The following is a 57671-nucleotide window of genomic DNA, read 5'->3' on the forward strand; positions in this document are numbered from 1 at the left end:
CGCCGGAGGCGTCACATCAACGGTTACTGACCATGTCGCGGTGGGGTCAGAAACACCATCGCCATCGCATGCAGCCGCCAGGCTACCCAGGGCCTGGGCGTTCGTCGGCGCTCCCCCGCTACCCCACGGCCCGCTTCACCAGGTCTAACAGGCGCGTGGCGTCCGCGTCAGAGAGCTCCAGAATGCCGTATGCGCTCGGCCACATGCCACCATCGCGAATGAGCGTCGCATCTTCGAAGCCGAACGTCGACGTGGCCGTCTGGTACTTCGATGCGGCCATGAAGAAGCACAGCACCTTGCCGTCCAGGTAGTACGCCGGCTGACCGTAGCGCAGTTTCGGCTGCAGTCGAGGCACCTCCTCGAGAATCGCTTCGTGCAGGCGGAGCGCGATGTTCTGCTCGTCGGGCGTCATCGCCTCGATGATCTTGCGCACCTCGGCGTCGCCGTTCTCTCGCTTCTTGAGTTCTGCGGCGCGCGTTCTGATCGCTTTCCGCTCCTCGGCGGAAAGCGTCTCGGTTGTGTTCGGCATTCGGTCCCCCTTCGGTCAACGTTCGTGATGCCAGGCTAAACGGCCGCCCGGCGGGCAACTTCTCGAATCCTGACCGATGCACCTCCTCGTTCACCGCATGGCCGCCCAGCCCGCGTCTGAGGCAGAATCGAGTTATGACCGGTCACCGCCTCGCCCGCCTCAGCCTGCGTATCGACGCGATCTACTGCATCGCTTTGGGAGTACTCGTAGCTGCCACGGCGCCATTCACCGCCGGCAGCATCGCGGTCCCCCTCCCGGTGCTGGTTGTCATCGGCGCACTCACCGCCGCGTGGGGCGGATACGTCTGGTGGTCGCACGTGCATCGCCCAATTCGACAGGCCACCCGATTCGTCATGGTCGCCAACATCGCGGCGAGCCTGGCCCTCGCGGCGACGGGCCTCTTCGCGGGCGAGTGGGTGCTCGCCCTCGCCGCATCAGTGCTCGCCATCGACGTCGCCGCATTCGCGGTGAGCCAAGGAATCGCCCTGCGCCTTCCCGCGCGCGGGTAACCTGCTGTGCATGGGGAAAACGGTAGCTTTCGATGACGTCCTGACCGCATTGCCGGCACTTGCGGCGACGATTTGGCATGACGAGGTGTCGTCGCAGGAGGATCTGCGCGACCTGCTCGAGTCTTCGGGGCTTCCTCGCAAGATCGAGTACAACGATGGTCTCGACGACGACGATGCGGTAAGCCCACGCGTGAGCACCCGGTTCCAGGTGACCGGTCGTGATGACGATGCGGCGAGTGAACGACGTTTGCGTGCCGCAATCTCGCGATCGGCCGGCAAAGCCGTCGGCACCGATAAGCACTGGGATCTCGGCTCGTTCGAGTTCAGGATCAGATGCCGCGGCGATGAGTTCACTCTCGACTTCCAGCGCAAGTTCTCACTCGCGGCCGTGCGGGCGGCGGCTGCTGACTGGCTTGCCGGCGATCCGGGCGTCGCGTGGCTGCTCGCTCACGAACTCATCGATTCTGGCACCGAGCCTGAGAGCAACGAGTTCTGGCCCAAACCAGCCCGCTACTCGCAAAGCACCTTGGCACGATTTCTCCCCGACGGCACGGTGCGGGCGCACCTGTATCTCGATGCGAGTTCGGTACCGACGGGCGCAAAGCCGAAGTCAGACGACGCTGCCTACGAACTGACGCTCGCGTACCTCGAGGAATCGCTCGGAGCACGCACCGACCCCGGCCCCCACACCAGGCCGAGCTGGACGCGCGGCACCCGCACCTTTGAGTTTTATCGCATGCGCTCGCGGAGTCGCTCCGCGCAATTCACCGAAGCCGCGCGATCGGCAGCCGGGTGACCCGCCGATCCGATGACCCTCGCCCGCTGCAATCGGGGTTGCACTCGCGACTCGATGGCGTTGAGTATCAGGTGACCAGCACATTCGGCTGGTCGCTGTGGTCTCTCACGCCGGCCCCCGGCTTCACCCGACGACCCGGCAAGACTGGCTATTACCACCCCATCGAGCGCAATGGGCAGTTCACCTGTTTTCACGTCAGCACGCGTGGCTCCTACCGTGGCGTGCCCGTGGATGTCTCGGGCGGTGGCCCCGGCGGATACGTGCTTTCGACGAGCGACAATCGTGCCGGCGGCGCGGGTTTCTCCCAGCGCGGGCGCGCAGAGTGGCTCAAGAAGGTCGCGCTCGATGATCGCGAGCTGAGGTACAGCACGATTCGCACACCTGTGCCGCCACCGTGGGAGCGCGGGTAGACGCGCACCGAGGCGAAGCGCAAGAAAGGTGGTGGATCACGCAAAACGAGCCACTCAGAACTGCTCGGGTGGCTCGCCGCTCATGGTGGGACCAGGGCGTACTTCCGGCAGTTGAAACGCTGCGGCTGTGTCCGCACCGTCAGAGGGTAACTTGACCATAATTCACGCTATGCAATTTGTTCATACTTAATTTTCAAATCCAAAGAATGGCGAGTTTGAGAGACGCTCGAACCCGCCCGACGCAGGCCGCATCACACCTCCAACGACAGCGACCGCGCCCACCGCACCCGAGGGCACAGCGGACGCGGTCGTGCCGGTTGATTGGCAGGTTATGCGCGGCGTCGCGCTCGTGCAATAAGCACGCCGGCACCGAGCGTCAGCATCGCAGCACCTGCGAGCCACGCGATCGCCGAGTTCGACGAGCCGGTCTGTGCGAGGCGCCCCTGAGCCAGAGCCACCTGGGCGCTTGCAGCGGACGCCGCAGTGCCCGCATCGCTCGCCGCACCCGCACCTGCGCCACTCGACTGTGCGACGGCATCGGCACTTGCGGTCGCGCCCCCGTTTGCGGCAGCGCCAGCATCAGCGTCGGCGTCACTCTCCGCACCTGCGGCAACCGCAGCGTCGACGGTGACCGTCAGCGTCGCGTTGCCGGTAACCCCATCGGCGTTGGTCACTCGGTAGTCGATCGAGACCACTCCGGCGAACTCGGCATTGGGAACGAAGACGACCATGCCACTCACCACGGAGAACTGGCCTTCGGCGGTAGAGACTGCGGTCTGGGCGTTACCCTGCGCGTCGACCAGTGCGAGGCTCGCCGGGTCGAGGGCGGGCTCATCACCCACGCCGTCGTTCGACAGCACGTCGACGGTGACCGGCGTATTGGCAGCGGTGCTCACCGCATCATCGACGAGAGTGGTGGGTCGTGCCGCAACAACGTTCTGAGAGAACGTGCCGCTGAATACATGCGTCGAGCCACCCGAATAGTTGATACTCCAGCTGCCCCACGCAGACCCTGGAGCCGACGGGACCCAGCTGAGTCCGGTTGGATCGGCTACGACGTCGCCCGAAATTGCGACCGGCACGGGTTGTCCGTCAAGGCCGATGATCGGCGTATTCGACCCGACCCCAACGACACCATCCGACAGGGAGATGTTCTGTCCATCTGCCAAAATCATGTGCCGAGGATCGCTGGTGTCGGCGGCCACCGCGTTTGCGAGCGGTGAAATATCGCGAATTGAGTTCCCGCCGAGCAGCACTCCGCTCAAATTCGTGAGCTGCGCAAGCGGTGTGAGATCGGTCACACCTGCCTGCATCATGATCAGCGACGAGAGCTGGGTCAGGCCAGACAGCGGGGTCAGGTCGGCACCGTTGATGTTCGTCACCGAAAGCCAGGTGAGGTTGGTGAGCCCGGCAACCGCAGAGAGATCGACGTTCGGATTGTGCTGAAAATCGAGGTGCGTCAGGCCAGTGAGGTCGGAGATTGCGCTGATGTCGCTGAGCTGGTTGAAGCCCATCGTGAGCTCTGTCAGGTTCGTCAAGTTCGAGAGCGACGATACGTCGCTCACAGAGTTGTTCGAGAAATCGAGCCGCTCCAGTCCCGTCAGACTCGACACCGGCGAGATGTCACTGATGTCGTTGACACTGAGCAGCAGCTCGCGCGTGCCGGTGAGCGCTTCGGCACCGGTGATATCTGTGATGTCGGAGAAGTTGCAGTTCAGGTACGGCAGATTCGCGGCCTGCACGTCAGTGATCGCCGAACCTGCTGGCTGACCGAGCGCACTGTTGATGCAGTCGGCGAAATTCGCATCTGGGAAGTCCAGGTCAACGGCATTCGCGGGTACCGCGCCCACTCCGATCGCCACGGCGCTCACGCCCGCAACCACCAGTCCTCCCATTGCTCGACGCCAGATTCCTGCGCCCAGTCGACGTGATTTCATTGTATTCCTCCACACATTCATTATTTAATATCCCATATACTACACCTAAATTACTTGACATACGAGAGGTGTCCCATGAACAATTACGAAGCCATTGCCGCATCACTCATCTCGCGCGACGCATTTCTCGCACGATGCAACGAGCCCGGGGTCTTCGGGGCAAAGAAGCAGGCGGCGCGCGCCGAGCAGATGTGGCTCAGCGCAGAGCAGCGCGCCGTGCTGGCACACCAGGCAGTGCGCGCTCCCGGCGGCACGGGCACGGGGCTTCTCGTGCACCTCATCTGGGACGAGAACGCAGGTACCGCCGATGTCACCGCCGCCATCGCAGCCGTCGCCGACGACCTGCCCGCCGCCCTGACGCGCGCGGACGAGAAGGCCACCTACCGGCGTCGCGACAAGAAGCAGGGCGTGTTCTTCATGTGGCAGGACGTACGTTCGCAAGAACTGAGCCAGTGGTTCTTCACCCGCTTCGGCGTCCACGCGTTCGCGTCGCAACTGTTCAGTGCTGACGATCTCAACGAAGATCTCGCGATCGTCGCGATCATCGACGGGGTCGACCACATCTGGCTCGCGACCAGCAAATAGGCACCCTCGCGCGTGGACCACAAAGGTTCATTGACGGTGTTTTAGCCAACTGAAATTTCAAAACATCAACCAATCGGTCGATTCGATGGCCACACGCTGAACCATACCTTCGAGAGTGAGGAAGCGGCACCCCGCCCGCTTCCTCCTCACGTCACCATCGCCGCACTGGGTGCGGCACGACCGAAGGATCTCACGTGAACAAGATCACCCGTATCGGCGCCACCGGCGTCCTCGCAGCTGCGCTCGCCGGCGGCATCGCTCTCCCCGCGAACGCCGTCGCACCCGCGCCGAGCACCACGACCGCCGGTATCTCGGCGGTGGATTCGACCACCGGCGCCCCGACCATCCAGGTCGATGCCGTGCAGCCCGACACCCAGCGAGTGCAGCTCTCGGGCACGGCCGCGGCCCGCACGACGGTCTACGTCGAACGCGCGGCAGCCGGTCGCTACGTGCGCGTTGCGACCGTGCAGTCGAACGCGCAGGGCGCCTGGACCGCGACCGCGACGGGCACCTACGGCGACAACACGTTCCGGGCACGCACCGTCGGCGCTCCGACGAACGACGCACGCTCGTACACGGGCGTCACGATCGACCGCGCGCAGAGCACGGTGCAGTTCACGGCTCAGGCCACGTCGGTCGATCGCGCGGCAAAGCGTGCCGTCATCTCGGGCACCGCGACGCCGGGCACGCAGGTCAACCTCATCTACGGTCTGAGCGGTGTCACGGCGACCGCAGATATCTCGGGCGCCTGGACGGCGACCATCTCGGCGACGAACTGGCGCGACGACTGGGCGGGAGCTGCCGTGGGTTCGAAGTCGGTCGAGGTGAGCTCGTACGCAATGGGCCAGTACCTCACGGTCGCCTTCTAGGCACCACCCGAGTTACAGGCCTGCGGCCTCGTACAGGGCTTCGACCGCGTCGACGACCTCTTCCGAGTCGCGATCTGCATCAGATCTCAGGGCCTGTACACGCTCGGTGAATGCCGGCCCGAGCGCGTCGAGACGTGCACGCCACGCCTCGGCGCGCTCCTGCCAGTAGGCCACGCATTTGTAGTTCGCAGCGGGCAACTGCTGCTCGTGCCGCAGGTACTTGCGCACGGCACGGTTCAGGCGGCCTTCGGTCGACACCCAGACGTACGTCGATGCGTCGGGATTCAGCTCGCGCAGCGCGTCGAGCACGCGACTGTCGGCGTGCCCGTTGCCCGAGCCGTCGAGCCAGCGGTACTCGACACCCTCGGCGTCGGCGGCGGCCGCAACGAGACGCCGCTCAGCGTCTCCCACCTCGAGCAGCAGCACGGTCTCGACGTTGTCGGGGGCCTCCTCGGCGAGGCGCAATGCCGCCGGCAGGCCGGGCTCGTCGGCGACAAGGATCTGTCGCTTGAGTGCCTCCGGGCGCTCGTACAGCCCGCACGGCGGGTTGATGCCGACCGCCTGCCCGGGCCGGGCCTGCAGCGCCCACGCGGCGGCGATCCCGCCCTCGTGCACGACGAAGTCGACGTCGACCTGCCCCGCCCGATGCGCGCGGATCGTGTAGACGCGCATCTCCGAGGGCTCGATTCCCTCGGCGTAGTCCCAGCCGCGCAGCGACGTGATGAACGGCAGCCGCACCTCGTCGTCGGGGGTGTCGGGGAAGAACATGCGCACATACTCGTCACCGGTGCCAGTGGTCGGGTAATCGACGAGGTCGTCGCCGCCGAACACCACGCGCACCATTCCCGGCCCGAGACGCCGCACCTCGACCACCTCGGCGCGGTGAATGCGGGGCACGTACGATGCAGGGAATGGTGACGCGGTGTCGGTCATGGGGTCCTCTCAGTGCGGGGCCAGGGCGCTGCGGCGCTCCGCCGCGCAACCCAGATCAGAAGTTGTCGAATGCCTCGACGCTATCGGCAATATCGTTCACGAAGCTCGTGTAGGTAAGCGCGAAGCCGAAGCGCTGCGCGAGGTTGCCGTCGATCCAGTGGCCGGCCTCCACGGCGGGCACGCGGGCGAGCAGCGGATCAAGCTCCATGTCTTCCTCCGCCTTCAGCACGAGCACGATGTCGGCTCCACCGAGCGCGCTGACGGCGTTCTCGAAGCTCAGCATGTGCCCGTCGCCGTTCTGGTTCGCGGGCGCGGCGGTGATCTCGGCGTTCTCGTACTCCGTGAGTCCGAGGTCGGCGAGCACCACCTGGTAGATCGAGTCGCCGGTGACGACGGTGAAGTTGTCGGTCGGGGTGTGGATCGCGACGAAGCTCTTGCCCGCGACGCGATCGCCGATCCGCTCTTTCGCATCCGCCACTGCGTCTTCGTAGCCCGCGATCGCCTCGTCGGCCTCGTCGGTGCGGCCGAGCAGCGTGAGCTGATCCGTCATCGACACGAACGGGTCGTCGGCCGACGCACCCGCGACATCGAGGCCGTCGTTCACCGCAAGCACGGGGGCGATCTCGTCGAGCTTGAAGTCTTCGCCCTCGTAGTAGTTCGCCCAGCCCGAGCCCACGACGATGAGGTCGGGGTTGTACGAGGCGATCTCTTCGCGGTTCAGGTCGAACGCCGTGTTCTTGAGGTGTGCTGCATCGTCGCCGACGAGCGGCGACAGGGGGCTGTCGTCATCGAACGCGGTCGCCACGATCGGGTAGTCGGCGAGCAGCGACATCTCGAGCCCGCTGCGGCTGTCGAGCACGACCACGCGCTCGGGCTCTGCCGGGATCGTGGCCTCGTACCCCTCGTACGAGAAATCGATGGTCTCGGCGGATCCGCCCGACCCCGCGGCTTCCGCAGACGGTTCCGCGGAGCAGCCCGCGAGCAGCCCGACCGAGAGCAATCCGGCGAGCGAGGCGGTGATCGCACGGCGCACGGCGGGGCGCGCGGTGGTGCGGGTCGCGGAGGGTGAAGCGAGAGTCATGTCAGTCCTTGGTCGTTCGGAGACGGGGGTACCGGCGCGGAGCGCCACGATCCACGCTAGGGAGCCGCGGCGACGCTGGGCGGACGAGACGCGTCGCGTTCCGGACGCGCGGACGGGGTGCCGCTGCGATCGCGGCCGAGCGGCACGACCATCGGGGTGCCCGTCACCGGGTCGGGTACGACGCGGCACTCGAGCCCGAACACCTCGTGCACGAGGTCGGCCGTCACGATGTCGGCGGGGGCGCCCTCGGCGACGATCTCACCGTCTTTCATCGCGATGAGGTGCGTGGCGTAGCGGGCCGCGTGGTTGAGGTCGTGGAGCACCGCGACGAGCGTGTTGCCCGCGAGGTGCAGGTCGGTGAAGAGTTCGAGCAACTCGATCTGGTGGGAGATGTCGAGAAAGGTGGTCGGCTCGTCGAGCAGCAGCAGCGGAGTCTGCTGCGCCAGCACCATCGAGACCCAGACGCGCTGACGCTGCCCACCCGACAGCTCGTCGACCAGTCGGGGCGAGAGCTCGGTGACCCCGGTCGCCGCCATGGCTTCGACCACGGCGCGCTCATCGTCGTCGGTCCACTGACGAATGAGCCCCTGGTGTGGGTAGCGCCCGCGCGCGACGAGGTCGGCGACCGTGATGCCGTCAGGTGCGAGCGAGGTCTGCGGCAGCAGCCCCAGGCGCTTCGCGACTTCCTTCGCCTTGTAGGTCGAGATCGCTTTGCCGTCGAGCAGCACCTCGCCCTGCTGCGGTTTCAGTAGCCGTGAGAGTGCGCGCAGCAGCGTCGACTTGCCGCAGGCGTTCGGCCCGACGATCACCGTGAACGAGTGGTTCGGGATCGCGACCGTCAGGTCATCAGAGATGACCCGTCGGTCGTAGCCGATGCGCGCCGACTCGACGCGCAGGTGGGCAGGTGCAGAGTCTGGGGACGTCACAGTCGCCTCCGTGCTTCGTGGATGAGGAGCCAGATGAGATAGACGCCGCCGATCACGACCGTGACGATGCCGACCGGCAGCATCGCGGGGAGCGCGTGGAGCGCGACGAAGTCTGAGGCGGCGAGCAGCGCGGCGCCCATGAGTGCGGATGCCCCGATTGAGACGCCGGCGACGCGGGTCACCCGACGCGCGATCTGTGGCGCGGCGAGCGCCACGAAGGCGATCGGCCCGGCCGCCGCCGTGACCACGGCGATCAGAGCGACCGACACGAGCATCAGCGCGAGGCGCGCCGCCTCGACGTGGACCCCCAGCGCCTGCGCGGCGTCGTCGCCGAGCTCGAGCTGCCGCAGTGGACGCGAGAGCACGAGCGCCAGGGCGAGCAGCACGATCACGAGCGCGCTGCCGACGCCCGCCTGCGCCCACGTGATGCCATTGAGCGACCCGGCACCCCACACGGCCGCAATGAGCGCCTGGTCGAGGTCTGCGGTGAGCATCAGCCACGTGTTCACCGAGCCGAGCATCGCCGACACCGCGATGCCCACGATGATGAGCCGGAAGCCTTGCACGCCGCGGCTGAATGCGAGCACGTACACGAGCAGCGCCGTGGCGAGCCCACCGGCGAACGCCCCCGCCGCGACTTCGAGGTACGTGCCGCCGAGCACGATGATGACGATGAGCGCTCCCGTGTACGCGCCCGCCGAGAAGCCCACGATGTCGGGGCTCGCGAGCGGGTTGCGTGTCAGCGACTGGAAGATCGCGCCGCTCGCTCCGAGTGCCGCGCCGAACACGATCGAGGCGAGCACGCGCGGCATGCGCCACTCCACCACCACGGTGCGCGTGAAGTCGTCGACACCCGAGAACAGCGCGTGGCCCACCTGGCTCAGGCTGAGCGGGTACTCCCCGAACACCAGGCCCAGCACGCCGATCACCACGCACGCCACCAGCAGCACGACGCCGATGACGACCGAGCGCATGTCGATGCGCAGCCAGACGCCGCGGGCCTGCCACCGGTGCACGGTGCGCCCGAAGTCCACGCGATCCTGCACGTCGCTCACAGCCCACTCGCCTTTCGGCGCCGAATCAGCACGATCAAGAACGGAGCGCCGACGAACGCCGTCACGATGCCGACCGGAATCTCGGCCGGGCGCATCACGAGGCGCCCCACGATGTCGGAGACGAGCAGCAGGATCGGCGCGAGCACCACGGTGTACGCGAGAATCCAGCGCTGGTCGGGGCCGACGAACCAGCGCGCCACGTGCGGCACCATGAGCCCGACGAACCCGATCGGGCCGGCGATCGCGGTGGCGCCGCCGGCGAGCAGCGTGATCGCAATGATGCTGACGATGCGAGTGCGCAGCACATTGGCTCCGAGCGCGGCCGCCAGATCCTCACCGAGAGCGATCGCGTTCAGCGAGCGCGCCACGATCGCCGCGAGCACGAGCCCGACGGCAAGAAACGGCAGCACCGGAAGCACCACGTCGAGGCCGCGCCCCACCACGGTGCCGGCGCCCCAGTTGCGCATGGCGTCGAACGCCTTCGGGTCGAGCAGTGTGAGGCCGCTGGTGAGTCCCCCGAGCACTGCCCCGAGTGCGACGCCCGCGAGCACGAGTCGCAGCGGGTCCGCTCCCCCGCGGCCGGCCGCACCGATGGCGTACACCGCGATCGACACCGCGAGCGCCCCGGCGAACGCGAACCACAGGTAGCCCGAGATCGATGCCACGCCGAACCCGCCAATGCCCACGGCCACAGCGAACGCGGCGCCCGAGTTCACCCCGAGAATGCCCGGATCGGCCAGCGGATTGCGGGTCAGCGCCTGAATCAGCCCGCCCGACACCCCGAGCGCCGCCCCGACCACGATCGCGACGACCGTGCGCGGAATGCGCAGGTCGAGAATGACGAACTGCGCTTCATCGCCGCTCGGCGCGAAGACGGCGTCGCGCACCACGTCGAACCCCAGGTCGCGCGACCCGACCATCACGCTCAGGATCGCCACCGCGCCGAGCACGGCGAGTGCCACGCAGAGCACGAGCGCCCGCGACGCGTTGCCCGACGCGAGGCCCACGGTCGTCGCTCTCGGGCGGGTGAGGGTGTCGCTCAACGTGGATCGGGCTCCGTGCGGATCGGGGATGGACGGGGTGCTTGTCGCGTCGGCGCACTGAGGCGCGGCAACGCGGGCGCGCGTCAGCGCACGAGTTCGACGCTACGCGGCCCCGGAGGGTGCGGGGAGACAGGCGCTGTCGCGATCCGGACACCCATCGGGCACCTCACAACCGGCCCGCGATGTCGCCCGGGGTGAAACCCACGACCTTGCGGAAGGCCGCGACGAACGCGCTCGTCGTGCGATAGCCGACCTGACCGGCAACCGTCTTCACCGGAACACCGCCAGCGAGGGCGCCGAGCGCCGCCTGCATGCGCACGAGCCTGCGCCAAGCCGCGAAGCTCATTGCCACCTCGGCAGCGAAGATTCGACTCACGGTGCGCGCCGTGAGGTTGATGTCGCTCGCCCACTGTTCGAGCGATCGATCGTCGGCCGGGTCCGCGATGACGCGCGCAACCAGCGGGGCGAGCCGCGCGTCCCCCGGCAACGGCACGTCGAGCTGCACCGACTCCGTCGCCTCGAGCATGTCCATGCAGACCTGCTGAGCGCGCAGCCGCTGCACGTCGCTCATGGCCGCGTGCTTCAGATGCATCAGCAGCTGCCGCACGGCAGGATGGATGCGCACCGCAGTCGTCGTCGGCCACGTCTTCGTCCAACTGTCGAGCGCGAAGTACGTGGCGCGCACCGCCGTGCGATCACGAGTCGAGCCTTCGTGCTCCACACCCGCCGGAATCCAGACACCGACACCCGGCGTGACGGTCCACTGGCGCCCCTCGACCACCATGTGCGCGACGCCGCTGTCGGTCCAGAGCAGCTCATGCTCGACGTGGCGATGCGGCGGCCAGGCGAGGCCGTGGTCGGGCTGCAACACGGTCGTTGCGAGCAGAAAGTGCCTCGGGACCTCGCGCACCGCATCGCGGGTTGCCGCGCGATGTGCACGAGCCGGGGTTGCTGCCGGCGCCAGCGCCTGCCCCGGAGCCGTCACCGGAGCAGTCAGCGCGGAGGGCGCGTACGGGGCGGAGAGCAGAACCATGGAGACCTCAAGAAGCACGTGTGCAGGTAAGTTCAACCTAACATACGTGTGATGAGGATCTCGGGTGCCTCAGCTCGCGTTGCGACGGCGACGCAGCGCGGCGTCGAGATCGGGCAGGCCCTCGGCAGTGTCGCCGACCACGCCCATGCGGCGCAGGCGGTCACTCGCCGCGTCGCGCTGCGCCTGCACCTCACGCGCCCGAACCGCGGCGCGCTGGCGCTCTTCGTCACGGGCGCGCTCCTGCTGGCGCTGGTGCTCTTCAGCGGCGGCCGATGCCGCAGCGCGTGCCGGCGACGCCTCAGCCGCCGACTGCGCCAGCTGCTGCCTCACCTCGCGCAGCAGCATCGAATCAGTCTGGTTCACCTTCTGCGCGGGGCGCTCGGCGCGAGCGCGAGCCAGTGCGCGAGCGCGCTCGATGCGCTCAGCAGCAGCGCGCTGCGCTTCAGCGTGCGCTGCCGCGGCGACCGTCGGGTCGACCTCGGGTGCGGGCTGCGGGGCCGACTCGACCACCGCAGTCGCGATCGCCGTCGTCACCTGCTCAGCGGGAATCGTGTGCACGCGGTTGCGACCCGGTGCGAGCAGCACCAGCGCGCCACTCGAGGCGGCGAAGAGCGCGAGCGCACCGAGCAGCATGCCGGCACCGCTCCCGGCAACCGCGAACCCGGCTCCGACGAGCACCCCGACAACCCCCAGCAGTGCGCCGAGCGCCGCGGTCGCACGCACGCGGCGAGCAATCGGGCGGCGCACCTTCGCCGAGCGCTGAGCGGCGGCCTGCTTGCGGCGCATCTGCTGCGCCCTGATCTCGGCTCGCACCTGTTCCGCCTCCGCTTCCGCGAGCGCCGCGTCGCGCTCCGCGTCTTGCCGTCGCTGCGCACTGCGCAGCATCTTCTCGTGCGCGAGCGCCTCGCGCGCCGTAGCCTCGAGCCGTACTTCCTGAGGCACTTCGTTCGCCTCGGCCAGCACGCGCAGCGTGCGCTGCAACCGCAGTGCGTTCTTCTCGGCGGCCCGGAACTCGCGTCGCCGCATCCACGACGGAACGAGCACGGCTCCCCAGAGGAGCGCAGCGACCACGAAGATCACGCCCCCACCGAGTACTCCGCCAGTCATGGGGATCACTGTACGGCGTTCGCCGCAGGCGATCTCCTCGCCGCGCCGCGATTGCGGTCGAAATCGGGTTCCGATCAGGGAGTGGGGTGCAGAGCGCCCGAGCACTGACGCGCGAACGTCAGGCGGCGCCCAACCGAGCCACGTACCCCGCTCCGGCTGCTTCTCGCAGCGCGACAAAACTCTCGTGATCCCGCCAAGCGCCGTCGATGTGAATGTACGCGGGGCGACGGCCCTCGTGCCGCAGGCCGAGCTTCTCGACCACGCGCAGCGATGGGCCGTTCTCCGGCCGAATGCAGATCTCGACGCGGTGCAGTTGCAACTCGGTGAAGAGGTGATCGATCACGAGTGCGACCGCCGTCGTCGCGATACCGCGACCGGCCACGTGCTGCGACACCCAGTACCCGATCTGCGACGACTGCAGCGCCCCACCGCTGATCTCCGAGACGCTCAGCTGCCCGACGACCTCGCCATCATAGGTGATGACGAACGGCATGCCGCTGCCGCTGCGCAACTGCTTGCGCAGCACGCGCACGGTCGGGCGCATCGACACCGAACCCGGAACGACGCTGCGCCCCGAGGGGTGCGTGGCCTCCCAGCGCTGCAGCCACTCGCGATTGTCGGTGAGCAGGCGACGCAGCGGTTCGGCATCACCCCACCGGATGATGCGTACACCGACCTTGCCTGCGAACAGGAATCCCGGATCTTCGATCACCCGCCCGAGCGGCACGTGCGGTCAGCTCTCCGAGCGCTGCCCGCGGAGGCGGTCCGCGAACTCGATGACCCAGTCGGTGATCTCCGACCCGAGCTCCGCGTGGTCGACGCCGAGCAGCACGTTCGCCTTGATCCAGTCGGCGCGGTCGCCCGTGTCGTAGCGTCGGCCGCGGAAGACGACGCCGTACACCGGGCCCTCGCCCTTGCCCTCGGCCAGGTAATTGAGCCCGTCGGTCAGCTGGATCTCGCCGCCGCGCCCCGGCGGCAGCTCATCGATGATGTCAAAGATCTCGGGACGCAGCACGTAGCGACCGATCACGGCGAGGTTCGAGGGCGCCTCTTCGCGCGCAGGCTTCTCGATGAGGCCGGTGATGCGCACCACGTCGGGGTCATCGGTGGGTTCGACCGCTGCACAGCCGTACAGGTGCACGGACTCCGGTGGCACCTCCATGAGCGCGATGACCGTCGCACCGCGCGCATCGTGCTCGGCGATCATGCGATCAAGCAGCGGGTCTCGGGGGTCGATGAGGTCGTCGCCGAGCAGCACGGCGAACGATTCGTTGCCGACGTGGCTGCGCGCGCGACCCACCGCGTGACCGAGCCCCAGCGGCTGCCCCTGGCGCAAGAAGTGCACCTCGGCGACCTCACTCGACTCGTGCACCTTGCCGAGCTTGCCCTCATCGCCCTTGCGCTCGAGCGTGTACTCGAGCTCGGGAACGCTGTCGAAGTGATTCAGCAGGTTGTCTTTGTTGCGGCCGGTGATGATGAGCACATCGCCGAGGCCCGCGGCGGCGGCCTCTTCGACGACGTACTGAATCGCCGGCTTGTCGACGATCGGGAGCATCTCTTTCGGCATCGCCTTCGTGGCCGGAAGGAAGCGGGTGCCGAGGCCGGCGGCCGGAACAACGGCCTTCGTCACCGTGCTCTGCTGCGTCGCGCGCGTATCAGTCATGACCGCCAGCCTATCCGTACCTCCTGTGCACTCAAAGCCGCGGATATCACCGGCCGCCCGGCACCTATGCTGAGTGCTATGTCGAGCGACACGCGTGTAGCCAAGATCGAGGTCCGATCGGAGGTGCGTGCGCGGCGCAATGCACTCACTCCGCTTGAGCGCAGCCGCCGCCGCGACGGCCTCACCCGGCAGCTCACCGCGCTCATCGCGGAGACCGGCGCACGCTCGGTGACCGCGTATGCGCCACTGGGCAGCGAGCCCGACACCGAGGGGTTCCTTGCGTGGGCACGGGCGTCTGAGGTGCGCGTGCTGCTGCCGGTCTCGCTCCCCGGCCACCGGCTGGCGTGGGCCGTCGACACCGGCGATCGCGTGAACGGGTTGCACGGGATCCCCGAGCCCGACGGACCCCGACTCGAAGCGGCCGCGGCCGCCGAGGTCGATCTCATGCTCATTCCGGCGTGCGCCGTCGATGATCGGGGCACGCGGCTCGGGTGGGGCTTGGGTTACTACGACCGCGCGCTCGAGGCGATCACTCCACGACCCCCGATCTTCGCGGTCGTCGACGACGACGACCTGTACCCCTGGCTCCCCCGCGAGGCCCACGACATCCCGGTCGACGGGGTGGTGACGGCGACGTCCCTGCGACGCTTCAGCACGGAGTAATGGCGAGTAGAATACCTACTTGTGCCTACGTACGCTTACCGCTGCTCCGAGTGCGGCCACGCCTTCGACATTTATCAGTCGTTCTCCGATGATGCGCTGACCGTCTGCCCGGAGTGCGGTGGAACACTGCGCAAGGTCTTCGGATCGCTCGGGGTGACGTTCAACGGGTCGGGCTTCTACCGCACCGATTCGCGCGCCGGTTCGCAGGGCTCCGGTTCCGGTTCCGGATCAGCCTCGGGGTCGTCGGGCTCATCGTCTTCGAGCACCTCGACGTCCCCCGGCTCAGGCTCGTAGCCCCGACCGTCGGCCGCTGCCGACGCGCGTTACCCCCAGTGCGGCGGGCGGTCCCGAGCCAACGCCGCATCACGCGAGCTCGGCGCACCCGGCTTCTGCGCACCGCCCTCGCCCCAGCCCTCGGGGCGGTCTTCCGCCGCGCGAGCGTCGAGGGGATGCTCTGAGGGGCGCGGGTCGACACCGTCAGGAGCCGGGCGCGACGCTCGGCGCGAAGCGCGACGCGGTGTGGCGTCGGGTTCCGGGGTCACCCGGCCTCCGACGCGGTCGCGCTCTCCCCCGCGTCGTAGCCGACGATGCGCGCGATCCGCAGCGCGACCTCATCGGGGTCGGCGAACAGGTCGAAGCTTTGCACACGGTGGTAGTGCCATCCGAGGCGTCGCAGCACCGCGGGCCGCAAGCGCAACGTGTCGCGCAGGCTGTCGCCGCGGTACTCGCCTGCAGCGCCAAGGTCGAGATCGATCGCAATCGCGCGATCACCGAGTGAGGCGACGAGCGGGATCGCCCCGCGGTAATCCATGGCGACCGTCAAGCCCAGTGCGGTCAGGCGATCCGCCAGTTCGCCGAGCATCGGATCGCGCTCCGCCGGAAGCGCCGGCGCCTCGGGCTCGGGGTGCTCGAATCCGAGCAGCTCAGCGAGCTCGACGACTCCATGCTTCAGACGGTTGCGATCGAGATCTTCAGGCTTGAAGCAGCTGACGATCGTCATCGCGCGGCGCGCACGCGTCATCGCAACGGCGAGCAATCGTTCGCCGCCCGGGCGACCAAGCCCGCCAAAGTTCGACAGCACGCGTCCGTGCGGTGTGCGCCCGAACCCGATCGAGAAGATCACGCGATCACGGCTCTGAGCGGTCGCCTGTTCGAGCGTGAGCACCGCGAAGGGCTCCGCCCGTTCACCCAGCAGGAAGTCGCGGTACTGCGGGAACTTCGAGAAGGCCTGCAGCACGGACTGATACACCCGAACCGCATGGCGCTCACTCGCGGTGATCACCATCAACGACTCCGAAGATCGGTCACTCGCGTGCTCGAGCACGAGCTGCACGACGCGCTCGACCTCGGCATCGGTGCTTTCGACCGCACCGGTCTGCTGATCCGGCAGCCCCTGGCCACCGCGCACAAACTCGTACGTCAGGCTCGAGTGACCCAAGAAGCTCCCGGCCCACGGCAGCGAGTGAATCGCACCGTCGTAGAAGCGGGTGTTGACGAGATTCGTCAGGTCCTCACCGCCGGCTCGGTAGCTGCGGGTCAGCGTCAGCGTCGGCAGCACCGCACCCAACTGGGCGAACGCCGACCGCTGATGCAGCGCATCGGCATCGTCGGCCCCGCGATCCGCCCCAGCATCGGCACCGACCGAGATCTCGAAGTGCGACGGCGTCTGCGTCATCGTGTCGCCGAACGCGACCACCTGGTCGGCCCGACGAATCGCCCCGAGGTTCTCGGCAAGCGTCGTCGCCCCCGCGTCGACCACCAAGGCGACGTCGAAGCGCATCGAGTCGGGCAGCATCGCGACCTCGTAGGGCGACATCGTCCACACCGGCGCAAGCACGCCGAGCAGATGCGGTGCGCGCTGCGCGAGCGAGATCGGCGACACGTAACCGCTGCGCAATGCCTCACGCATCGCAAGCGCTTCTTGCTTGTGGTCGAGCACCGCGACGCGCCAGGCATCGGCGAGCGAAGAGGCCAGCAGCGTGCCGTTCGCGCCCGAGTGCGCGTCGTCGACGAGCCGGAAGTCGGCTTCGAGTCGATCGACCACGCTCGTATTCGCGCTCAGCAGCGCCTGGTTCGACTGCAGCATGCGCTCGAGCACCGACTGCCACCAGGCGAGCTCAAGCTCAGCGGCGACGTCCTCTGCCGGCACGTGACGGGCAGACAGATCATCGAGCAGTGGTTCGAGGTGCGCGGCGCGCATCTGCTCGACGATCGTCGTGCGCTCCTGAATGTTCTGGAGCACCTCGGATTCGCGGGCGAGATCTGAAACACGGCTGGCGAGCTGCGCGAGCGACTGATTCTTCAAGCGACTCGCGTCAGTGGTGATGCCGAGCACGCGGTCGAGCCCGTCAAGATCTTGGTACGCCGACTGGTATGCCACGACGACGTCGGAGATGCCGAGCGGCACCTCGGGGCGAGCACCGACCACGGTGGTGTACCGCTGCCACAGCACGCGCTGCTGCTGAATCTGCACCAGTCGCGAGTACATGTCTGAGATGTGCACACCCGGGCGCACGTACTCGCGAGCGAGCTTGCGCAGGCGTCGCTTGTTCGCCGTCGACATCTCGTCGCCTCGGGGGGCGTGCGCGGCGATGACCTCGGTCAGCGAACGGTCGTACACGGCAGGGGTGAACCGGTCGAGCGTCTCCTGAATGCCCATGAGCAGTCGCAGGTAGATGCCGAGCTCGGCGATTGTCTCGTAGGGGCGCATTGACGTCTGACCCACGAGCTCGTTCGACATCGAGATCAGGCGTGGCAACTGCGACTCGGCGAGGTCGACCGCGGTGCCGTAGGCGGTGCGCGCCTCTTCTGTGGTCGCGAAACTGACGCCGTACCACGGCGAGTCCTCGGGACCGTACTGGAACTGCCCGAGACGCGCGACCTCGGTCAGCGACTCGGCCACGGCCGAGCGGTCGAGGGTCAACTGGCCGAGTGCCTGATCGTCAAGGCGCACCGTCGTGGTCGGCGGATGCTCGTCGAGCGAGAGCGTCGTGAGCGTGCGGAGCGCCTCGAGGGGCGAGACGCCGAAACGCTGGTCGGGTTCTGCAAGCGCGCTCTGGTAGTCGAGCAGCACGCCGCGCAGACGCGTCAGCGCCTCATCGACATCACGCAACTGCTCACCGCGCGCATTCTCGTTGCGGCTGATCGATTCGACGAGGTTGCGACGCAGGCGCCGCGGGCTCACCGAGAGGCCGGCGAGACCGACACGCGCAAGCCGATGGGTGATGCCGTCGAGTGTGGCGCGGCGCGGTGAGACGACCAGCACGCGCTTGCCGGCGCGCACCAGGTTGCCGAGTGCGTTCACGACGGTCTGGGTACCGCCGGTACCGGGGAGCGTGTGCACGACCAGGGAGTGCCCGGCGTCGATCTGCGCAAGCACATCGTCTTGCTCAGCGTCGGCGTCGTAGAGCGCGCGGTCGGTGTCGGGCGAGCGGTCGTCTGGCGGCGTCGCCGACACGGGGCGATACGCCGCATCGAGCTGACGCTTCGCCGGCTCATTGCCGCAGACGGCAGCGAGCACGGGTGAGGTGAGGTCTTTGGCGTCGGCCGCCATAGACTGACCGACGTTGTGGAACGACGAGACGACGAGCCGCGGTTGCACGACGAATCCCGGCACGCCCGACGCCATCTGGCGCAGCCGATCGATGACGGGCTGCGGCTTGAAGACGCCTTCCGACTGCGACAGCTCGATCAGGGCGCGTGCGTCGACGTTGATGCCGAACTGCTCGCGCATGACGCGGATCAGCTCGGAGTTCACGACGGGGAACTGCTTGAGCTTGAGCTCGAAGTCGCGACCGTATCGACGAATAGCGAGGGGGCGCAGCAGAATCGGGGCGCAGAAGTCTTCGCCCTCGAAGTTCCACTTCGCGATGCCGACGCCGAGGTTCGTGGTCTCGAGACCGCGCACGGTGCGCATCTCGATCGCCTTATCGGTCACGCGGCCCGCGGCGGCGCGAGCGTGGCGCAGCGCCAGGTCATCGCGGATCAACGCGGAAAGCAGAATCTTGTTGCCCGTGATGAACTGCGGCAGCCCACCGGGGTGCGTCGTCGACAGCTCGATGCGGTTCGCCGTCTCGTCTTCGAAGTGCAGCAGCGGGTTGCGCCCGCCGATACTCGCGAGCTCGCGTCGCCATTCGGCGTGCTCGTCGGCATACGAATCAACGAGCGACACCGGGCCGACGGACTGCGATGCGAGAGCGTCTGAGGGCTGAGGCTGAGCCTTCGGGGCCGTGGCCAGAGCGCCTTCGCTGCGCGGCTGCATCGCGGCAGTGCCGGCGTCGGGCGACGTACTGTTGCGTGCTGCGTCGGTCGACGCGTCATCGGCGCCGTTCGCGCGCGCTGCCGTGGACTCGGCGCTTCCCGCGCCGCGTCCCTTTTCAGGTCGCCGTAACCGCTCTACACTCCACACACCGCCACCCTAGGCCGAACTCCGGGGAATCGGCGCTGATTCCCCGGAGTTTCGCGGCGCGCCGCGTGCCTTCGGTGCGAATGCTCAGCCCCGCATTGACCGAGGCGGCGACAGTCAGTCGCGAGTGTTGCCGGTCACCACCGGATCGACGACCTGCACCTCGCCGCCGCGCAGCTTCGCGAGCCCGCGCATCACGTGGTACACGAGCACCGCGGCGATCGTGCCGAGCGCGATGCCGTTGAAGACGACCGACCCGATCTGCAGACCGAAGTCCGCGATGCCCACGATCAGCGGCACTGCCGCAGAGAACTGGTTGATCGGCTTGGAGAAGTCGACCTTGTTGTCGATCCAGATCTTCACACCGATGAGGCCGATGAGACCGTACAGCGCAACCGTGACGCCGGCGAGCACACCCGCGGGCACCGAGAAGATGATCTCGCCGACCTTCGGGGAGAAGCTGAGCAGCACGGCGAAGATGCCGGCCACCCAGTACGCCGCCGTCGAGTAGACGCGCGTCGCGGCCATGACGCCGATGTTCTCGCCGTACGTCGTCGTGCCCGATCCGCCGCCGAAGCCGGCCAGCATCGTCGAAACACCGTCGGCGAGCAGCGCCCGCCCCGTCACGGGGTCGAGGTCGCGGTTCACCATGAGCCCGACGCTCTTCACGTGGCCGACGTTCTCGGCGATGAGCACGAGCACGACCGGCAGGAACGCGGGCAGCAGCCCCCACAGCGTCGGGTCAGCGAAGGGGTTGCCGACGGCGTGGAACGACGGCAAGCCGATCCAGGCGGCGTCGCCCACCTTCGAGAAGTCGACCTCGCCCATGAGTGCCGCAGCGATGTAGCCGACGACCATGCCGAGCACGATCGACAGGCGGCCGACGAGCCCGCGGAACAGCACCGTGATGAGCAGTACCGCAGTGATGGTGATGAGCGCGACCCAGCCCGAGAGCTCCGTCGCATTCCAGTTGTTCTTGACCGCGGGCGCGAGGTTGAAGCCGATCAGCGCGACGATGGCGCCCATCACGACCGGCGGCATGAGGGCGTTGATCCACCCCGTGCCGAAGCGGTTGACGATGAGGCCGACGATCGCCATGAGCACGCCGATCGCCAGGATGCCGAACGAGGCACGGCCGAGATCGGGGTTCTCGGGATCGCCGCCCGCCGTCGCCGCCATGATCGGGGCGATGAAGGCGAACGAGGAGCCAAGGTAGCTCGGCAGGCGGTTGCCAGTGATCAGCAGGAAGAGCAGCGTGCCGAGACCGGAGAAGAACAGCGTCGCGGTCGGGCTGAAGCCGGTGAGCAGCGGCACGAGGAATGTCGCACCGAACATGGCCACCACGTGCTGGGCGCCGAATCCGATCGTGCGGAGCCAGCTGAGCCGCTCCTCGGGGAGCACGATCGCGTCGGGCGCGACGTGCGTCCCGTCTCCGTGCTGCTTCCAGGTCAATGCCATCGCGGGCTCCTTCGGGGTGCCGGATCGCAAGGAGCCGTACGGCCACCCCTTCGAGCGCACAGCCAATCTCACATCTTAGCGCTCAGCTGACGCTCAGGAATCACTCCCCCGCGACGTACACCTTGCGAATGTGATCCGGCACCGTCCAGCGTGTGCGGGTGCCCGCGACCAAGCGCATCACGTCACCGGCGGCAACCTCGACGACGCTTCCGACTTCATCGGGCGCACCCGGCACCTCAAGCAACTCGATGTGTGCACCGCCGCTCAGCACGATGAAGATCTCGTCGACTTCAGTATCGGTGACGGTGCCGTCGCGCAGCTCCCAGATGCCCAGTTCTGCACCGCCGACGGTGCCGAGCTCGGCGATGCCCTGCACGGGAGCGCCCGACACCACGTCCGTCGGGTCGACCGCTTCGAGTTCCACCTCGACCCGCGTCCCCGGCACCGCGGCATTGCGGCCGTCGGGCAGCAGAGCGCTCACGAGTCGAACCCGAATCCGACGGCGTCCATGGCCTTCAAGAAGAAGTTGCGCTTGCCCCCGTTGTGATCCGCACGATCAAACGACCAGCGGAACATGTTCACCCCGATCGACGCGGCGGGCTCGGGTGGGAACGGCAGCGGCATCTGATGCACCATCTGCAGCTGCGTGCGCTCCGTGGTGCGGCCCTCGAACCGGTCGACCATCACATCGGCCGCGAAGTGCGTCGCCCCCACCCCGAGGCCGGTGAATCCCGACACGTACTGCACCCGGCCGCCGTGGGCCTGCCCGAAGAACGCGCAGAACCGGGTGCTCGAGTCGATGACTCCCGCCCAACGGTGCGAGAACTTCACCCCTTCGAGCTGCGGGAACGTCGTAAAGAAGTGGCTCGCCAGCTTGCGGTGGCTCTCCATCCGATCCTCGTACTCGCGCTTGATGCGCCCACCTGCGTGGTACACGGCATCGTAGCCGCCCCAGAGAATGCGGTTGTCGGCGGTCAGCCGGGAGTAGTGGAACTGATTCGCGAGGTCGGACAGCCCCTCGCGCCCTTCCCACCCGATCGACGCCAGCTGCTCATCGGTCAGCGGTTCGGTCATCAGCACGTAGTCGTACACCGGGATGGTGTGAAACCGGTACCGCTTGAGCAGCGACGGGAAGACGTTGGTGCAGAGCGCGACGCGCTCAGCGGCCACCGTACTACCGTTCGCCACGGTGAGGCGAATCGGAGACTCGGCCGAGCCCTCGAGATTCTTCACCGGCGAGCCCTCGTAAATCTCGATGCCGATCTCCGCGGCGTGCCGGGCGAGCTCGAGCGCGAGCTTCGCCGGGTGCACATTCGCGTTCTCGGACGGCGAGAACTCGCCGCCGAGGAAGGTCGGGGAGGCAATGCGCGCCTGCACCGCGTCACGATCGAGCGTGACGACGTGCTCGTCTTCGCTCTCGCCCAACCAGTCGACCTGATAGGCCTCGTTCGCCACGGAGAGGGCGCCATTGCGCTCGAAATCGACGTCGAGCCCGTGCTCGCTGATGAATGCTTCGATCGCGTCAAGGTTCTCGTACCCGAGACGGCGCAGCGTGCCGGTCTCGTCGGGCCAGCGCGACTCGGCGTTCGGTTCGCCGTGCGTAATGCTCGCCTCGCAGAATCCGCCGTTGCGACCCGACGCCGCCCAGCCCACGCGCACGGCTTCGATGAGCACCACACGGCGCTCCGGGTGCTCGGTCTTCAGCTTGATCGCCGTCCACAACCCGGCGAACCCTCCACCGACGACCGCGTCGTCGACTCGCTGGTCCCCGCTGAGCTCGGGGTGATGCGGTGCCTGGTGTTCGACATCGTCAGTCCAGAAGCAGGAGAAACGCGTGTCGGCGAGCGACGCATCGATCACGTGCTCGTCGGGCCGATGGGTTTCGAAAATAGTGGGGTGCATGTCGTCCTCGTCGTCGATGTCCGATTCGATCCTTGCACATCGCTCGGATTCTGTACATGGATCCAGTCGATCAAACGACACGAAAACACGCAATTTTCAGGCAAAGTGCGCGGAATCCACCACTTCAGACCCAGTTTGCATGCGGATTCAGCACCGCTGCCGGATGCCTCTAGCGCTCGTCGGCGGGCGGTTTCATGATCGCGCCGGTCGCGAGCCCCATGGCCAGACCGGCGGGCAGCCACAGCCAGAACTGCGTCAGCGCACCCAGCACCACACCTATGATCGCCCCGATGACGAGGCCGACGATGATTTGCTTGCGGCGCGCTCGCGGCGAAGGCGGCTCGGAGTCGCCCGGCGAGCGCTTGCCCGTGCCTCGAGGCGTGCGGGGCGGAGGGGTCGGGCTCAACGGGATGCTCCTTCTTCGTTGTCTGAGGACGATGGGATAAGACCCGCCGCGCGCGCTGCGGCACGGTCGGCGCGGTCGAGATCTTCGAGTGCGACGATCTGCGACGCTTCGGCACCTTGCGCGCGAGCCATCGAGATCAGCGCTCCGGTCGCACGCGCGATCTTTGCGAGGCTGAGCGAGACCCGCGCTCCCGCGGTGAGCAGCACCGGCTCGACCGTGTCGAGCACAGCAGCGTCGGCGCCCGGAAGCACCTCCGCCTCCCACTCGCGCCACACCCGTGCGACATCGGCGACGCGATCGAGCGCTTCGACGCGATCGTCAGCCAGTTCGACGATCTCGGACCCCGACTCGTCGGAGAGCACCACGACGGTGCGCTCCGTGTTGAGCTCGGCTACCGGAACCACCGAAGCTGCCGCCTCGCCGATGCGCACCACAAGCTCCTCGCGCACCCCGGCCGGCATCTCATCGCTCGGCGGCCAGAAAAGCTCGCGCACTCCGTCGGAACCGCGCTGCTTGATGTGCCAGCCGGCATCCTTGCCGCCGTGCCGCACGCGCATCGCCATGCCCCGGCGCGCGAGATCGCGCTCCGGAGAATCGAAGTAGATCGCCGCGAGTGCGTAGGTCACGGGCGCGGCAGCCGTCAGCCCTGCTGCGGCGAAGGACTCCGCTGCGGGCAGCGGCAGATCGGCGGCAACCTCGTACTTGCGCTCGACCTCGAGCGACTCTTGACCGGCTTCGTGACTCACGCCGCCAGTCTATGACCCGACGCTGGGCGGCGGCTCCCCCGCGCTCCCCTCGGCTCGCTCGTGTTCCAGGCGACGGCGTTCGGCATCCGCGCCCGCGAGCCACACGATCCCGGCACCCGCCGCGACGACCAGCACGATGCCGCTGACCGCGATGGGAGTGAGCAGCTGGTGCAGGAAGATCGCGCCGACGATCGTGCCGACGACGGGGTCGAATGCGAAGAAGACGCCGAGCACCCTCGCGGAGGTGAGCTTGCCGGCGAGCGTGTCGACGGTGAAGGCCAGTGCCGTGCCGAGCAGCGCCGAGGCGACGAGCGGCAGCAGGTGCGGCGTCTGGATCAGCGGAATCGTGGGGACGGTGAACGGGAGAGTCAGGATCGCCGCGACCGCGACCGACAACGAGACTCCCGGCAGCCCGCTACCCGACTGCCCGACGTGCGCGGCGAGCAGGGTGTACAGGCCGAAAGCGGTGCCCGCGAGCAATCCGAACACGATGCCGAGCGGATCGAGCGGCCCACCGAACCCGGCGATGAGCGCAACTCCGAGCAGCGCCACGACCGCGAGCAGCCCCTCGCGCAGGCGTCGCGAAGCGAGCAGCGCCACCGCGCACGGGCCGAGGAAGTCGAGCGTCGTCGCGATGCCCAGCGGCAACCGGTCGACGGCGAGGTAGAGCAGCGCATTCATCGACGCCATCGCGACGCCATACAACACGATGCCCAGCCATTCGGCACGCGTGCGACCGCGCAGTTTCGGGCGGAAGATGATCAGCAGGAAGACCGCCGCGATCGCGAGACGCATCGAGCTCGTACCAAGCACCCCGAGCGGCTCGAACAGGCCGACCGCGAACACGGCGGAGAGCTGCACGCCCGTCGCCCCGATCAGCACGAGGAACATCGCGCGAATGATGGCGCCCCGCGTGAAACGCTGCGCCGTCGAAGAACTGCTCATCAGGCCGAGCTTAGTGGGTGAGCGGGGCTACACTGGCCCGGTGGTCGAAGTGACGGAGGTACACGCAGCGGCGGAACGCGCCGAATCGGCGGCTCGCAACGCTGCCACTCGACTCCGTAACGCCGCAATCGCGCCGGAGGAGCTGGCGGAGTACGTGCCGTCGCGTCGAGGCTTCCTGAGGATGAAGCCTCCGACCATGCGCCCCGTCGGCTCGGTCTGGCGACTCGGCGCGCTCCTGCTCGACGCGAATGGCGCACTTTTCGCACTCGGTCACGCCACCCGCGCCGCGGAGCGCGGCAGGCCGGGCTACCAGTCGGTCTCGCGCGAGGAACGGCGAGAGATCGCCGCGGCAGCGCTGCGCGGCGGCTACGCGGCCGGCACCGAGGTGAACTACGACGCCGTGCCGATCCCGCTCGACCCCGCGTCACCCGAGGCGATCCTCGCTCTCGCCTCCGAGCTGCCCGTCGGGTTCGACTCCGGCGAGGTGCGCGTGCGGTGGCGGGCCGGAGCCCCGCTCTCCGGGGCGCCGACCCTCAGCGCGTTTCTGACCGAGCGAGTCGACCTCTTGATCGACCCGCCCTTCGCTCCGAACTGACCCCGGCTACTGAGCGAGGAAGGCCGCGAGCGCCGCGTTGACCTCGTCTGCGTGCGTCCAGAGCAGTCCGTGGGGCGCCCCCTCGACCTCGACGTACTGCGCATCGGGCACCAGCTTCGAGAAGCGGCGCGCGGTGGCATCGATCGGCAGGATGTTGTCGGCAGTACCGTGCAGGATCAGGGTCGGCTTGCCACTCTCGCGCACCGCGTCGACGTCCGAGCGGAAGTCCTCGATCCACGTCGGCACGACCGCGTAGGCGGCAACGGGCGCGCTCGCGGTCGCGACGTTCCAGCTGCCGGTCACGGCCTCCTGGCTGATGCGGGTACCCAGGTTCTCGTCGAGGTTGTAGAAGTCTGAAAAGAACTGCGTGTACCAGGCGTAACGATCACCGCGCGCCGCCTCCGAAATGCCATCGAAGACCTCCTGCGGCACCCCCTCGGGGTTGTCATCGCGCTGCACCAGGAACGGCTCGAGCGAGGCGAGGAAGGCGAGCTTGGCGATGCGTTCGTGGCCGTACGTGCCGACGTACCGCGCGAGCTCGCCGGTTCCCATGGAGAACCCGACCAGCACGACGTCCGTGAGATCGAGCGTCTCGAGCACCGTGTTCAGGTCGGCGGCGAACGTGTCGTAGTCGTAGCCCGAGTGCACCTTCGACGACGCACCGAACCCGCGCCGGTCGTAGGTGATGACTCGGAAGCCGGCGGCCAAAAGCTCACGGGTCTGGCGCTCCCAGCTGTGCCCGTTCAGGGGGTAGCCGTGAATCAGCACGACGGGCTGACCCGAGCCCTGATCCTCGTAGGAGAGCTCGATGGGAGTGGAGTTCTCGGTGCCGACGGTGATAGTGCCCATGGTGTGCTCCTCGCGTGCCAGTTGTCAGATGAGAACGATCGTTCTCGCTTCGGGTTTCACTGTACGAGAACGTGCGTTCTCGTGTCAAGTAGACTGGCCGCATGTCCGAAACTGAAGCCCGAGAGCGCGTGGCGCGCGCAGCCGAGGGGTTGTACTACGCGAAGGGCTATGCGGCCGTCGGTATGGACGAGCTGCGCAGCGCCGCCGGGGTATCGCTGCGCAAGCTCTACACCCTGTTTCCGTCGAAGAACGCTGTCGTCGCCGAAGTGCTCGACCGGAAGCACGCGGAGTGGGAGCGCGGGCTCTCGAACCGGGTGTCGCGGGCCGCACCCGACGCACGTTCGCGCCTGCTCGCCGTGTTCGACTACCTCGATGGCTGGTTCCGCGACCCCAGTTTCCACGGCTGCGCGTTCATCAACGCGTTCGGAGAGTTGAGCGGCACCGACGCCTCGGTCGCGCAGACCGTGCACGACCACAAGGCGTCATTCCAGACCTATATGACCTCACTCGTCGGCGACGCCGGTGGCACCCCGATGCTCGCGGCGCAGCTCTCGATTCTCGCGGAGGGCGCGCAGAGCACTGCGGCGATCAGCGGCGACCCTGCAGCCGCACGGCAAGCGCGTGCCGCAGCCGAAGTGCTCATCGCGCATGCGCTCGGCACCGATTGACGCGTTCCGACCTACTCGCAGTGGTGCGCGCGACCGTTACGACGATACTCCGACGGCGTCAGTGCCGTGGTTTCTCGGAAGCCTCGATAGGCGGCATCGGTCGAACCGAAGCCGACCTGCTTCGCGATGACTTCGAAGGTCTCCTCTGAACGCAGCAGCTCGGCACGCAGGGCTTCGAGACGACGGGCCCGAATGGCCTGCGTAATCGTGCGATTCTCCGAGCTGAACAAGCGATGCAGGTATCGCACGCTCACGCGAAGCCGTTGCGCAATCTGCTCGACGCGCAGATCGGCTGACGCGTACTCGCGCTCGATGATCGTATAGACCCGTCGACGCATGAGCGTGTCTTCGGAGTCCACCTCCGCCCCGCGGCCACGGGTTCGCACCAGCCCGATTGCGATGTCGATCAGGGCATGCGACAGCAGCTCGGCATCGACGGTGTGATCGTCGGGCGCTTCCTGAGACAGACCACGCAGCACACCGATGAACGATTCACTCAGGGGCGATGACGGGAGCACGCGCGCCCGAGTCACATCGACATCGCCCGGCGACATCTTGAGCAGCGGCACGGGCACGATGATGACGGAGAACTTCGCCGGTTCGCTGAGCGTCAAACGGAACGGCTCGGTCATGGGCAGCACCACGAGCTCACCGGCCTGAGCCCGGAACGACCCGTCGCGCGTCTCGAGATCGAGGTACCCCTCGAGCACATAGTTCAACCGCACGACATCGCTCGGCTGCGTCGCGATACGACTCGGAGTTCGCTCGATGACGCACGGCGACAGCGTGAGCTCTTCGAAGCCGACCTCTTCGAGAGGAACGGAGACGAGACGACCGGCGAAACGGGCCGGATCGAGCGCACGCCCGTTGGCGACGACGGCGAAGAGATCCAAGCCCTCTTGTCCGCTCAGTTCGTAGACGGTACGTGTGCCGTGATCAGAGGCGTGGGTGATGCCGAGCGGTTGCAGGTCGGCTGAAACTGCTCGTTTGTCGTCGGCCATGCACTTCCCATCACAATTCGTTGCGCCGTTCGGCGCAGCCTGCGGAGAGTTCCGCGTGTCTGTAACACGCCACGGAGCCGGAATCGTGACGCGCGGATGCGTGCCCAGCACTGGCGAGCCCCAACACGCGAGGAATGAGCGTGCCCCGGATAGGAATCGAACCTACGACACCTTCTTTAGGAGAGAAGTGCTCTATCCACTGAGCTACCGGGGCGCAATGCAAGCCGCGAAACGGCCTCTGCGAGTCTAACGCAATGGCGGCTCGCACTCGCTTCCCGGCACGCGACACGGATACAGCTCAGCGGGCGGAGTCGAAACCCCGCCCGCTGAGCTGTATCGAACGCTTTAGCCGAGTCGGATGACGATCGGAGTCGCGCTCGGCGACGCGTACGTGTTGACGACGGTCTGGTTGCCGCCCCAACCGCCGTGCACGGCCTGGCCATTGCCAATGTAGATCGCGGTGTGGGGGGCGCCCGGCCAGATCAGAATATCGCCGGGTGCGTAGTTGCCATCGGTGACCTGGGTGCCGTAGCGCATGAAGTCGCTCACACCGTGGTCGTAGCCGCCCTGATCACGACGCGTCGTGAGGCCGATGGCTGCGAGTGAGTTCTGCACGAGGTCGGTGCAATCCTGGTTCACGCCAACCTGCGCAAGTGCTGCAGCGACCAGCCCGGTGGCGCCTTCGCCTGCGGGAACGTCGGTGCCGGTCGAACCGTTGTTCACCGGAGTCGCAGCTCCGGTACCACCGTTGGCAGCGGAGGCTGCCTGAGCTTCAGCAGCCTTCTTCGCAGCGGCTTCCTGCTTCTTCTGCTCTTCCGCGGCTTTATCGGCGGCGATGAACTCGGCACCCTCGACCGAACCCACGGTGGAGTCCACGAGGGTGATGTCGACGTCTGCGGCGGTCAGCGACTGCTGCAGCGAAACATCTGCATCAGGTGCGCCTTCGACGGTCGGGGTAGCTGCGTATGCAGGAATCGAGAACGTGCCGACCATGCCGAGGCTGAGCGCTGCTGCGCCGGCCATCTGGGCGATCCGCTTCGCTCGCGACGGGGTGCGCTGACCGAGTTCGCTCGGAAGCACGACGTCCGCGCTGGAGTGCTGAGTCACGTGGGTATCTGCCTTACTGTTGCCTACGGGTGTCTGCGTCAGGTGCGGGCCCTCGGGCCACGACTGTTCAAGGGTAACCGAACATCACGAATATGTCACGCTCGGGTCACGAAACCTTCAACCTCCGCTGAAACGTGCGGAAGTTCGGGCCCACTGCTCGGCGTCGATGGCTCGACGCCGAGCGATCTCGAACGATCAGATGACGCCCTGAGCCAGCATGGCCTGAGCGACCTTGACGAAGGCGGCAGAGTTCGCGCCGAGCACGTAGTCGCCGGGGCGCCCGTACCGCTCGGAAGCCGCGTACGCCGAATCGTGCACATCGCGCATGATGTCGTGGAGACGGGATTCGCTGGTGTCGCGATCCCAGCGCGACCGCGCCGCGTTCTGGCTCATCTCGAGCGCAGACGTCGCGACACCGCCTGCATTCGCCGCCTTACCCGGAGCGAACAGCACCCCGGCCTGTTGGAAGAGTTCCACGGCCTCGGGCGTCGCGGGCATGTTGGCACCCTCGGCAACCGCGCGCAGGCCACCCGCGATGAGCGAGCGGGCGTGATCGGCATCCAGCTCATTCTGCGTGGCGCACGGGAAGGCGAGCTCCCCCGTGACGTCCCACACGGATCCGCCCGAGACGAAGCGCGCGCTCGCGCGACGCTCGGCGTACTCCGAAATGCGTGCGCGCTCGACCTCCTTGACCTGCTTGAGGAGTTCGACGTCGATACCGGCCTCGTCGACGATGTAGCCGCTCGAGTCCGATGCCGTGATCGCGGTGCCGCCAAGTTGCTGCACTTTCTCGATGGCGTAGGTCGCAACGTTGCCCGAACCCGACACCACGGCGCGACGGCCTTCGATGCCCTCGCCCGCACGGAGCAGCATTTCTTCGGCGAAGAATACGGCACCGTAGCCAGTCGCCTCCGTGCGCACTTCAGCGCCGCCCCAACCGAGCCCCTTGCCCGTGAGCACGCCGGCTTCGTAGCGCTGGGTGATCCGACGGTATTGCCCGAAGAGATAGCCGATTTCGCGACCCCCGACACCGATATCACCCGCAGGAATATCGGTGTGCTCGCCGATGTGGTGCACCAGCTCGGTCATGAAGCTCTGGCAGAAGCGCATCACCTCGGCATCGCTCTTGCCGCTCGGGTCGAAATCGGAGCCGCCCTTGCCGCCGCCGATGCGCTGCGAGGTGAGCGCATTCTTGAAGATCTGCTCGAAGCCCAAGAACTTGACCACCGACAGGTTGACCGTCGGGTGGAAGCGCAGACCACCCTTATAGGGCCCCAATGCCGAGTTGAACTGCACGCGATACCCACGGTTCACTCGCACGCGGCCGGCATCGTCGGTCCACGGCACACGGAAGATGAGCTGCCGCTCCGGTTCCACGAGCCGGTCGAGCACACCGGCTTCGATGAACTCGGGGTGCTCGGCGAGCACCGGGCTCAGGGTCTCGAGCACCTCGTGCACGGCTTGCAGAAACTCCGGCTCTGCGGCGCTGCGCGACTCGACGGTCTCGGCAACTGCCTGCAGATGCGCTTCAGGGGTGGGTACGGCCACGAATGAACTCCTCGGTTTATCAACTCCGTTGTGGGCAGCCCTCATAGGCCGCACCGAATGGGTACCGCACTCCAAACGAGCCGTTTCGTGACGGCGGGGGGAACTACGGGGTCTCTACAGCGAGACGAAAATGTGGGCGGCGACCTCGGTTGGCAGGTCGATCGCCTCACTCGAACCTTCAACCTCGATGTGGACGACGTCCGCAGTACGGGTGAAGGAAGCTTTGTTGCCGGGCAGCACACCGGCACCCGCGAGCTGCTCCAGCAGCTCGGGGTCGGTCTGCAGGGGCTCGGCGAGCCGCTTGATGCGCGCAGTGATGGGCTGGTCGGGGTCGATGAGCACGTCATTCAGCCCGGTGACTCCGGTCTGGAACGATCCGGCGCGCACCGCGCCGAGCTCTTCGAGACCCGGAATCGGGTTGCCGTAGGGCGACTCCGTCGGGTTGCCGAGGATGCCGAGCAGCTTGCGTTCGACCTGCTCGCTCATCACGTGCTCCCAGCGGCAGGCCTCTTCGTGGACGTACGCCCACTCGAGCCCGATGACATCGGCAAGCAGCCGCTCCGCGAGCCGGTGCTTGCGCATCACGTGCGTCGCCTTGCTGCGGCCAGGAACCGTCAACTCGAGTCGGCGGTCATCGGTGACGACGACGAGCCCGTCGCGTTCCATACGGCCGACGGTCTGCGACACGGTCGGACCCGAGTGGCCGAGGCGCTCCGAAATGCGCGCGCGCAGCGGAACGATGCCTTCTTCCTCAAGCTCCAGAATGGTGCGGAGGTACATCTCGGTGGTGTCGATCAGGTCCGTCATCGCCGTCCTTTCGGGTCCGGCGTCCAGCTTAGGGCATCCTGACCAGACGGCGCATGCCCGGTCCGGTGCCGTCGCTAGAATTACGCGTATGGCTGACATTACGATCCCTGCTGAATTGCTGCCCGCCGACGGACGGTTCGGCTGCGGCCCGTCGAAGGTGCGTGACGAGCAGATCTCCTTCCTCGGCTCGCTGCAGCCGGGAGTGCTCGGCACGTCACACCGCCAGGCACCGGTGAAGAACCTGGTCGGCAGTGTGCGCTCGGGCCTCACCGAACTCTTCCGCGCCCCCGAGGGCTACGAGATTCTGCTCGCCAACGGCGGCGCGACGACGTTCTGGGACTCGGCCGTGCACTCGCTCATCGAGCGCCGCAGTCAGCACCTCACGTTCGGCGAGTTCGGCGCGAAGTTCGCGAAGGCGGCGGGTGCTGCCCCGTTCTTGGAGCAGCCCGACGTCCGCTCCGCTGATGCGGGCTCGCGATCGGAATCGTCCGCGGTCGAGGGGGTCGACGTGTACGCCTACCCCCACAACGAGACGTCCACTGGCGTGATGGCTCCGGTGCGCCGCGTCGCCGGTGATGCCGGATCGCTCACGGTCGTCGACGCCACCAGCGGTGCGGGCGGTATCGACTTCGATGCGTCCGAGGTCGACGTCTACTACTTCTCGCCGCAGAAGAACTTCGCCTCTGACGGCGGGTTGTGGTTCGCCCTGGTCTCCCCCGCCGCCATCGAGCGCATCGAACGCGTCACCGCGTCCGGCCGCTACATTCCCGAGACGCTGAACCTTGCCGGCGCCATCGAGAACTCTCGGAAAGACCAAACGCTCAACACTCCGGCCCTCGCGACCCTCGGGCTCATGGACGAGCAGGTGCGCTGGATGAACGCGCAGGGCGGGCTGTCGTGGGCTGCGGCCCGCACTGCCGAGTCCTCCGCAGTGCTCTACGACTGGGCCGAGCGCACCGCGGTCGCCACCCCGTTCGTCACGAACCCCGATCATCGATCGCAGGTCGTCGTCACGATCGACTTCGACGACTCGGTCGACGCGGCAGCGATTTCTTCGGCGCTGCGCGCCAATGGCATCGTCGACACCGAGCCGTACCGCAAGCTGGGTCGCAATCAGCTGCGCGTCGCGACGTTCACCGCCATCGACCCCGACGACGTGCGGGCGCTGACCGCTTCGATCGATTACGTGCTTGAGCGTCTGAGCTAACCGACCGCAGCGCATCGACCGCAACGCACCGACGACGGGCCGGGTGAACGGGGTTCTCAGAACCACCGTTCACCCGGCCCGTCGTCGTTGAGCCGCCGAACCCGGCTTACAAGGGGGGTGTTCCAGGCTCGGCGGGGCGCGGGTGTCCATCGCTGCGGGGTAAGGGGTATGCGGACGATGGAGCACCCGCTGGGGGCGGAGCAGCCGACAGAGGAAGGCCGTCAGCCGCTCCGGTCTGGGTTCGGGGGCCCGACTGGACCTCCGAGGTATGAATGCCCGAACGGTATACGTAGGCGCCGAGCAGTACGATCGTCGCCGCGAGCCCGACAGCCCACCACGGGAACCCCGGCTGATCGGATGCTGATCCGGCACGATCGAGATCGGCCTGCGGGGTCGGCGTCACACGCTCTGCGGTCACGAGGATGCGATGGGTGTTGATGCCCAGCGGAGTGCACGTCACCAGGGTGACGAGATCCTTGCCGTATTCCGGGAAGAGCGATGCCGTGTCCTCGGGTTCGACGACCTCCGTGGTCGTCACCCGATACGTGAGCACCTGCCCGAAGACCTCGATGGTGAAGGTGTCGCCGACCGCGAGACGATCGAGGTGCGTGAACAGCTCGGACGACGCCAGCCCGCGGTGCGCGGTCAGCACGGAGTGCTGCGATTCGCCACCGATCGGGAGTGACGTGCCCTCCAGATGCCCCACGCCCTTCGCGAGCGTCGCGTCGTCGGTGCCGTGGTAGATCGGCAGGTCGACATTGATCTTCGGAATGCGCAGGCGCCCCATCGCTCCGTCGGCGTCGGCGCGCAGCAAGTCGGCGTAATCGCCGTTGCCGCTCGCGACGCCGGTGCCCTGCGGCACCCGCGCGTTCTCGGCGAGCAGAGCCCCACCGACGAGATCGTCGTTGTAGGCCTGCGCTCGCGCAAGCTCGTCGGTGAGCTGCGTCGGGGTCTCCTGCTGCTCTGCACCGCCGACCGAGGCGATGACACGAGCCTGCTCCAGCTGAGACAACCAGTTGGCCACACTCGGGTACATGAAGATCAGCACGCCGATGAGTGCCAGCACCGAGATCACCATCGCGAGGCGAGGGAACCGCCAGGTGCGTCGAACCGATGCGTGTGCGTGGCGCGGCGCGCTCGGACGCGGTGCGGTCGTGATGCTCATGGGATCCTCCCCTCTCGGGATTCGATGCGGTGCTGGGTGTGGTTCGGGAGTGATGGCCGGGATCGGGGCGGCTGGAGGGCCGCCCCGATCCGCGGCCGGATCGCGGTTAGTTCGCGGCCCGCTGCTTGCGGCGCGATGCGGCGAGCGCTGCGCCACCGGCCATCGCCACGAGTGCGATGCCTCCGGCCATGAAGATCATGGTTCCGGTCGAACCGGTGAGCGGCAGGTTCGGCACCGACTGCTGCGTGTTCTTGATGGTGACGGGCGTGACGGAGGTGATCGCACCGGCGGTCACGGTGATCTTGGTCCAGACCGTGCTGTCCGTAGGAAGCACGTAGCCCGCGGGAGCCTTGGTCTCCTTGACCCAGTAGTCCTTCGATACCGTGGCGTCGTTGCCGACCCAGAGGCCGTCGATGGTGATCTCACCGGCGTCGTTCGTGGTGAGGGTGCCGACCGAGGTCACCTTCGAGGCGTCGGTGTTCGAGGTGTGCAGCGTGAACTCTGCGCCCTTCAGCGTCTGCGCGGGGGTCTTCGCCGAGGTCTTCACGATCTTGAGCCCGCCCCAGTTGGTCTGCGGCTTGTTGGTCTCGCGGACCGAGTCGTTGGTGTTGACGAACGCCTGGTTCAGGATCTTGCCGTCGCCGAGCGAGTTGACCTTGGTGGAGTAGTCGACCGTGACCGTCTTGGTGCTGTCGAGCTTGAGCAGCCCGGCGGGGGTGAAGGTGACGATGACGTTGGCGCCGTTCGCTGCGGGCAGCGTGGTGGGGCTGAGCGTGTAGTCGGTGTCGCGCACCAGCGCCGTACCGTTCAGCTTCACGTCGACGGCGGTGAGACCGAGGCGCGAATCGAGCTGATCGGTGATGACGAACTTGCGGTAGGTGTCGCCTGCGCCGAGTGCGGGCACTGCGGTCGAGACCGTCCACTTGACCGTGGAGCCGAGCTTCACATCGTCAGGAGCCGAGACGGTCTTGGTCGGTACCGTCGTGTTCAGCTTGTTCTTCGGGTAGACGTTCACGTCGTAGATCCACGTGCTGTCGGTCGAACTCGGGAACGGCACGGAAACCAGGAACGGCTGCGCCGGCGAGACGACCGGGTTCGTTCCGGGGCTGGTCTCGGTGACGAGGTACAGGCCGTAGGGCAGGTTGCTCGCAGTCGCGAGTCCGCCGCCTGCGGTCGTCACCGTGGGGGTGCTGGCGGCCACAACGCTGTAACCCGCCTTTGCCGCACTGCCGGTCACGTCAGCCGGGGTGAGCGAGTTTCCGCTGACCTTGGTCTGATCCCAACCGGTCGAGGTGGTCAGGTCGATCGGAGTACCGTTGAAGGCCACCCGGTCGATCTTGAACGTGACGCCATCGAGTCCGGCGCCGAGCGCGGAGATCGCTGACGGCGAGTTGATGACCTTGCCGTCGCCGGCAACGCCCGGGTCACCAGCGTGCTTGTGGATCGTGAGCGAGCCCACGGTGCCGGTGATGTTCGACGTGCTCGGGTCCGCGGCCTGGGCCGCAGTGCCGACACCGACGGTTGCGAGCAGCGCCAGAGCGGCGGCGCCGGCGATGGCGATCGCCCGGCGGGCGATCCCTTCGCGATTCTTGCGAGTCATGATGGTTTCCTCTCTATGGGCCGTGAGCACACGGACCCGGGTATGGGTGTTCTGAAAAGCGTGGATGGGTCAGTGGGTGCGTGCGCGGCGGATGCCTCGCGCGACCAGGCCGGTGATCACGGCGAGCGCTGCGATGCCGAGTCCGCCGAGTGTGAATGCATCGGCGCCGAGGCCACCGGTGAGGGGAACGACGACCGCGGACTGCTGCTTGTTCGTCTGCGCCCCCTTGTCGATCACCGTGCCGGCGTTGCTCGCATCGACCGTGAAGGTGAACTGCGCCCCGATGACGTACCCCGGAGGGGCTTTCGTCTCGGTCACCGTGTACGTGCCCCAGTTCAGGTTGCCGAGTGCGAAGCGGCCTGCGGCTGCGTCGGTGTCGGGTCCGGTGCAGGGCGTAGCGGTGCAGTCCGTGATCGCGGTGCCCGAAGCGCCCATGCCGGGGCCGGTGATCTTCCACTCGGAACCGTTCAGCAATGCACCGCCCGCCTGCGCGGTCTTCGACCACTTCACCGCCCCGGGCCGGTCACTGTTGGTGATCGTGCAGGTGACGTCGGCCGCGTTCGCAATCTGCACGACGCCTGCGGCAGATACCGTGAGTGCCGTCTGCCCGTTCGTGCAGGTCCAGGCGCTGGCCGTGTACCCGCCGGGGCCGGTCTCGGAGAGCGTGTAGCTACCCGCAGTGACGGGAGCCGCGGTGACCGCGGCCTGCGTGGTCTTGCCTGAGATCGTGGTGGGGCCGGTCGCCGTGAGGGTCCAATCCGAGACGACGCTGGTGCCGCCACGGGTGTTGTCCATCTGCTTGACGAGCGTGAGCTTCGGCGCCTTCAGTCGATTCACATAGGTGCAGTCGACGCGGTCTCCGGGAACGACGCCTGCGATCTGCGTGGCGTTGGGGCCGGTCAGTGCGGTTGTGGCCGTCGTGCCATCGAGATGCGTCACGAGGCAGCTTCCGCTTTGGAACTCGTAGTCGCCGCCGTTCTGCTCGTTCACCGCGATGGTGGCCGACTGCGCCTTGGCGCCGAAGGTGTACGACCATGAGGCGTCTCCCGAGGTGCTGGTGGTCTGCGTGACCGCGTTCGTGCTCGCGACCAGAGTCGAGCCGCTGGCGGGTGTGGCCGTTGCCCCCACCGTCCAGCCTGAGCGCGGCGTCGGGTTCTGCCCGTTCACGTCGGTCACATCCTTGTGGATCGTGACCTGGGCGACGAGAGGCGCGTTGAAGAATCGGCATTCCACTGCCTGCCCGCCTGCGGGAATCGTGATCTTGCCGGTCGTCGCGGTGCCCTGGGTGGTCTGCACACCGTCGACGAGGCAGCGGTAGCTCGAGGCGTACTGCGACAGATCGGTGCCGCCCGCGGCGGTCTCCGTGAAGGTGAGCTCGACGCCGCGCACGGTCGGGATCGGCCCGACGCGTTGGCCCTGCAGCCCCGCGGCGGTCCCGGTCGTCGTCGCCGTGCCGATGACCTGCGACCCCTGCGTCAGGGTGAGCGCGAACTGGTCGGTCGATTTCACGCGCTGACCGTCGATGAACTTTTCAAGCGTGATGGTGGGAGGTGACGAGCAGCTCGCGAGGTCGGTGCTGCTGAGTCCCGTCGTCGCGGCCACTGCCATGTTCGACCAGCCGGGCATGTTGTACGAACGCATTTCGTTCGAAGAGCCGAGATAGCCCTTCCCCGAAGCGTCGAAGGCGACACCGTTGACGCTATCCATGGTGGTGCGGCTCGCCGAGACCGCCGCGGTGATGGTGCCGCCATTCGCCGCGGCGAGGTTTGCTGCCGTCACACTGTAGATCGTGGTCGTGTTGTTCTCACCGCGCACGACGAAGAGGTTGCCGGCCGCATCGAAGGCGATGTCGCCGTTTGCCGCAGATCCCGAGTTGATCGCAATCGTGCCCTTGAACGAGATGGGTGTCGACGCGGCGGGGTTGTACTCGTACAGGCGGAAGTTGCCGCCGTCGGTGAATCCACCGAAGTAGTAGCGTCCGTTGCTGAGGCTGACGGCACCGGCGACCAGGTTCGTCGACGTGTTGCCCGAGTTCGCACCGGTCGAGCTCCAGGTGCCCGTTGCCGTGTTGAACACGTACACGGTGCCGTTCTGGTCAGTACCACCGCTGGCGCTGCGCATGATCGCGTACGCCGAGGTGCCACCGCTGCTGATGCCGAGGCCGTTGAAGTTCGAGACGTTGGATGCCGGCGAGCCGAACGAGGTCACGGTGCCATTCGGGGCGATCTGCTGCATCTGGCCACCCGAGGTGACCGCGTAGACGTATCCTGCGGTGCAGACCGGCTGCACTGCGGCGGCGGCTGCGGTGACGAGCGACTGCGCGTTTGCCCGAGCCTTGGTGCGCGGCGTCGGTGTCGTGACCGCCTGGGGCGTTGCGACGATCGCGACCTGCGTGGCCACGGCGTCGGCATTCGCCTCGGTGGCAATCTCTGTCCACGACGCGGCATCGCCGCTCTGGAAACCGACGGCGACCTGACTCGGGCGCACGCGGAACGTCTGGTCGGCGGCGACGTCGATGACCGCACTGGCGTCGGTGTCGGAAGCGAGCTGCTTCACGAGGAACGCACCGGGCGTCGGATCGAGATCGGCTCCGACGTAGTCGCTCTGACCGGTGTTGTCGGCCACGGTGCCCTGCACCGCTGATGCCCACTCGGCCGTGCCATCGGCAACCACCTGGGAATCGCGTGCGCCGACCACCGTAAACGAGGTCGAGGAAACGGCTGCCCCGGTCGCGTCGACCGCGGTCCACCGGAGAAACGGTGCCGCGAGCGGATCCGCCGCGGGCGCCTCGACCGCGGGGGCCTCAGGCGCGGGTGCTTCGGTCGCGGGCGTCTCGGTGACGGGGGCCGGATCGACCGCCGTGTCGGCCGCCTCGGCGGTCTCGGGTGCGGCAGCGTCAGTTGCCGCCGCGCTGGGCACCTCGGCGGTGGGTGCGGTGGAGGTGTCTGGAGTCGACGTCGTCGTCGGATCCTGAGACTGCGTGACCTGCTGACCGTCATTGGCCGCGGATTCGGCGAGCGCGGGTGATGCGCCGACCAGTGCGATTGCGCACGCTGCCAGCGTGGCGACGCCCGTGACGGCCCGGCGCTCCCACCGAGCGAAGGCGTGCCGGGATGCCTGGCCGTGCCGTCCCCGCTTCGGGCGGTTGAGCTGCTGCATGATGACCCCGTTTCGATTGCTTTACAGGGATGCATCACGCTTCTACCGCAACGCTGGCTACCCCTCGCGATAACGGTAGATTTTTCGATCTTCCAGGGGATCCGTAAGAATTACGCAACTTTTCAGAGGGTGCATAAACGCCTGATCAAACACGAAAACCCCCTGTGCCGCATGAACGGTACAGGGGGTTTTCGTGTGCAATCGAGGCGCCCGAGAGCGCGTTCACCCGGCGTCAGCTGCGGTGGGTGTCACCATCTTCAGCAGCCTCGCCCTCAGCGCCATCATCGTCGTCGTCGTCATCGTCGGTGTCGTCACCGTCAGTGTCATCATCGTCATCGTCGACGTCGTCGGTGTCGCCGGCGAAGAGCTCGGTATCGTCAGCGTCATCGGCGAGCCCCTCATCGTCGTCCTCGTCGTCCTCGAGGTCGGTGTCACCTGCTGCGTCGACATCGAGCTCGAGCGCGTCATCCAGGTCCTCGTCGTCAGCATCGAACTCGTCGTCGAGGTCGTCGTGATCGTGCTCATCACCCTCGTCGCCGACTGATTGGCGCGACTGGGCATCGCGATACTGCGCGAGCCGCTCCGACCACGGCACCCACTCGGGTGCGATCACCGCGCCCTCGCCCGGCAGCAGCTCGACTTCAAGCACGGTGACGGGGGCTTCCTCGCTGGTGCGCGTCAGCGTGGCTGCCCAGCGCCACCCGGGGTACCCGGGCAGTCGGCACTCGAAGAACTGAGTGAGCACGTGTTCGCCTTCGACGGCATACCCGTCGTGGCTGCCGATCGAGTCGGCCGGAGTGATCTCGAGCAGCGCAGTGCGCGCCTGCTCCGTCGCCGCGAGCAGCACCGAGTCCGGGGTCAGTGCCTCAGACATCGAAATCGTCCGCTACTCGACGCAGCATGGTCGCCACGGTGCGCGACTGTGAGCGCTCCGGGTATTGCCCGTTCTTGAGGCGCCCTCCGAGGCCGTCCAGCAGCTTGACCAAGTCTTCGATGATCACTGACATCTCATCTGCCGACTTGCGGCTGCGCTTCACGATGCGCGGCGTATCGATCACGCGCACCGACAGCGCCTGCGGGCCACGGCGCCCATCGGCGACGCTGTACTCGAGACGCGTTCCGGCCTGCACCTCGGCGTCCGCGGGCAGCACCGAGGCGTGCAAGTACACCTGCGATCCGTCATCGCCCTGGATGAACCCGAAGCCCTTGTCTTCGTCATAGAACCTGACCTTGCCGTTCGGCATGCCTCGTCCCTCTCCGTCTCGATGGGCATTCCCCGCGTTTCGCTCACGCCGGTCGGCGAGCGCGGGTGCCCACACATCCAGCCAATTCTAGCGGGGGATGCTGCCACCACGCGGAGCCTGAAACCCGATAAAATGGAGCGGATGTCCACTGAATCCAGCACGCCGACGCTCATCGAGCGCATTCTGGCGTATGCCTCGCTCTCGATCATCGCGATTGCGCTCCTCTCATTCTTCGGAACGCTGATCGTCGGCCTCAACGATCGACGCGCGCTCGCCGAGGGGTTCTGGCCGGTGGTGTATGGCATCTCGATGATCGGGCTGCCCATCGGCTTCGCGCTGCTCATCATTCTGCTGATCCTGACGCAGCGGCGGCGACGTCACGAAGCTCGGAAGCTCACCGGTCGCTAGACCGGGTCCGTTGCCATGAGCGGCACACTCGCGCTCGCCTCCGCAATTGCGGAGATGGATCGCGGCGCGCTCACGGCTCTCGCCCGAGCACGGCGCCCGTTCTCCCCCTCGAGCGTGTCCGATCCGATCGGTTTCGCGGCCGATCTCCTGAAACCCGACTCCATCGCTCGGGCGATCGCCCCCCTCGATCGCGGCCTCCTCTCCGCGCTGCATCAGGTGTCCGGGCCCGCACAGGTGTCACAGCTGCTCTCTCTCGGCCTGCTCGGAACCGAGGCCGGGGCAGTCGTTCGGCTTCCTGAAGTCGACGCGGTCCTCGATGAAGCCTTGGCTGCCCATGGCGTCGCATCTGAGCAGCTCTCGGAGCCGACGACGGCGAGCGCCCCCGAGCAGGCGCACGACACGAGCGCATGGTTTACGTCGGCGCTCACCGCCGTCGGTCAATCCGCGGAAGCGCTGCGAACACTGCGCGATCGGCCCGGTCGACTCAACCGCACCGGCAGCATCGCGGTGGCCACGGTGAAGCAGATCGCCGATTCCACGGGCGTCGACGCTTCCGATGTCGCGCTCACCCTGTCTGCACTGCTGCGCACCGAACTGATCGCGTCACTCGCCGATGACCAGCTCCTCATCACTGCTGCCCGGTCAAGCGAGTGGCTGGCACTCGACCACGTGCAGCGATGGCTGCACCTGGCTTCTGCTGCGGCCCTCGCGATGCCTCGCCCGCTGCGGGTCGAGTGGGAGCGCGTCGGTGACCCCGGCCAGCACCTGGGGCTCCTCGCGGCGTCGATTCCGCACCGCTATCCGCTGCTGCCCAGCGCCGAGCTGGAAGCAGTATCGGAGTATGTGCGAAGCGCCGAGCACCTCGGCCTCACCTTCGGAGGAGCATTGACCCCGGTCGCCGACGGGCTCCTCGCAGGCGGCGACGTCTCCGCGGCGGTGCGGAGCGCAATGCCCGATCCCGCAGTCGGAGTCTATGTGCAGCCCGACCTCAGCGTCGTGGTTCCCGGGCCGCTCGACCCCGCCGATGAAGCCGTGTTGGCCGCGCTCGCACGCCCCGAGCACATCGGCGTCGCCTCCACTCGCCGTGTCTCCGAAACGTCCATTGCCGAGGCCTATGAGCGCGGGCTCACTCCCGAGTCCGCGCGCGAGGCGTTCTCCCGCATCTCGCTCACCGGCATCCCCCAACCCCTCGAATACCTCCTCGAATCACTGGGCGCCCGTGTCGGCGGCATCGTGGTCGGCGAGTATGCGGGCGATGAAGGGCGCACCCGCATCTCGCTGGCGCGGGCAGAGGTCGCGAGCACGCTGCTCGTCGACCGCTCACTGCAGCACCTGCAGCTGCACCGCTCTGCGGGGTCCGACACCGAGCTGTTCTCCCGGCTGAGTGCCGATCACGTGCTGGCGGCTCTCGCCGACGCCCGGTATCACGCAACGTCGCACGACGCCGCCCTGCGCTCGGGCGCCCCACAGCTCGCCCGCGTCGGCGAACCGCAGCGCAGCGCAGCGCACCCCCCGGCCGATGCCGATCCCCCGCTCGCCGCACCCCTGCGCGACCTGGTCGATCGGGTCTACTCCGCCGCGCGCTCTGAGCCGGGAACGGGCGACTTCACCCGGCGACTCGAACTCGCGATCCGTGATCGCAGCGCCGTACTCGTCACCGCCGAGGCGCGCGGGCAGGTGCGCACGTTCACGCTGCTCCCCGTCTCGGTGAACGCGGGGCGACTGCGCGCGGCCGATCAGGCAGCCGGAGTCGAGCGCACCTTTCCGGTGAGCATGATCACTTCAGTCGAACCCGTCTAACTTCGAGGCGCTCCGAATCGACCCCGACCGGGCTCCCCCGGGAGCGGCGCGGCCACCCCCGGTTCAGCGTTCCCCGGTAGACTCGCTCGTTATGACTCTCGGTCCCCTCATCGTGCAGAGCGACCACACCGTACTGCTCGAAGTCGCCCATCCCGACGCCGAAGACGCCCGACACGCGCTGGCCGTCTTCGCCGAGCTCGAGCGCGCTCCCGAGCACATCCACACGTACCGCGTCACACGACTCGGGCTGTGGAATGCGCGTGCCGCCGGGCACACGGCCGACGAGATTCTCGACACCCTCAATCGGTACGCCAAGTTTCCGGTGCCGAGCGGGGTCGCCTCCGAAATCGAAGACACGATGCGCCGCTACGGTCGCCTGACGATTGAGCGCGCACCGCTGCCCGGCGAAACCGCCGAGGCTGCCGAGGCCGCCGCCGACGGCACTCCCGGCGAGCCAGCCACGCAGCTCGTGCTGCGCTCCGAAGATCCGATGGTGCTGCGCGAGGTCGCGAGTGCGAAGAAGATCGCACCGCTGCTCGGCAACCGCATCGATGAGCACACTTTCCCCGTCGAAGCGTGGGCGCGCGGTGAACTCAAGCAGCAGCTCGTCGCACGCGGCTGGCCAGCTGAAGACCTCGCGGGCTATCGTCCCGGCGAGCCCTATGACATCGCTCTGGCCGAAGACGGCTGGGAGCTGCGCGACTACCAAGCGAAAGCGGTCGAGGCGTTCCAGCGGGGCGGCTCGGGCGTCGTCGTGCTACCCTGTGGCGCCGGCAAAACGATCGTCGGTGCCGCCTCAATGGCCGCGGTCGGCGCGAAGACCCTGATCCTGGTGACGAACGCCGTCTCCGCCCGCCAGTGGCGAGACGAACTGCTGCGCCGCACCAATCTCACGGAAGACGAGATCGGCGAGTACTCGGGCCAGGTGAAAGAGGTTAAGCCCGTCACCATCGCGACCTATCAGATCCTCACCAGTCGACGAAAGGGCGAGTACGCGCACCTGTCGCTGCTCGATGCCGAAGACTGGGGGGTCATCGTCTACGACGAGGTCCACCTGCTCCCCGCTCCCGTCTTCAAGCTCACGGCCGAGCTGCAGGCGCGTCGCCGTCTCGGTCTGACCGCGACCCTCGTGCGTGAGGACGGGCGCGAGGGCGACGTCTTCAGCCTGATCGGCCCCAAGCGCTACGACGCCGCATGGAAAGACATCGAGGCGCAGGGGTTCATCGCGCCGGCCGCATGCTTCGAGGTGCGCGTCGACTTCGGTGAGGCCGAGCGCCTCGACTACGCCGTCGCCGAAGATCAGGATCGCTACCGCATCGCATCGAGCGCGCTCATCAAGCAGCCCATCGCTCGTCGCATCATCGATCGCCACCCGGGCGAGAGCACCCTGGTCATCGGCCAGTACATCGATCAGTTGGAGTCGATGGCCGAGGCTCTCGGCTCGCCGCTGATCACGGGCCAGACCCCCGTCGACGAGCGTGAGCGACTGTTTCAGGCGTTCCGCTCGGGCGAAGAGAAGATCCTCGTCGTCTCGAAGGTCGCGAACTTCTCCGTCGACCTGCCCGACGCCTCGGTCGCCATTCAGATCTCGGGCTCGTTCGGTTCTCGGCAAGAGGAGGCCCAGCGCCTCGGCCGACTGCTGCGCCCGAAGTCGAACGGTGCGACGGCATCGTTCTACACGCTGATCACGCGCGACACCGTCGATCAAGACTTCGCGCAGAACCGCCAGCGCTTCCTTGCCGAGCAGGGGTACGCGTACACGATTCTCGACGCCGATGACCTCTAAATCGGCCTGCGCACCTCTCGGATTGGTGTCATTTTCTGCGCACATGAGTTGATACTTCGCGCAGAAAATGACACCGATCCGGGAAGTGAGCCGGACCGTCCGAGCCGCGCACCCTGAGTGATCCTCGTTTCGCATCTCGGGTCCGTCGAGTAATGTGAACGTGCACATTCGAGTTTCAGCGCGGAGGCCCTGATGTCCGGTAACGGAGAAGCGCGGGCCAAGCCGGCCAGCATCCGTGATGTCGCGCGCCTCGCCTCCGTCTCGCATCAAACCGTATCTCGGGTGCTCAACGACCACCCCAGCATCCGCACGGAAACGCGTCAGCGGGTGCTCGATGCCATACGTACCCTCGACTACCGACCCAATCTGGCCGCCCGTGCCCTGGCCTCGGCTCGCACCAATCTGCTGGGCATCCTGTCGGCGACCGTGGGCGAATACGGCACGACGTCGGCGATCGTCGCGATCGAGCAGGCGGCGCGCGAACGCGGGTATTCGATCAGCACCTTGAATCTCCCCGATTCGACTCCGGAAGCGATCGGTGAGGCCGTGCGCCTGCTGCAACACGAACAGGTCGACGGCATCATCGTGTTGGCCCCGCAGATGCGCGTGTACAACGTCATCGGGGGCCTGGGCTTGACCGTGCCGATCGTGAGCCTGCAGACGTCGACGGGCGGCAGCGCCGAAAGCGTCGCGTCCGATCAGGTACTCGGCGCGCGCATGGCGGTGGAGCACCTAATCGGTCTCGGTCACAGCGACATTCTGCACATCGCCGGCCCGCAAGACTGGATCGAAGCGGAATCGCGCATGCGCGGGTACCTCGATGCGATGTTCGAGGCCGACCTGTCGGCGCTGCCCCCGGTGCGCGGCGACTGGACGGCCGATTTCGGGCACTTCGCCGGGCGCGAGCTCGCGGGGCGGCGCGATGTGACGGCCGTCTTCGCCGCGAACGACCTCATGGCCGTCGGGCTCATGCACGGGTTTCGCGACGCCGGGGTGCGCGTGCCCGATGACATCTGCGTCATCGGGTTCGACGACATCCCGGTCGCGGCGCACGTGTGGCCGACACTGTCGACGGTGCGGGTCAACTTCGCAGAGCTCGGGCGGCGGGCGGTGACGCATCTGCTCGCGTCGATCGATCGGCACGAACCGCCGGTCTTCGAATTGCTCAGTCCGGAGCTCATCGTGCGAGAGTCCACAACTGCACAGGCAACACGTCGGTAACGATTCTGTAATCACCCCACAACGTCTTGACACTCGGCGTAACATCATCCACGATGTGAACGGTCACATGAGTGACAGAAGAACGATGACAGCGAGGTCGATCGAGTGGAACCCCAAACGAGCACGGCAGACGAAGCTCCGGTGCTGCAGATGCGCGACATCACCAAGGTCTTCCCGGGCGTCAAGGCTCTCTCGAACGTTTCGCTCACGGTGCGCCCCGCCACGATTCACGCGATCTGCGGCGAGAACGGCGCCGGCAAGTCGACGCTCATGAAGGTGCTCTCCGGGGTCTACCCCTTCGGCACCTACGACGGAGACATCATCGTCGAGGGCCAGGAGATGCGCTTCCGCGACATCCGAGCCAGCGAAGAGGCCGGCATTGTGATCATCCACCAGGAGCTCGCACTCATCCCTGAACTCTCGATCACCGAGAACATCTTCCTCGGCAACGAGCTGCGCCGCGGTCTGAGCATCGACTGGCAGGAGGCGCGCACGCGCACCGCCGAGCTGCTGCACCGCGTCGGGCTCCGCGAAGATCCCGACACCCCCATCAAGACCCTCGGCGTCGGCAAGCAGCAGCTCATCGAGATCGCGAAGGCACTGAACAAGAACGTGCGCCTGCTGATCCTCGATGAGCCGACCGCGGCGCTCAACGACAACGACTCCGCGCACCTGCTCGGCCTCATCCGCGATCTGCGCGAGCGCGGCATCGCCTCAATCATCATCAGCCACAAGCTCAACGAGATCGAGCAGATCGCCGACGACATCACGATCATCCGCGACGGTCGCGTGGTCGAGACCCTCAACGTGCAGCAGGGCGGCATCAACGAGGATCGCATCATCCACGGCATGGTCGGTCGCTCGCTCGAGCACCGCTACCCCGATCGCACCCCGAATCCCGGTGAGGTGTTCTTCGAGGTACGCGACTGGGTGGTGCAGCACCCCACCGTGCCCGAGCGGTTCGTGTCGAAGGGGTCGAGCTTCGACGTGCGTCGCGGCGAGGTCGTCGGGATCGCCGGTCTCATGGGCGCCGGGCGCACGGAGCTCGCAATGAGCGTCTTCGGCCGCTCGTACGGTCGCTTCATCTCGGGCACGATCATCAAGGACGGCGTCGAGATCCACGTCCCTGACGTCCCCGCAGCCATCAAGCACGGCATCGCCTACGTGAGCGAGGATCGCAAGTCGCTCGGCCTCAACCTGCTCGACTCGATCAAGCGCTCCGTGGTCGCCGCCAAACTCTCGAAGATCACCCACCGCGGCATGGTCGATGCGCAAGAGGAGCGCATCGTCGCCGAGCGCTACCGCAAGTCGCTGCGCATCAAGACCCCCGACGTCAACAACGGCGTCGCGAGCCTCTCCGGCGGCAATCAGCAGAAGGTCGTGCTCGCGAAGTGGATGTTCACCGACCCCGACCTGCTCATCCTTGACGAGCCCACCCGCGGCATCGACGTTGGCGCGAAGTACGAGATCTACTCGATCATCAACGAGCTCGCGAACGCCGGCAAGGGCGTCGTCGTGATCTCGAGCGAGCTCCCCGAGCTGCTCGGCATCTGCGACCGCATCTACACGGTGTTCGAAGGGCGCATCACCGATTGCATCCCCGCCGACCAGGCCACTCCCGAGACGCTCATGCGCAGCATGACGTCGCTGAATGTAAAGGCACACGCATGACCACCACCGACACCACGGAGCAGCGCGGCTTCCGTTTCACCGACATCCGCAAGATGTTCGGCGGGGGCACCTCGACCCTGCGGCAGTTCGGCATCCTGGGCAGCCTCATCGCGATCATCCTGATCTTCCAGATCGCTTCGCACGGGCTCACCCTCTCACCGGGCAACGTCATCAACGTGATGCAGCAGTACTCGTACATCCTGATCCTCGCGATCGGCATGGTGATGGTCATCATCATGGGCCACATCGACCTGTCGGTCGGCTCGGTCGCGGCGTTCGTCGGCATCGTGGTCGCGAAGTCGATGGCGGAGTGGAACTTCCCGTGGTGGGCCGCAATCATTCTCGGCCTCGTGCTCGGCGCCCTCGTCGGCGCGTGGCAGGGCCTCTGGGTGGCCTACGTCGGCGTTCCGGCCTTCATCGTCACGCTCGCGGGCATGCTGTTCTTCCGCGGCGCGAACCAGTGGATCGGTGACTCGATCTCGGTGCCGGTGCCCAAGGAGTTCGTGGTGATCGGTGCCGGCTACCTGCCCGAGATCGGCGGCATCCCGATTCCCTACAACGTGCCCACGCTGATTCTCGGTGTGCTGGCCGCGGCCTGGCTGGTCTTCTTCGAATGGCGCATCCGTCGTCAGCAGAAGAAGATGGGGGCGGATCGCGCACCCCTCTGGGTGAGTGTCACCAAGGTGGTGCTGCTCTGCGCCGTCATCATCGGCGCAGCACTCCTCTTCGGCAGCGGTCGCCCCGGCACCAGCTTCCCGGTCTCGGGTCTCATTCTGCTGGCGCTCGTGATCCTCTACTCCTTCGTCACGAACCACACGGTGTTCGGCCGCCACATCTATGCGGTCGGCGGCAACCGCCAGGCCGCGAAGCTCTCCGGCGTCAAAGACCGCCGCGTCGACTTCTTCGTGATGATGAACATGTCGGTGCTCGCCGCCGTGGCCGGCATGATCTTCGTCGCCCGTTCACAGGCCTCCGGCCCGCAAGACGGCAACGGCTGGGAGCTCGACGCCATCGCGGCCGTGTTCATCGGTGGCGCTGCGGTCTCGGGTGGCATCGGCACCGTGATCGGCTCGATCATCGGCGGTCTCGTCATGGCCTTCCTGAACAACGGCATGCAGCTGCTCAGCTTCGGTGCCGACACCGTGCAGATGGTCAAGGGCGCCGTGCTGCTCGTGGCCGTGGGCATCGATGCGTACAACAAGCAGCAGGGCCGCCCCTCGGTGATCGGCTTCCTCACGAAGAAGCGCACTCCCGCCGGCGAATTCGGCTCCGTCGAAACCACCCCCATCGGCGCCCGTGCCATGGAGCAGGCGCCGCCCGCGGCCCCCACTCCCAGCGACGCCTCCCCCCAAACTTCTCCCGCCGACGACAGCGCGACGAGGGAACCCGGCTCTCGATGACGAGTGCCACCAGAAGATGACAGAAAGCGAATCGAATCAATGAATAAGAGAATCCTCCTCTCGACGGGCGCGCTGCTCGCCGCGGCGGCACTGGCGCTCACCGGCTGCTCTTCGGAGCGCGGTGGCAGCGATGCCGGCGGCTCGTCCGATTCCTCCGAAACCGCGACCGGCTTCGAGGCCGGCTCGACTATCGGCGTCGCGCTGCCCGACAAGACCAGTGAGAACTGGGTGCTCGCGGGCAAGCTCTTCACCGACGACCTGACGAAGGCCGGTTTCAAGGCCGACGTGCAGTACGCACCGGCATCGAACACCGTCGCCGAGCAGCAGAACCAGATTCAGGCGATGGTCACCGGTGGCGCGAAGGTCATCATCATCGGCGCGAAAGACGGCAAGCAGCTCGGCACCCAGGTGCAGGCCGCGAAGGATGCCGGCGCCACGGTGATCGCCTACGATCGCCTCATCGAGAACACCGATGCGCTCGACTACTACGTCGCGTTCGACAACTTCAAGGTCGGCCAGCTGCAGGGCCAGGCGCTGCTCGACGGGCTCAAGGAGCGCTCGGATCACGACGCACCCTACAACGTTGAGCTGTTCTCGGGTTCGACCGACGACGCGAACTCGGCAGTCTTCTTCAACGGCGCGATGGATGTGCTGCAGCCGAAGATCGACGACGGCACCCTCGTGGTCGGCTCGGGCCAGACCGACATCCAGCAGACGGCAACTGCCGGGTGGAAGGCGGAGAACGCGCAGAGCCGCACCGACACCTTGCTGACGGCGACCTACAGCGATAAGACGCTCGACGGCGTGCTCTCGCCGAACGACACCCTCGCCCGCGCGATCCTCACCTCCGTCGAGCAGGCCGGCAAGCCGCTGCCCGTCGTCACCGGTCAGGATTCTGAGGTCGAGTCGGTGCGCTCCATCATGGAGGGCAAGCAGTACTCGACGATCAACAAGGACACCACGCTGCTCGTCGAGCAGGCCGTCAAGATGGTCGGCCAGCTCCAGAAGGGTGAAGAGGTCGACGTCAACGACACCGAGCAGTACGACAACGGCTCGAAGGTCATCCCCTCGTACCTGCTCGATCCGGTGATCGTCACGAAGGAGAACGCTGCTGAGGCGTACAAGAACGTGCCGAGCCTGCTCGACATCGTGAAGGAATACGACAAGTAACCACCGCAGGGCTTCTCACGAAGTTCTCGCACTGAGCTGCGCCGGGGCACGGCAGGATCACTCCTCCGTTCCCCGGCGCAGCGTCGTTTCGAAAGGCTGCGCATGACCGACTCGCACTTCTCCATCGATACCCCCGAGCATCGGGCGTGGCTCGACGAGCAGACTCGCCTGCTTCTCGAGTTCTCCGAGCCGGCACTCGACCCCGAGGCGGGCTTCTCCTGGCTCGACGATGCGGGCAGCCCCGTGCCCGCCGAGGGATCGCAGCTCTGGCTCGCCGGCCGGTACACCTACTGCGCCGTGCTCGGACACCTGCTCGGGTTCCCCGGCCAGGCCGAACGCGTCGAGCACGGGCTCGCGTTCCTGCGCTCGGGCGCACTGCGCGACACGGCCGATGGCGGATGGTTCGTCACGGTCGGCGCGGCCGATCCTGCAGCGAATTCGACGTTGAAAGAGAGCTACGGGCATGCATTCGTGCTGCTCGCCGCTGCCTCGGCGAAGCTCGCCGGCTTCGACGCCGACGATCTCTATGCCGATGTGCTCACCGAGTTGGAGCGCTGGTGGGAGCCGGCGCCTCAGATGTACGCCGACACGTGGGACCGCGAGTTCACCACGCTCGACCCGTATCGCGGCGCGAACTCCAACATGCACCTCGTCGAGGCGGGCCTGCTCGCGTACGAGGCCGACGGCGACCCCCGACACATCGAGCGATCGACCGCGATCGTGCGCCGGCTCATCGGCGAGGTCACGGCGCAGAACGAGTGGCGTCTGCCCGAGCACTACCTCGAGGATTGGACGCCCGACCCCGAGTACGGCGCCGACTCCCCCGACAGCCACTTCCGGCCCTACGGTGCGACGGTGGGCCACTGGCTTGAGTGGGCGCGACTCATCGTGGCGCTCGAGACGGCGCAGCGCGCAGCACTCGGCGAGTCAGACTCGTGGTTGATCGACGCCGCGCAGAACCTGTTCCGACGCGCGGTCGCCGATGCCTGGGACGAGGATCGCGGCGGCTTCGCCTTCAGCACCGACTGGAGCGGGAACATTCTCAACGACCACCGCTTCCACTGGGTGATCGCCGAGGCCGTCGGCACCTCGGCCGTGCTCTACCGGGTGACCGGCAACTCGGAGTACGCCGACTGGTACGCACGCTTCTGGACGTACGCGGCCGAGCACCACATCGAGGCCGACGGGAGCTGGATCCACGAACTCGACGCCGATGGTGCGGCCGCGAGCGGCACCTGGAGCGGCAAACCCGACCTCTACCATGCGCTGCAGGCAACGCTGTTCGCGCAGTTCCCGGCCACGCACACGCTCACGCACGGACTGAGCTCAGGAGCGCGCGACCAGGGCTGATCGAACGCGAATGGAAGAGGGCCGGTGGCCGAGGAATTCCTCGGCCACCGGCCCTCTGGCGTGTACAGCTGAGCGCGACTACGCACCGACCGCCACGAGCACTTTGACCTGCTCAGGATCGTTCGACGCGTCGAAGGCCTGCTGCGCCTGCTCCAGCGGGAACACAGCGGTCACGAGCTCGTCGAGCGGCAGACGCCGCTCCCGCAGCAGCTCGATCGCCGCTTCGACGTCCTGACGCACGTACATGAGGTTGCCGAGCAGTGCGATCTCGCGATCCTGGACCAGCTCGAGGTCGATCGTCGTCGGGCCCGCGGGCACGCCGACAGTCATGACCGTGCCGCCCTTTTCGAGCAGATCGATCGCGAGACGCACGGTGGACTCGCGCGAGACGCAGTCGAAGACCACATCGGCTTTGCCACCGAGCTCGCGCAGGGCGACGTCCACCGCATCGGGCGCGCTCGAGTCGAAGCTGCCGGTCGCCCCGAGTCGCTCGGCGCGTGCGCGCTTCGACTCGAGCAGGTCGGCGACGACCACGTGCGATGCGCCGGCGTGGAGCGCGGCGATCGAGACGAACAGTCCGATCGGGCCCGCACCCAGCACCACGACGCGCGCACCGGCGAGGTCGCCGGCGCGGCGCACCGCGTGCATCGGCGTCGCGAGCGGTTCGATGAGGGCGGCCTCGCGGTCGCTCAGATCGTCGGGAAGCTCGATGACGCGATCGGCCGCAATGGTGAAGCGATCCGTCATGCCGCCCGGAGTCTGGCAGCCGAAGACGTCGAGCGTCGCGCAAATGTTGTAGCGGCCGCGCTGGCAGGGCGTGCACTCGCCGCACGCGAGGTTCGGCTCGACCACGACGCGCTTGCCGACGAGCTCAGCGGGCGCGTCGGCCCCGGCCGCCTCGACGACACCGATCACCTCGTGCCCCGGCCAGAACGGCAGCGACATGAAGGGGTGGCGACCGTGCGCGGCGTGCACGTCCGAGCCGCAGATGCCCACGATGGTGGAGCGCACGAGCACATCGCCCAGGCCTGCGACGGGCGCCGCAACCTCTTCGACACGGATGTCATCTGCCGAGTTCACGACAATGCGTCGCACGGCGTTCTGCACGTCGCCCATCAGACTGCCGTGTAGCCGCCGTCGGCGACGAGCACCGACCCGGTGATGAACGAGGCGGCGTCACTCGCGAGGAAGACGACGCTCGGCGCGATCTCCTCGGGCAGGGCGAAGCGCTGCTGCGGGGCGTCCTCGATCCAGTAGCGCTGGAACTCGGGGTTGTCGACCGGAGCCATCTCGGTCTTCACGTAGCCCGGTGCAACGGCGTTGACGCGGATGCCGAGCGGAGCCCACTCGACCGCCAGCGACTTGGTGAGGTGGTGCACAGCGGCCTTCGACGCGTTGTAGGCCGGCTGCATCTGCGGCCGGTTGACGATGAGACCCGACATCGATCCGATGTTCACCTGCGAACCGCCGCCGATCTCGCGCATGTGCTCGCCGACCGCGATGCTCGCCTTCCAGAGTGCTCGCACGTTGAGGTCCCAGACGGCATCCCACTGCTCGTCGGTGACGCCCCACGACTCGCCGTGGAAGCAGGTGCCGGCGTTGTTGACGAGGATGTCGATCTGCCCGAGGCCGGCCTTGGCCTCGTCGACCATGCGGGTGATCTGCGCATCGTCGGTGATGTCGGCGGTGATCGCGACGAACTCGTGGCCGGCGGCCGCAGCCTCGGCGACGACCTGCGCGTTGCGCTCGGCGCTGCGGCCGACGATCGCGACGCGGGCGCCTGCCTCGGCGAGCCCGAAGGCGAACGCCTTGCCGAGGCCCTGATTGCCACCGGTGACGAGGGCGGTTTTGCCCTCGAGGCTGAACGTAGTCATGTGCGTGTCCTTTTCGTGTGTTTCTGGTGTGGAACGTGTGTGATCACGGCGTCGTCGGCTCAGCGGCCGGGGTAGACGACCGACTTCAGACTGTCGGGGTTGGTGTCGCTCTCGAGTGCTTGCTCGACCTCGTCGAGGCCGAAACGCCCGGTCACGAGCGAGTCGAGGTCGACCTGTCCGTTCGCGACGAACTGGATCGCCACCGGCCAAGTTTCGGTGTAGCGGAAGATGCCCGTCACCGTGATCTCGCGGTTCTGGATGTCTTCGACGGGCAGCGTCATCTCGGGGTTGCCGAGGCCGACGAGCACCGCGGTACCCGCGGGGCGCACCGCGCGAATGCCCGACTGCACCGCGGGAGCGGCACCGCTCGCGTCGATGAAGGCGTCGATCGGCAGGCCGAAGTCGGCGGGATTCTGGGTGCGCGGGTCGATGGTGCGGGTCGCGCCGTACTTCAGGGCCCGCTCGCGGCGCTCCTCGACGAGATCGGAGACGATGACCTCTCCGGCCCCGAAGGCGCGCGCAGTCTGCGCCGTGATGATGCCGATCGGGCCGGCACCCGCGATGAGTACCGTCGAGCCGGGAACAATGCCGGCCTTGCGCACGGACGTGATCGCGACCGAGAGCGGCTCGAGCAGCGCTGCGGCCTCATCGGTCACAGAATCGGGCACGTCGTGGGCGAACATCGACTGGATGGTTACGTACTCGGTGAAGGCGCCGTCGATCGGCGGGGTGGCGTAGAACTCCATGTCCGGGCACAGGTTGTACCTGCCGATGCGGCACTCGCGGCAGTGGCCGCAGGGTCGCTGCGGTTCGATGGCGACGCGCTGACCCACGCGCGAGGCGTCGACGCCCGAGCCCACGGCGACGATGACGCCGCCGACCTCATGGCCGAGCACCAGCGGACCGTCGACGACGAAGTCACCGATGCGCCCCTCACGGAAGTAGTGGACGTCGGAGCCGCACACGCCCACCGCGCCCACGCGCACGAGCACCTCATCGGCCGCGGGCGTGGGAACGGGACGCTGCTCGATGGTGAGCTCACGCGTGCCGAGCAGCACGCTGGCGCGCATCTGCTGCGGAATCTCGGGGGTGGTCATGAGGCTTCTCCTTGGGGTGATACTGATGGGAATGCTTCCGGATGCGATGGGCCGAGCAGCGCGCGGCCGACGACGACGTGGTGCGCGCCCAACGCGAGCGCGCGCGCGGCGAGCCCCGCGTCGACGCCGCCGTCGACACTGACCCGAGTCGAGGGGGCGAGGTCGGAGACCCGTGTGAGCAGCTCGGGCCGCGCCGACTGCCGAGTACCGGGCTCGATGAGCATGACGAGGGTGCCGGTGGCGCCAGCGTTGCTGTCGACGTGCCGTTGCGCCTCGAACTCGTCCGCTGGGTTCACGACCGACCAGATCTCGCCGCCCGCCGTACGGAACGCGGAGCTCAGCTCGAGATCGGCCGCGTAGGGAGTGGGCAATGCGACACGCTGCACCCCGCCCTGCGACGCGCAGACCAGGAGGCGGCCGATCTCGTCGCGCACATCATCGTCTCTGACCGTCGCGGCGAGCACGATCACGTGCACCTCCAGCAGCGCGTCGGGGTAGCGCTCACCGAGCGCCACGATCAGTTCGGGCACGATGCCCAGATGCACCAGACCGTGGCGCTCATCGCGCCCGATGATGACATCGAGGTGCATCGGCAGACCTGCTCCGACAAACCGAGCCGCGGCTTCGTCGCGCGCGGCCTCGGGTGCCGAGTACAGGCTGGCATACACCGCGCCGTCAGGCAGTTCCGCGACCCAGCCGGCGTGCGGCAGCGGCGCTGCGAGTTCACGCGTGCGATCAGCGGCCACACTCATGCCCGACTCCGGTCAAGCGATTCGACTGCAGCGACCTCGGAGTATCGGGCGAAGCGCTCGGACGATCCACGCCGTGGTTCGGCCGATACTCGGCGCTCCGGCTTCCAGCTCTCTGCGAGCTCCGCAATCGGTGCCCCGGTGACTACCGATGCCGCTTGCACGGCCGCCCCGCGCGCGACCGCTTCAGGGGCGTCGACGAGATGCACCGGTTTGCCCAGCGCATCGGCGAGGATCTGCCGGGTCGCTGACGAACGCGCGGCACCGCCGATGGCGATGACCTCACCATCGGTGCGCACCCCGCAGCGTTCGACGTGCGACAGGCCGGCGACGAGCCCGAACACCACGCCCTCGTAAGCCGCGCGCGCCAACTGCTCGCGCGTGGTCTCGGTCGTGAGGTCGGCGAGCAGTCCGGCAGCCAGCGGGCGATTGGGCGTGCGCTCACCGTCGAGGAACGCAGCGAGTACGGGCCCCTCCTGGCCGGCGGCGAGCGCGAGTTCCGAGAGCTCGTCGTGGTTCGTCCCCATCAGGCGCGCGAACGTATCGACGACCTTTGCGCCGTTCAGCGTGCAGACGAGGGGCAGGAACCCACCGGTCAGGTTTGCGACGCCGTTCACGAGCCCGCTGGGGTCGCGCACCGGATCGGGAGTCGTCGAGAAGACGACACCCGAAGTGCCGAACGCGAACACCGCGTCGCCCTCAGCAATGCCGAGACCGAGCGCCGAAGCGTGCTGATCACCGCCGCCGGCGGAGACCAACGCCGGCTCGGTGATCCCGAGCTCGACCATCGCCTCGGCAGTCGTCGACCCGGCGACGCCCTCGGGCGCCAACACCTCGGGCAGCAGGCTCGCCCAGTCGCGCGAGTCATCGATGAGTGCGAGGTGGTCGAGCAGGTAGACGTTGGTCGCGGGGTCGAAGTAGCCGGTGCCCGATGCCTCCGACCGGTCGGTCGCGAACGCGCCCGTGAGCCGGTACGTGAGGTAATCGTGCGGCAGCAGGATCGTCGCGAGGCGGGCGAAGTTCTCGGGCTCGTGCGCCGCGAACCAGGCCACCTTGCTCAGCGTGAACGCCGCGGTCGGCAGGGAGCCGGTCGCGGTGATGAGCTGCTCAGCGCCGATGCGTGCCGTCAGGCTGCGCAACTCGGCGTCGGTCGTCGTGTCGTTCCAGAGCTTGGCGTCGCGGATCACATCGCCGTTCGCGTCGAGCGGCACCATTCCGTGGCACTGACCGGCGACGGAGATCGCCTGCACGCGCACGGGGCCGGCCTCGGCGAGCGCCGCGCGGAACGCACTGACGAATGCCGACCACCAGGCGCGCGGATCTTGCTCGCTGCGCGGCGGGGCGACAGGCGGGTGCGGTGCGGTGGCTCCAGAAACACGGCGCCCATCGGCGATCGCGAAGAGCTCGACCTTGCACGACTGCGTCGAAGTGTCGACGCCGGCCACGACCGAGATCATGCCTGAGCCTCCTGCACCGGAACCGAGACGGCGTCGGGCAGATCTTGCTGCTGGCCCACGATTCCCGCGGGGTGGATCTGCACGACCTCTTCCCAACTGAATCCGCGCAGGCCCATCAGCGTCACCGTGAGCGCGTCACCCCAGGCTCCAGCGACAAGCGTGCTGCCGAGGGCGATGAGCCCACCGGCATCGGCCTCGATCGGGTCGGTCGTGATGTGCACCACCCGCGACGCGGCGGCGGCGAACGGCGACTCCGGACGTTCCGTGACCGCGATGACGTCGGTGCCGCGTTCGACGAGGCGCTCCGCAAGCTGCGTGAGCTCGGCCGACTGCCCTCCCTTCGAGAAGGCGATGACGAGATCGTCGGGCGTGACCGCTCCCATGCCGCCGTGCAGCGCATCTTGCGACGGCAGATAGAACGACGGGGTGCCCGACACCGAGAGGAGATGAGCGAGGCGCTCGGCCATGATGCCGGAGGTGCCGGCACCCGTGGTGACGATCTTGCCCGTGCACCGCTGTACGGCTCCGACGACCTCGGCGAAGTCGTCGTTGATCTGCTCGGCCAGATTGGCGAGGGCCTGTGATTCGCGAAGGATCGCCTCTCTGGCGTGCTGCACGAGGTCGGCTGCGGTTGCGCTCATATGATTGACCTAATCTCTCATTTGTTGCATTTACTCTATCGCCTTGGGCGGATTGAGGCGACTTCGCTTCGGGCAATCTGCCCGGAACGAACCCCGCGATGTGAGAGGATGACCCCTCGAGAGGAGACGCCCATGGAGCCCGGCCCCAACCGACTCGTCGAAATGGCCCACGTCGCCCGCGAACACTTCATCAATGACGTCCCGATGGTGGAACTTGCGGCGCGCACCGGCATGTCTCGATTCCGCGTCGCCCGCCTCATCGCCGAGGCCCGCGAACTCGGCGTGCTGCGCATCAGCATCGGTGAACCCCAGGCGCTCGCTCGCGATGAAGTCGCCGAACTGCGGCGTCGATACGGGCTGCGCGAGATCCGATGCGTGACGCTCCCCGACGACGGCGACGATCCCGCCGGGTTGCACGACGCGCTCGGCCGAACCGCCGCCGAGTACCTTGAGTCTTCGGTTCGCGCGGGCGAAGTGCTCGGATTCGCAAGCGGTCGCACACTGGGGGCGATCCCGCGCCATCTGCACGCTCTGCCCGTCTGCGACGTCGTGCAGCTCACCGGGCTCTCGGGCCCGCCTGGCGAGACCGCAGGCGATCTGGTGCGCGCGGTCAGTGCGATCTCGACGGGTGCCCCCGCACCGCTGTACGTCCCCCTCGTTGCCTCCGATGCCGAGGCCGCTACCGTACTCGAGCGGCAGACCGGCGTCGCCGAGACACTGGCACGCATGCCCGAGGTGACGCGCGCCATGCTCGCGCTCGGGAGCTGGGTTCCCGTGGTGTCGCAGCTCGTCGACTCGATCACCGAACCCGAGGCGCAGGCATTGATCGCGAGCGGCGTGCGCGCCGATGTCGGCGCCTCGCTCTTCGACGAAGCGGGCGAACGTGTTTCCGCGCTCGACGACCGCACCATCGCGATTCCGTTCTCGGTGCTGCGGAGCATCCCCGAGATCGTCGTTGTGGCCGGCGGCGCCGAGAAGCATGCGGCACTGCGCGCGGTCCTGCGCGCCGGTTTCGTCACGACGCTCATCACCGATCGTGCATCAGCACTCTCACTGCTCGCTGACACACACGGAAACTGACAGCGGCGGCCCGCTC

Annotated in this window: 53 protein-coding genes and 1 tRNA gene; 19 read left to right on the plus strand and 35 right to left on the minus strand. The window is 67.3% G+C overall.

What is annotated here, in order from left to right; translation table 11 throughout:
- Nucleotides 1-118: 118 nt before the first annotated feature.
- On the minus strand, nt 119-529 hold the full coding sequence (locus tag AMS67_RS08745) for a DUF1801 domain-containing protein (RefSeq protein WP_053387043.1): 411 nt from the start codon (nt 527-529) through the stop codon (nt 119-121).
- 134 nt (nt 530-663) lie between these two features.
- Here AMS67_RS08745 and AMS67_RS08750 point away from each other — a divergent pair, with 134 nt between their 5' ends.
- The 3 genes from AMS67_RS08750 (at nt 664) to AMS67_RS08760 (ending at nt 2244) form a co-directional block, all read left to right on the plus strand.
- Nucleotides 664-1038, plus strand: coding sequence for a hypothetical protein (locus AMS67_RS08750; protein ID WP_053387044.1), 375 nt, complete (start codon nt 664-666; stop codon nt 1036-1038).
- Between the two features lie 10 nt (nt 1039-1048).
- Nucleotides 1049-1834: a hypothetical protein gene (locus AMS67_RS08755; protein WP_156316599.1), complete on the plus strand. Its 786-nt coding sequence runs from the start codon at nt 1049-1051 to the stop codon at nt 1832-1834.
- Nucleotides 1835-1905: 71 nt separating this feature from the next.
- Nucleotides 1906-2244, plus strand: a complete 339-nt coding sequence (locus AMS67_RS08760) for a hypothetical protein (RefSeq protein WP_156316600.1) — start codon at nt 1906-1908, stop codon at nt 2242-2244.
- Between the two features lie 329 nt (nt 2245-2573).
- Here AMS67_RS08760 and AMS67_RS08765 read toward each other — a convergent pair whose 3' ends face one another.
- Nucleotides 2574-4181, minus strand: coding sequence for a leucine-rich repeat domain-containing protein (locus tag AMS67_RS08765; RefSeq protein WP_162230840.1), 1608 nt, complete (start codon nt 4179-4181; stop codon nt 2574-2576).
- 75 nt (nt 4182-4256) lie between these two features.
- On the opposite strand from AMS67_RS08765, the gene AMS67_RS08770 reads away from it, so the two are divergent.
- Entirely contained in the window at nt 4257-4766 is a 510-nt protein-coding gene (locus tag AMS67_RS08770) for a hypothetical protein (RefSeq protein WP_053387048.1), read from the plus strand.
- Between the two features lie 194 nt (nt 4767-4960).
- Nucleotides 4961-5635, plus strand: coding sequence for a hypothetical protein (locus AMS67_RS08775; RefSeq protein ID WP_053387049.1), 675 nt, complete (start codon nt 4961-4963; stop codon nt 5633-5635).
- A 12-nt stretch (nt 5636-5647) separates the two neighbouring features.
- Here AMS67_RS08775 and AMS67_RS08780 read toward each other — a convergent pair whose 3' ends face one another.
- From AMS67_RS08780 to AMS67_RS08820, 9 genes are all read right to left on the minus strand, one after another.
- Nucleotides 5648-6568, minus strand: coding sequence for a siderophore-interacting protein (locus tag AMS67_RS08780; RefSeq protein ID WP_053387050.1), 921 nt, complete (start codon nt 6566-6568; stop codon nt 5648-5650).
- Nucleotides 6569-6623: 55 nt separating this feature from the next.
- Nucleotides 6624-7649, minus strand: a complete 1026-nt coding sequence (locus AMS67_RS08785) for an ABC transporter substrate-binding protein (protein WP_053352281.1) — start codon at nt 7647-7649, stop codon at nt 6624-6626.
- Nucleotides 7650-7705: 56 nt separating this feature from the next.
- Nucleotides 7706-8575 carry an ABC transporter ATP-binding protein gene (locus AMS67_RS08790; protein ID WP_053387051.1) on the minus strand — a complete coding sequence of 290 codons (870 nt, stop codon included), beginning with the start codon at nt 8573-8575 and terminating at the stop codon, nt 7706-7708.
- Nucleotides 8572-9630: a FecCD family ABC transporter permease gene (locus tag AMS67_RS08795; protein WP_241488029.1), complete on the minus strand. Its 1059-nt coding sequence runs from the start codon at nt 9628-9630 to the stop codon at nt 8572-8574. Before AMS67_RS08795 ends, AMS67_RS08790 begins: the two co-directional genes overlap by 4 nt.
- Nucleotides 9627-10673, minus strand: a complete 1047-nt coding sequence (locus tag AMS67_RS08800; RefSeq protein ID WP_075201296.1) for a FecCD family ABC transporter permease — start codon at nt 10671-10673, stop codon at nt 9627-9629. The genes AMS67_RS08795 and AMS67_RS08800 overlap by 4 nt, the downstream gene beginning before the upstream one ends.
- 166 nt (nt 10674-10839) lie before the next feature.
- The gene (locus tag AMS67_RS08805) at nt 10840-11706 is read right to left on the minus strand and encodes a helix-turn-helix domain-containing protein (protein ID WP_053387052.1); all 867 of its coding nucleotides are present in this window, start codon (nt 11704-11706) and stop codon (nt 10840-10842) included.
- 69 nt (nt 11707-11775) lie between these two features.
- On the minus strand, nt 11776-12813 hold the full coding sequence (locus AMS67_RS08810; protein ID WP_053387053.1) for a hypothetical protein: 1038 nt from the start codon (nt 12811-12813) through the stop codon (nt 11776-11778).
- A gap of 118 nt (nt 12814-12931) precedes the next feature.
- The gene (locus AMS67_RS08815) at nt 12932-13525 is read right to left on the minus strand and encodes a GNAT family N-acetyltransferase (protein WP_241488030.1); all 594 of its coding nucleotides are present in this window, start codon (nt 13523-13525) and stop codon (nt 12932-12934) included.
- A gap of 21 nt (nt 13526-13546) precedes the next feature.
- Nucleotides 13547-14476, minus strand: coding sequence for a UTP--glucose-1-phosphate uridylyltransferase (locus AMS67_RS08820; RefSeq protein ID WP_053387055.1), 930 nt, complete (start codon nt 14474-14476; stop codon nt 13547-13549).
- Nucleotides 14477-14554: 78 nt separating this feature from the next.
- On the opposite strand from AMS67_RS08820, the gene AMS67_RS08825 reads away from it, so the two are divergent.
- Both AMS67_RS08825 and AMS67_RS08830 read left to right on the plus strand, forming a co-directional pair.
- A complete protein-coding gene (locus AMS67_RS08825; RefSeq protein WP_053387056.1) occupies nt 14555-15139 on the plus strand; it encodes a 5-formyltetrahydrofolate cyclo-ligase in 585 nt (194 codons plus the stop codon).
- Between the two features lie 21 nt (nt 15140-15160).
- The gene (locus AMS67_RS08830; protein WP_053387057.1) at nt 15161-15433 is read left to right on the plus strand and encodes an FmdB family zinc ribbon protein; all 273 of its coding nucleotides are present in this window, start codon (nt 15161-15163) and stop codon (nt 15431-15433) included.
- A gap of 244 nt (nt 15434-15677) precedes the next feature.
- On the opposite strand, the gene AMS67_RS08835 is transcribed toward AMS67_RS08830, so the two are convergent.
- From AMS67_RS08835 to AMS67_RS08865, 7 genes are all read right to left on the minus strand, one after another.
- Entirely contained in the window at nt 15678-19400 is a 3723-nt protein-coding gene (locus AMS67_RS08835; protein WP_053387146.1) for an AAA family ATPase, read from the minus strand.
- 261 nt (nt 19401-19661) lie between these two features.
- Nucleotides 19662-21002: a uracil-xanthine permease family protein gene (locus AMS67_RS08840; protein WP_053352288.1), complete on the minus strand. Its 1341-nt coding sequence runs from the start codon at nt 21000-21002 to the stop codon at nt 19662-19664.
- Nucleotides 21003-21102: 100 nt separating this feature from the next.
- The gene (locus AMS67_RS08845; RefSeq protein ID WP_053387058.1) at nt 21103-21483 is read right to left on the minus strand and encodes a cupin domain-containing protein; all 381 of its coding nucleotides are present in this window, start codon (nt 21481-21483) and stop codon (nt 21103-21105) included.
- Nucleotides 21480-22904: an NAD(P)/FAD-dependent oxidoreductase gene (locus tag AMS67_RS08850; RefSeq protein ID WP_053387059.1), complete on the minus strand. Its 1425-nt coding sequence runs from the start codon at nt 22902-22904 to the stop codon at nt 21480-21482. The genes AMS67_RS08845 and AMS67_RS08850 overlap by 4 nt, the downstream gene beginning before the upstream one ends.
- A gap of 169 nt (nt 22905-23073) precedes the next feature.
- The gene (locus AMS67_RS08855) at nt 23074-23310 is read right to left on the minus strand and encodes an HPP family protein (RefSeq protein ID WP_053387060.1); all 237 of its coding nucleotides are present in this window, start codon (nt 23308-23310) and stop codon (nt 23074-23076) included.
- Nucleotides 23307-24056 carry a CYTH domain-containing protein gene (locus tag AMS67_RS08860; RefSeq protein ID WP_053387061.1) on the minus strand — a complete coding sequence of 250 codons (750 nt, stop codon included), beginning with the start codon at nt 24054-24056 and terminating at the stop codon, nt 23307-23309. Before AMS67_RS08860 ends, AMS67_RS08855 begins: the two co-directional genes overlap by 4 nt.
- Before the next feature lie 9 nt (nt 24057-24065).
- Nucleotides 24066-25001 (minus strand): EamA family transporter, encoded by a 936-nt coding sequence (locus tag AMS67_RS08865; protein ID WP_241488031.1) that lies wholly within the window; start codon nt 24999-25001, stop codon nt 24066-24068.
- A 40-nt stretch (nt 25002-25041) separates the two neighbouring features.
- On the opposite strand from AMS67_RS08865, the gene AMS67_RS08870 reads away from it, so the two are divergent.
- A complete protein-coding gene (locus tag AMS67_RS08870) occupies nt 25042-25596 on the plus strand; it encodes a hypothetical protein (RefSeq protein ID WP_053387062.1) in 555 nt (184 codons plus the stop codon).
- Between the two features lie 6 nt (nt 25597-25602).
- Here AMS67_RS08870 and AMS67_RS08875 read toward each other — a convergent pair whose 3' ends face one another.
- On the minus strand, nt 25603-26445 hold the full coding sequence (locus AMS67_RS08875) for an alpha/beta fold hydrolase (protein WP_053387063.1): 843 nt from the start codon (nt 26443-26445) through the stop codon (nt 25603-25605).
- Between the two features lie 101 nt (nt 26446-26546).
- Between AMS67_RS08875 and AMS67_RS08880 the strand changes: the two genes are divergently transcribed.
- Entirely contained in the window at nt 26547-27113 is a 567-nt protein-coding gene (locus tag AMS67_RS08880) for a TetR/AcrR family transcriptional regulator (protein ID WP_053387064.1), read from the plus strand.
- An 11-nt stretch (nt 27114-27124) separates the two neighbouring features.
- On the opposite strand, the gene AMS67_RS08885 is transcribed toward AMS67_RS08880, so the two are convergent.
- The 5 genes from AMS67_RS08885 to AMS67_RS08905 form a co-directional block, all read right to left on the minus strand.
- Complete coding sequence (locus AMS67_RS08885) at nt 27125-28114, minus strand: AraC family transcriptional regulator (RefSeq protein WP_053387065.1); 990 nt, start codon at nt 28112-28114, stop codon at nt 27125-27127.
- A 141-nt stretch (nt 28115-28255) separates the two neighbouring features.
- Nucleotides 28256-28328: transfer RNA gene (locus AMS67_RS08890), tRNA-Arg, on the minus strand.
- A gap of 131 nt (nt 28329-28459) precedes the next feature.
- Entirely contained in the window at nt 28460-29221 is a 762-nt protein-coding gene (locus AMS67_RS08895; RefSeq protein ID WP_053352297.1) for an NlpC/P60 family protein, read from the minus strand.
- 195 nt (nt 29222-29416) lie between these two features.
- Nucleotides 29417-30769, minus strand: coding sequence for an NADP-specific glutamate dehydrogenase (gene gdhA, locus AMS67_RS08900; protein WP_053387066.1), 1353 nt, complete (start codon nt 30767-30769; stop codon nt 29417-29419).
- Between the two features lie 114 nt (nt 30770-30883).
- Nucleotides 30884-31576 (minus strand): iron-dependent transcriptional repressor DtxR, encoded by a 693-nt coding sequence (locus tag AMS67_RS08905; RefSeq protein ID WP_053387067.1) that lies wholly within the window; start codon nt 31574-31576, stop codon nt 30884-30886.
- Between the two features lie 88 nt (nt 31577-31664).
- Between AMS67_RS08905 and serC the strand changes: the two genes are divergently transcribed.
- Nucleotides 31665-32783, plus strand: a complete 1119-nt coding sequence (gene serC, locus AMS67_RS08910; RefSeq protein ID WP_053387068.1) for a phosphoserine transaminase — start codon at nt 31665-31667, stop codon at nt 32781-32783.
- Between the two features lie 106 nt (nt 32784-32889).
- Here serC and AMS67_RS08915 read toward each other — a convergent pair whose 3' ends face one another.
- The 5 genes from AMS67_RS08915 to AMS67_RS08935 all read right to left on the minus strand — a co-directional run bounded on the left by AMS67_RS08915 (nt 32890) and on the right by AMS67_RS08935 (nt 39951).
- Nucleotides 32890-33948, minus strand: coding sequence for a class C sortase (locus tag AMS67_RS08915; protein ID WP_075201297.1), 1059 nt, complete (start codon nt 33946-33948; stop codon nt 32890-32892).
- Between the two features lie 106 nt (nt 33949-34054).
- Nucleotides 34055-35548 carry a SpaH/EbpB family LPXTG-anchored major pilin gene (locus tag AMS67_RS08920; RefSeq protein WP_053387069.1) on the minus strand — a complete coding sequence of 498 codons (1494 nt, stop codon included), beginning with the start codon at nt 35546-35548 and terminating at the stop codon, nt 34055-34057.
- Between the two features lie 69 nt (nt 35549-35617).
- Nucleotides 35618-38707 carry a SpaA isopeptide-forming pilin-related protein gene (locus AMS67_RS08925; RefSeq protein ID WP_053387070.1) on the minus strand — a complete coding sequence of 1030 codons (3090 nt, stop codon included), beginning with the start codon at nt 38705-38707 and terminating at the stop codon, nt 35618-35620.
- A gap of 232 nt (nt 38708-38939) precedes the next feature.
- A complete protein-coding gene (locus tag AMS67_RS08930) occupies nt 38940-39581 on the minus strand; it encodes a DUF3027 domain-containing protein (RefSeq protein ID WP_053387071.1) in 642 nt (213 codons plus the stop codon).
- A complete protein-coding gene (locus tag AMS67_RS08935) occupies nt 39574-39951 on the minus strand; it encodes a cold-shock protein (RefSeq protein WP_053387072.1) in 378 nt (125 codons plus the stop codon). The genes AMS67_RS08930 and AMS67_RS08935 overlap by 8 nt, the downstream gene beginning before the upstream one ends.
- Nucleotides 39952-40092: 141 nt before the next feature.
- Here AMS67_RS08935 and AMS67_RS08940 point away from each other — a divergent pair, with 141 nt between their 5' ends.
- From AMS67_RS08940 to AMS67_RS08975, 8 genes are all read left to right on the plus strand, one after another.
- On the plus strand, nt 40093-40359 hold the full coding sequence (locus tag AMS67_RS08940) for a hypothetical protein (protein ID WP_082305405.1): 267 nt from the start codon (nt 40093-40095) through the stop codon (nt 40357-40359).
- 15 nt (nt 40360-40374) lie between these two features.
- Complete coding sequence (locus AMS67_RS08945) at nt 40375-42159, plus strand: helicase-associated domain-containing protein (RefSeq protein ID WP_053387074.1); 1785 nt, start codon at nt 40375-40377, stop codon at nt 42157-42159.
- A 91-nt stretch (nt 42160-42250) separates the two neighbouring features.
- The gene (locus AMS67_RS08950) at nt 42251-43945 is read left to right on the plus strand and encodes a DNA repair helicase XPB (protein ID WP_053387075.1); all 1695 of its coding nucleotides are present in this window, start codon (nt 42251-42253) and stop codon (nt 43943-43945) included.
- 192 nt (nt 43946-44137) lie between these two features.
- A complete protein-coding gene (locus tag AMS67_RS08955; RefSeq protein ID WP_053387076.1) occupies nt 44138-45166 on the plus strand; it encodes a LacI family DNA-binding transcriptional regulator in 1029 nt (342 codons plus the stop codon).
- A gap of 150 nt (nt 45167-45316) precedes the next feature.
- Nucleotides 45317-46837 carry a multiple monosaccharide ABC transporter ATP-binding protein gene (mmsA, locus tag AMS67_RS08960; protein ID WP_053387147.1) on the plus strand — a complete coding sequence of 507 codons (1521 nt, stop codon included), beginning with the start codon at nt 45317-45319 and terminating at the stop codon, nt 46835-46837.
- Nucleotides 46834-48237 (plus strand): multiple monosaccharide ABC transporter permease, encoded by a 1404-nt coding sequence (mmsB, locus tag AMS67_RS08965; RefSeq protein ID WP_053352309.1) that lies wholly within the window; start codon nt 46834-46836, stop codon nt 48235-48237. Before mmsA ends, mmsB begins: the two co-directional genes overlap by 4 nt.
- Before the next feature lie 39 nt (nt 48238-48276).
- The gene (locus AMS67_RS08970) at nt 48277-49407 is read left to right on the plus strand and encodes a substrate-binding domain-containing protein (protein ID WP_053352310.1); all 1131 of its coding nucleotides are present in this window, start codon (nt 48277-48279) and stop codon (nt 49405-49407) included.
- A 102-nt stretch (nt 49408-49509) separates the two neighbouring features.
- On the plus strand, nt 49510-50757 hold the full coding sequence (locus AMS67_RS08975) for an AGE family epimerase/isomerase (protein WP_053387077.1): 1248 nt from the start codon (nt 49510-49512) through the stop codon (nt 50755-50757).
- Between the two features lie 78 nt (nt 50758-50835).
- Here the strand turns inward: AMS67_RS08975 and AMS67_RS08980 are convergent, their stop codons facing one another.
- The 6 genes from AMS67_RS08980 to AMS67_RS09005 are packed head-to-tail and all read right to left on the minus strand — an operon-like array spanning nt 50836 to nt 56575.
- Nucleotides 50836-51873: a zinc-dependent alcohol dehydrogenase gene (locus tag AMS67_RS08980; protein WP_053387078.1), complete on the minus strand. Its 1038-nt coding sequence runs from the start codon at nt 51871-51873 to the stop codon at nt 50836-50838.
- Entirely contained in the window at nt 51873-52631 is a 759-nt protein-coding gene (locus AMS67_RS08985) for an SDR family NAD(P)-dependent oxidoreductase (protein ID WP_053387079.1), read from the minus strand. The genes AMS67_RS08980 and AMS67_RS08985 overlap by 1 nt, the downstream gene beginning before the upstream one ends.
- Nucleotides 52632-52690: 59 nt before the next feature.
- Nucleotides 52691-53728 (minus strand): NAD(P)-dependent alcohol dehydrogenase, encoded by a 1038-nt coding sequence (locus AMS67_RS08990; RefSeq protein WP_053387080.1) that lies wholly within the window; start codon nt 53726-53728, stop codon nt 52691-52693.
- Entirely contained in the window at nt 53725-54480 is a 756-nt protein-coding gene (locus AMS67_RS08995) for a beta/alpha barrel domain-containing protein (RefSeq protein WP_053387081.1), read from the minus strand. The genes AMS67_RS08990 and AMS67_RS08995 overlap by 4 nt, the downstream gene beginning before the upstream one ends.
- Entirely contained in the window at nt 54477-55934 is a 1458-nt protein-coding gene (xylB, locus tag AMS67_RS09000; RefSeq protein WP_053387082.1) for a xylulokinase, read from the minus strand. The genes AMS67_RS08995 and xylB overlap by 4 nt, the downstream gene beginning before the upstream one ends.
- The gene (locus AMS67_RS09005; RefSeq protein ID WP_053387083.1) at nt 55931-56575 is read right to left on the minus strand and encodes a KpsF/GutQ family sugar-phosphate isomerase; all 645 of its coding nucleotides are present in this window, start codon (nt 56573-56575) and stop codon (nt 55931-55933) included. The genes xylB and AMS67_RS09005 overlap by 4 nt, the downstream gene beginning before the upstream one ends.
- 132 nt (nt 56576-56707) lie before the next feature.
- Here AMS67_RS09005 and AMS67_RS09010 point away from each other — a divergent pair, with 132 nt between their 5' ends.
- On the plus strand, nt 56708-57655 hold the full coding sequence (locus AMS67_RS09010; RefSeq protein WP_053387084.1) for a sugar-binding transcriptional regulator: 948 nt from the start codon (nt 56708-56710) through the stop codon (nt 57653-57655).
- The last annotated feature ends 16 nt before the right edge of the window (nt 57656-57671 follow it).

This window comes from Leucobacter japonicus (assembly GCF_001273855.1).
GTDB classification, from domain to species: domain Bacteria; phylum Actinomycetota; class Actinomycetes; order Actinomycetales; family Microbacteriaceae; genus Leucobacter; species Leucobacter japonicus.

Bases quoted from the DNA above. Each gene is read 5' to 3' on its own strand.
- AMS67_RS08745 (WP_053387043.1), bottom strand. From the start codon at position 529: ATGCCGAACACAACCGAGACGCTTTCCGCCGAGGAGCGGAAAGCGATC.
- AMS67_RS08750 (WP_053387044.1), top strand. From the start codon at position 664: ATGACCGGTCACCGCCTCGCCCGCCTCAGCCTGCGTATCGACGCGATC.
- AMS67_RS08755 (WP_156316599.1), top strand. From the start codon at position 1,049: ATGGGGAAAACGGTAGCTTTCGATGACGTCCTGACCGCATTGCCGGCA.
- AMS67_RS08765 (WP_162230840.1), bottom strand. From the start codon at position 4,181: ATGAAATCACGTCGACTGGGCGCAGGAATCTGGCGTCGAGCAATGGGA.
- AMS67_RS08770 (WP_053387048.1), top strand. From the start codon at position 4,257: ATGAACAATTACGAAGCCATTGCCGCATCACTCATCTCGCGCGACGCA.
- AMS67_RS08780 (WP_053387050.1), bottom strand. From the start codon at position 6,568: ATGACCGACACCGCGTCACCATTCCCTGCATCGTACGTGCCCCGCATT.
- AMS67_RS08785 (WP_053352281.1), bottom strand. From the start codon at position 7,649: ATGACTCTCGCTTCACCCTCCGCGACCCGCACCACCGCGCGCCCCGCC.
- AMS67_RS08805 (WP_053387052.1), bottom strand. From the start codon at position 11,706: ATGGTTCTGCTCTCCGCCCCGTACGCGCCCTCCGCGCTGACTGCTCCG.
- AMS67_RS08810 (WP_053387053.1), bottom strand. From the start codon at position 12,813: ATGACTGGCGGAGTACTCGGTGGGGGCGTGATCTTCGTGGTCGCTGCG.
- AMS67_RS08820 (WP_053387055.1), bottom strand. From the start codon at position 14,476: ATGACTGATACGCGCGCGACGCAGCAGAGCACGGTGACGAAGGCCGTT.
- AMS67_RS08825 (WP_053387056.1), top strand. From the start codon at position 14,555: ATGTCGAGCGACACGCGTGTAGCCAAGATCGAGGTCCGATCGGAGGTG.
- AMS67_RS08835 (WP_053387146.1), bottom strand. From the start codon at position 19,400: ATGCAGCCGCGCAGCGAAGGCGCTCTGGCCACGGCCCCGAAGGCTCAG.
- AMS67_RS08840 (WP_053352288.1), bottom strand. From the start codon at position 21,002: ATGGCATTGACCTGGAAGCAGCACGGAGACGGGACGCACGTCGCGCCC.
- AMS67_RS08850 (WP_053387059.1), bottom strand. From the start codon at position 22,904: ATGCACCCCACTATTTTCGAAACCCATCGGCCCGACGAGCACGTGATC.
- AMS67_RS08865 (WP_241488031.1), bottom strand. From the start codon at position 25,001: ATGAGCAGTTCTTCGACGGCGCAGCGTTTCACGCGGGGCGCCATCATT.
- AMS67_RS08875 (WP_053387063.1), bottom strand. From the start codon at position 26,445: ATGGGCACTATCACCGTCGGCACCGAGAACTCCACTCCCATCGAGCTC.
- AMS67_RS08880 (WP_053387064.1), top strand. From the start codon at position 26,547: ATGTCCGAAACTGAAGCCCGAGAGCGCGTGGCGCGCGCAGCCGAGGGG.
- AMS67_RS08885 (WP_053387065.1), bottom strand. From the start codon at position 28,114: ATGGCCGACGACAAACGAGCAGTTTCAGCCGACCTGCAACCGCTCGGC.
- AMS67_RS08905 (WP_053387067.1), bottom strand. From the start codon at position 31,576: ATGACGGACCTGATCGACACCACCGAGATGTACCTCCGCACCATTCTG.
- serC (WP_053387068.1), top strand. From the start codon at position 31,665: ATGGCTGACATTACGATCCCTGCTGAATTGCTGCCCGCCGACGGACGG.
- AMS67_RS08915 (WP_075201297.1), bottom strand. From the start codon at position 33,948: ATGAGCATCACGACCGCACCGCGTCCGAGCGCGCCGCGCCACGCACAC.
- AMS67_RS08920 (WP_053387069.1), bottom strand. From the start codon at position 35,548: ATGACTCGCAAGAATCGCGAAGGGATCGCCCGCCGGGCGATCGCCATC.
- AMS67_RS08925 (WP_053387070.1), bottom strand. From the start codon at position 38,707: ATGCAGCAGCTCAACCGCCCGAAGCGGGGACGGCACGGCCAGGCATCC.
- AMS67_RS08930 (WP_053387071.1), bottom strand. From the start codon at position 39,581: ATGTCTGAGGCACTGACCCCGGACTCGGTGCTGCTCGCGGCGACGGAG.
- AMS67_RS08935 (WP_053387072.1), bottom strand. From the start codon at position 39,951: ATGCCGAACGGCAAGGTCAGGTTCTATGACGAAGACAAGGGCTTCGGG.
- AMS67_RS08940 (WP_082305405.1), top strand. From the start codon at position 40,093: ATGTCCACTGAATCCAGCACGCCGACGCTCATCGAGCGCATTCTGGCG.
- AMS67_RS08945 (WP_053387074.1), top strand. From the start codon at position 40,375: ATGAGCGGCACACTCGCGCTCGCCTCCGCAATTGCGGAGATGGATCGC.
- AMS67_RS08950 (WP_053387075.1), top strand. From the start codon at position 42,251: ATGACTCTCGGTCCCCTCATCGTGCAGAGCGACCACACCGTACTGCTC.
- AMS67_RS08955 (WP_053387076.1), top strand. From the start codon at position 44,138: ATGTCCGGTAACGGAGAAGCGCGGGCCAAGCCGGCCAGCATCCGTGAT.
- mmsA (WP_053387147.1), top strand. From the start codon at position 45,317: ATGCGCGACATCACCAAGGTCTTCCCGGGCGTCAAGGCTCTCTCGAAC.
- mmsB (WP_053352309.1), top strand. From the start codon at position 46,834: ATGACCACCACCGACACCACGGAGCAGCGCGGCTTCCGTTTCACCGAC.
- AMS67_RS08970 (WP_053352310.1), top strand. From the start codon at position 48,277: ATGAATAAGAGAATCCTCCTCTCGACGGGCGCGCTGCTCGCCGCGGCG.
- AMS67_RS08975 (WP_053387077.1), top strand. From the start codon at position 49,510: ATGACCGACTCGCACTTCTCCATCGATACCCCCGAGCATCGGGCGTGG.
- AMS67_RS08980 (WP_053387078.1), bottom strand. From the start codon at position 51,873: ATGGGCGACGTGCAGAACGCCGTGCGACGCATTGTCGTGAACTCGGCA.
- AMS67_RS08985 (WP_053387079.1), bottom strand. From the start codon at position 52,631: ATGACTACGTTCAGCCTCGAGGGCAAAACCGCCCTCGTCACCGGTGGC.
- AMS67_RS08990 (WP_053387080.1), bottom strand. From the start codon at position 53,728: ATGACCACCCCCGAGATTCCGCAGCAGATGCGCGCCAGCGTGCTGCTC.
- AMS67_RS08995 (WP_053387081.1), bottom strand. From the start codon at position 54,480: ATGAGTGTGGCCGCTGATCGCACGCGTGAACTCGCAGCGCCGCTGCCG.
- xylB (WP_053387082.1), bottom strand. From the start codon at position 55,934: ATGATCTCGGTCGTGGCCGGCGTCGACACTTCGACGCAGTCGTGCAAG.
- AMS67_RS09005 (WP_053387083.1), bottom strand. From the start codon at position 56,575: ATGAGCGCAACCGCAGCCGACCTCGTGCAGCACGCCAGAGAGGCGATC.
- AMS67_RS09010 (WP_053387084.1), top strand. From the start codon at position 56,708: ATGGAGCCCGGCCCCAACCGACTCGTCGAAATGGCCCACGTCGCCCGC.